This is a genomic window from Geomonas ferrireducens, from assembly GCF_004917065.1.
GTDB classification, from domain to species: domain Bacteria; phylum Desulfobacterota; class Desulfuromonadia; order Geobacterales; family Geobacteraceae; genus Geomonas; species Geomonas ferrireducens.
In genome coordinates this window covers 1160019-1217689 of record NZ_SSYA01000001.1, presented here as the reverse complement: position 1 = coordinate 1217689, position 57671 = coordinate 1160019, and the positions used below count along the sequence as shown (strand labels likewise).

General features: G+C 59.4%; 43 protein-coding genes, 1 tRNA gene and 1 pseudogene (1 of these 45 only partly in view). 22 read left to right on the top strand and 23 right to left on the bottom strand.

Features of this window, described 5'->3' with window-relative positions; translation table 11 throughout:
* Nucleotides 1-148 precede the first annotated feature (148 nt).
* From extH to extS, 10 genes are all read left to right on the top strand, one after another.
* The gene (gene extH / locus E8L22_RS05230; RefSeq protein ID WP_136524152.1) at nt 149-1576 is read left to right on the top strand and encodes a selenite/tellurite reduction operon rhodanese-like protein ExtH; all 1428 of its coding nucleotides are present in this window, start codon (nt 149-151) and stop codon (nt 1574-1576) included.
* A gap of 59 nt (nt 1577-1635) precedes the next feature.
* Nucleotides 1636-2841 carry a selenite/tellurite reduction operon porin ExtI gene (extI, locus tag E8L22_RS05225; protein WP_136524151.1) on the top strand — a complete coding sequence of 402 codons (1206 nt, stop codon included), beginning with the start codon at nt 1636-1638 and terminating at the stop codon, nt 2839-2841.
* Between the two features lie 78 nt (nt 2842-2919).
* Nucleotides 2920-3240 (top strand): selenite/tellurite reduction operon protein ExtJ, encoded by a 321-nt coding sequence (extJ, locus tag E8L22_RS05220; protein ID WP_136524150.1) that lies wholly within the window; start codon nt 2920-2922, stop codon nt 3238-3240.
* A gap of 69 nt (nt 3241-3309) precedes the next feature.
* Nucleotides 3310-4662, top strand: coding sequence for a multiheme c-type cytochrome (seleno)protein ExtKL (extKL, locus tag E8L22_RS05215; protein ID WP_281282918.1), 1353 nt, complete (start codon nt 3310-3312; stop codon nt 4660-4662).
* Nucleotides 4663-4811: 149 nt separating this feature from the next.
* A complete protein-coding gene (gene extM, locus E8L22_RS05205) occupies nt 4812-6677 on the top strand; it encodes a selenite/tellurite reduction operon c-type cytochrome ExtM (protein ID WP_136524148.1) in 1866 nt (621 codons plus the stop codon).
* Nucleotides 6631-7890 carry a selenite/tellurite reduction operon b-type cytochrome iron-sulfur cluster-binding subunit ExtO gene (gene extO / locus E8L22_RS05200; RefSeq protein ID WP_136524826.1) on the top strand — a complete coding sequence of 420 codons (1260 nt, stop codon included), beginning with the start codon at nt 6631-6633 and terminating at the stop codon, nt 7888-7890. Before extM ends, extO begins: the two co-directional genes overlap by 47 nt.
* On the top strand, nt 7845-8237 hold the full coding sequence (locus E8L22_RS05195) for a QcrA and Rieske domain-containing protein (RefSeq protein ID WP_136524147.1): 393 nt from the start codon (nt 7845-7847) through the stop codon (nt 8235-8237). Before extO ends, E8L22_RS05195 begins: the two co-directional genes overlap by 46 nt.
* An 8-nt stretch (nt 8238-8245) precedes the next feature.
* A complete protein-coding gene (locus tag E8L22_RS05190; RefSeq protein ID WP_136524146.1) occupies nt 8246-8866 on the top strand; it encodes a cytochrome b N-terminal domain-containing protein in 621 nt (206 codons plus the stop codon).
* Nucleotides 8863-9279 carry a selenite/tellurite reduction operon b-type cytochrome membrane protein ExtQ gene (gene extQ, locus E8L22_RS05185; RefSeq protein ID WP_136524145.1) on the top strand — a complete coding sequence of 139 codons (417 nt, stop codon included), beginning with the start codon at nt 8863-8865 and terminating at the stop codon, nt 9277-9279. Before E8L22_RS05190 ends, extQ begins: the two co-directional genes overlap by 4 nt.
* A complete protein-coding gene (gene extS, locus E8L22_RS05180) occupies nt 9255-10061 on the top strand; it encodes a selenite/tellurite reduction operon c-type cytochrome lipoprotein ExtS (RefSeq protein ID WP_136524144.1) in 807 nt (268 codons plus the stop codon). Before extQ ends, extS begins: the two co-directional genes overlap by 25 nt.
* 191 nt (nt 10062-10252) lie before the next feature.
* Here extS and E8L22_RS05175 read toward each other — a convergent pair whose 3' ends face one another.
* Nucleotides 10253-11371: a methyl-accepting chemotaxis protein gene (locus E8L22_RS05175; RefSeq protein WP_136524143.1), complete on the bottom strand. Its 1119-nt coding sequence runs from the start codon at nt 11369-11371 to the stop codon at nt 10253-10255.
* A 437-nt stretch (nt 11372-11808) separates the two neighbouring features.
* Here E8L22_RS05175 and E8L22_RS05170 point away from each other — a divergent pair, with 437 nt between their 5' ends.
* The 3 genes from E8L22_RS05170 to E8L22_RS05160 are packed head-to-tail and all read left to right on the top strand — an operon-like array spanning nt 11809 to nt 16024.
* Nucleotides 11809-12477, top strand: coding sequence for a cobalamin B12-binding domain-containing protein (locus tag E8L22_RS05170; RefSeq protein WP_136524142.1), 669 nt, complete (start codon nt 11809-11811; stop codon nt 12475-12477).
* A gap of 5 nt (nt 12478-12482) precedes the next feature.
* Nucleotides 12483-13508, top strand: coding sequence for a uroporphyrinogen decarboxylase family protein (locus tag E8L22_RS05165; RefSeq protein ID WP_136524825.1), 1026 nt, complete (start codon nt 12483-12485; stop codon nt 13506-13508).
* A gap of 2 nt (nt 13509-13510) precedes the next feature.
* Nucleotides 13511-16024, top strand: a complete 2514-nt coding sequence (locus E8L22_RS05160; RefSeq protein WP_136524141.1) for an ATP-binding protein — start codon at nt 13511-13513, stop codon at nt 16022-16024.
* Here the strand turns inward: E8L22_RS05160 and E8L22_RS05155 are convergent.
* The 6 genes from E8L22_RS05155 to E8L22_RS05130 all read right to left on the bottom strand — a co-directional run bounded on the left by E8L22_RS05155 (nt 16021) and on the right by E8L22_RS05130 (nt 21603).
* Entirely contained in the window at nt 16021-17232 is a 1212-nt protein-coding gene (locus E8L22_RS05155; RefSeq protein ID WP_246044550.1) for a glutaredoxin family protein, read from the bottom strand. The two genes, E8L22_RS05160 and E8L22_RS05155, sit on opposite strands and share 4 nt — an antisense overlap.
* A gap of 177 nt (nt 17233-17409) precedes the next feature.
* Entirely contained in the window at nt 17410-18402 is a 993-nt protein-coding gene (locus tag E8L22_RS05150) for an AI-2E family transporter (protein WP_246044548.1), read from the bottom strand.
* A 117-nt stretch (nt 18403-18519) separates the two neighbouring features.
* Nucleotides 18520-19023 (bottom strand): thiol peroxidase, encoded by a 504-nt coding sequence (tpx, locus tag E8L22_RS05145; protein WP_129125021.1) that lies wholly within the window; start codon nt 19021-19023, stop codon nt 18520-18522.
* Between the two features lie 77 nt (nt 19024-19100).
* Nucleotides 19101-19529 carry a bacteriohemerythrin gene (locus E8L22_RS05140; RefSeq protein WP_162604780.1) on the bottom strand — a complete coding sequence of 143 codons (429 nt, stop codon included), beginning with the start codon at nt 19527-19529 and terminating at the stop codon, nt 19101-19103.
* Nucleotides 19530-19743: 214 nt separating this feature from the next.
* Complete coding sequence (locus E8L22_RS05135; protein WP_136524139.1) at nt 19744-20391, bottom strand: flavodoxin family protein; 648 nt, start codon at nt 20389-20391, stop codon at nt 19744-19746.
* A 597-nt stretch (nt 20392-20988) separates the two neighbouring features.
* The gene (locus tag E8L22_RS05130; RefSeq protein ID WP_136524138.1) at nt 20989-21603 is read right to left on the bottom strand and encodes a hypothetical protein; all 615 of its coding nucleotides are present in this window, start codon (nt 21601-21603) and stop codon (nt 20989-20991) included.
* Nucleotides 21604-21897: 294 nt separating this feature from the next.
* On the opposite strand from E8L22_RS05130, the gene E8L22_RS05125 reads away from it, so the two are divergent.
* Both E8L22_RS05125 and E8L22_RS05120 read left to right on the top strand, forming a co-directional pair.
* Nucleotides 21898-22218, top strand: coding sequence for a hypothetical protein (locus E8L22_RS05125; RefSeq protein ID WP_136524137.1), 321 nt, complete (start codon nt 21898-21900; stop codon nt 22216-22218).
* A 71-nt stretch (nt 22219-22289) separates the two neighbouring features.
* A complete protein-coding gene (locus tag E8L22_RS05120; protein WP_136524136.1) occupies nt 22290-22607 on the top strand; it encodes a hypothetical protein in 318 nt (105 codons plus the stop codon).
* A gap of 656 nt (nt 22608-23263) precedes the next feature.
* Here the strand turns inward: E8L22_RS05120 and E8L22_RS05115 are convergent.
* The 3 genes from E8L22_RS05115 to E8L22_RS05105 all read right to left on the bottom strand — a co-directional run bounded on the left by E8L22_RS05115 (nt 23264) and on the right by E8L22_RS05105 (nt 27593).
* Nucleotides 23264-23971, bottom strand: a complete 708-nt coding sequence (locus E8L22_RS05115; RefSeq protein ID WP_136524822.1) for a response regulator — start codon at nt 23969-23971, stop codon at nt 23264-23266.
* On the bottom strand, nt 23961-25535 hold the full coding sequence (locus E8L22_RS05110) for a DUF4118 domain-containing protein (protein ID WP_136524135.1): 1575 nt from the start codon (nt 25533-25535) through the stop codon (nt 23961-23963). The genes E8L22_RS05115 and E8L22_RS05110 overlap by 11 nt, the downstream gene beginning before the upstream one ends.
* Nucleotides 25536-25610: 75 nt before the next feature.
* Complete coding sequence (locus E8L22_RS05105) at nt 25611-27593, bottom strand: APC family permease (RefSeq protein WP_136524134.1); 1983 nt, start codon at nt 27591-27593, stop codon at nt 25611-25613.
* A gap of 273 nt (nt 27594-27866) precedes the next feature.
* On the opposite strand from E8L22_RS05105, the gene E8L22_RS05100 reads away from it, so the two are divergent.
* The 4 genes from E8L22_RS05100 to E8L22_RS05085 all read left to right on the top strand — a co-directional run bounded on the left by E8L22_RS05100 (nt 27867) and on the right by E8L22_RS05085 (nt 32493).
* Nucleotides 27867-28256: a hypothetical protein gene (locus tag E8L22_RS05100; RefSeq protein ID WP_136524133.1), complete on the top strand. Its 390-nt coding sequence runs from the start codon at nt 27867-27869 to the stop codon at nt 28254-28256.
* 681 nt (nt 28257-28937) lie between these two features.
* A complete protein-coding gene (locus tag E8L22_RS05095) occupies nt 28938-29147 on the top strand; it encodes a hypothetical protein (RefSeq protein WP_136524132.1) in 210 nt (69 codons plus the stop codon).
* 48 nt (nt 29148-29195) lie between these two features.
* Nucleotides 29196-29774 (top strand): potassium-transporting ATPase subunit KdpC, encoded by a 579-nt coding sequence (kdpC, locus tag E8L22_RS05090; protein WP_136524131.1) that lies wholly within the window; start codon nt 29196-29198, stop codon nt 29772-29774.
* A gap of 34 nt (nt 29775-29808) precedes the next feature.
* Complete coding sequence (locus tag E8L22_RS05085; RefSeq protein ID WP_136524130.1) at nt 29809-32493, top strand: sensor histidine kinase; 2685 nt, start codon at nt 29809-29811, stop codon at nt 32491-32493.
* Nucleotides 32494-33285: 792 nt separating this feature from the next.
* Here the strand turns inward: E8L22_RS05085 and E8L22_RS05080 are convergent.
* Complete coding sequence (locus E8L22_RS05080) at nt 33286-33915, bottom strand: hypothetical protein (protein WP_136524129.1); 630 nt, start codon at nt 33913-33915, stop codon at nt 33286-33288.
* 155 nt (nt 33916-34070) lie between these two features.
* The gene (locus E8L22_RS05075) at nt 34071-34310 is read right to left on the bottom strand and encodes a hypothetical protein (RefSeq protein ID WP_136524128.1); all 240 of its coding nucleotides are present in this window, start codon (nt 34308-34310) and stop codon (nt 34071-34073) included.
* Nucleotides 34311-34736: 426 nt separating this feature from the next.
* On the opposite strand from E8L22_RS05075, the gene E8L22_RS05070 reads away from it, so the two are divergent.
* Complete coding sequence (locus tag E8L22_RS05070; protein WP_136524127.1) at nt 34737-35324, top strand: recombinase family protein; 588 nt, start codon at nt 34737-34739, stop codon at nt 35322-35324.
* Nucleotides 35325-35383: 59 nt separating this feature from the next.
* Here E8L22_RS05070 and E8L22_RS05065 read toward each other — a convergent pair whose 3' ends face one another.
* The 10 genes and pseudogenes from E8L22_RS05065 to E8L22_RS05020 all read right to left on the bottom strand — a co-directional run bounded on the left by E8L22_RS05065 (nt 35384) and on the right by E8L22_RS05020 (nt 55112).
* The gene (locus E8L22_RS05065) at nt 35384-40396 is read right to left on the bottom strand and encodes an nSTAND1 domain-containing NTPase (protein ID WP_136524126.1); all 5013 of its coding nucleotides are present in this window, start codon (nt 40394-40396) and stop codon (nt 35384-35386) included.
* A gap of 352 nt (nt 40397-40748) precedes the next feature.
* The gene (locus E8L22_RS05060; RefSeq protein ID WP_136524125.1) at nt 40749-46682 is read right to left on the bottom strand and encodes a DUF3320 domain-containing protein; all 5934 of its coding nucleotides are present in this window, start codon (nt 46680-46682) and stop codon (nt 40749-40751) included.
* A gap of 59 nt (nt 46683-46741) precedes the next feature.
* A pseudogene (locus E8L22_RS21945) lies at nt 46742-46971 on the bottom strand (hypothetical protein); the annotation flags it as partial.
* Between the two features lie 3 nt (nt 46972-46974).
* Nucleotides 46975-47199 carry a helix-turn-helix domain-containing protein gene (locus E8L22_RS05050; RefSeq protein ID WP_136524124.1) on the bottom strand — a complete coding sequence of 75 codons (225 nt, stop codon included), beginning with the start codon at nt 47197-47199 and terminating at the stop codon, nt 46975-46977.
* A gap of 790 nt (nt 47200-47989) precedes the next feature.
* Nucleotides 47990-49912: a site-specific integrase gene (locus E8L22_RS05045; protein ID WP_136524123.1), complete on the bottom strand. Its 1923-nt coding sequence runs from the start codon at nt 49910-49912 to the stop codon at nt 47990-47992.
* Between the two features lie 105 nt (nt 49913-50017).
* Nucleotides 50018-50093, bottom strand: a tRNA-Ala gene (locus E8L22_RS05040).
* A 59-nt stretch (nt 50094-50152) separates the two neighbouring features.
* Nucleotides 50153-52456, bottom strand: a complete 2304-nt coding sequence (locus E8L22_RS05035; RefSeq protein WP_136524122.1) for an ATP-binding protein — start codon at nt 52454-52456, stop codon at nt 50153-50155.
* 34 nt (nt 52457-52490) lie between these two features.
* On the bottom strand, nt 52491-52847 hold the full coding sequence (gene dksA, locus E8L22_RS05030) for an RNA polymerase-binding protein DksA (RefSeq protein WP_135868930.1): 357 nt from the start codon (nt 52845-52847) through the stop codon (nt 52491-52493).
* Between the two features lie 124 nt (nt 52848-52971).
* Nucleotides 52972-54333 (bottom strand): DNA repair protein RadA, encoded by a 1362-nt coding sequence (gene radA, locus E8L22_RS05025; RefSeq protein ID WP_136524121.1) that lies wholly within the window; start codon nt 54331-54333, stop codon nt 52972-52974.
* Between the two features lie 203 nt (nt 54334-54536).
* Nucleotides 54537-55112, bottom strand: a complete 576-nt coding sequence (locus tag E8L22_RS05020; protein WP_136524120.1) for a HEAT repeat domain-containing protein — start codon at nt 55110-55112, stop codon at nt 54537-54539.
* 101 nt (nt 55113-55213) lie between these two features.
* Here E8L22_RS05020 and E8L22_RS05015 point away from each other — a divergent pair, with 101 nt between their 5' ends.
* Complete coding sequence (locus tag E8L22_RS05015; RefSeq protein ID WP_136524119.1) at nt 55214-55528, top strand: hypothetical protein; 315 nt, start codon at nt 55214-55216, stop codon at nt 55526-55528.
* 77 nt (nt 55529-55605) lie between these two features.
* Nucleotides 55606-56586, top strand: a complete 981-nt coding sequence (locus E8L22_RS05010; RefSeq protein ID WP_136524118.1) for a beta-ketoacyl-ACP synthase III — start codon at nt 55606-55608, stop codon at nt 56584-56586.
* A gap of 78 nt (nt 56587-56664) precedes the next feature.
* Here the strand turns inward: E8L22_RS05010 and E8L22_RS05005 are convergent, their stop codons facing one another.
* On the bottom strand, nt 56665-57671 hold the 3' portion of the coding sequence (locus E8L22_RS05005) for a methyltransferase domain-containing protein (protein ID WP_136524117.1). 52 nt of this gene lie beyond the right edge of the window; only the last 1007 of its 1059 coding nucleotides appear in the window; the start codon falls outside the window, past its right edge; its stop codon occupies nt 56665-56667.

Sequence of the window (57671 nt, the reverse complement as noted above, 5' to 3'; positions counted from 1 at the left end):
CCAGATCGAGAAGTCACATTCTTGACAATCCAAAAAAATATTTTAATTTCAACTGTATAAATATATGCCTGAGCTAACTATATCGAAAGGAGGATTAGTAGTAACTAAGCCTTGTTGTGTCGCAAACTAACCAGCCAAAGGAGGTTGTATGTCGGAAAAGATGATGAAGAAGAGCAGAGTGCTGCTGTTCACGCTGCTCGGCGTTGTTGCCGTTGCGGCTCTTTCCATGTGGGGGTGTGGTCACACCAGCTATGACACCCCCGCCGAGAAAGTAGTGACGACCAAGACTCCTACCGCGCTGATCACCGCAGCCGACCTGGACGGGTGGATTAAAGCGGGCTTGGTCAACAAACAGGGCGGCTACGACCGCGTCGTGATTCTCGATGTATCCAATAACGAAACGGACACCTCCAACAAGTATTATACCGTCGGGCACATTCCCGGCGCCCAGTTGATCTCCGCGGGGTCCGCAGCCTTTATGGACAACACCCGGGCCGAAGGGCCGTTCAACGTGACCGGCAGCATGGTCTGCACCGGTGCGACCATTGACGCCCTGATCCAAGGCGCGGGGATCGACGAGAACACCACTATCGTCATCACCAACAACGCCACCAATACCGTCAACGTGGCCCGCGCTTACACGACACTGCGCTACTGGGGCTTCCCCAAGAACCGTCTCAAGGTTCTGCAGGGTGGTAATGCGGAGTGGGTTACCGCCGGCCATGCCCTGACCAAGACCGTCCCGACCATCACCAGGTCGACTTTCGGGGTGGCTCAGAATGGCACCACCAGGGTCAACACCGATATGCGAGTCGCTCTGCCTGAGATGATCGCTTACGTGCAGGGGATAGTCGCCGGTAATGCCGACAACGTCACCCTCATCGACACGGTGCGCGGGGCATCGAACCCTTCTGCCACCATCTCTTCGACTACGGACCTGCTGGTGAGCGGGAACGCGTTCACCCCCTTCGACGGCGCGATCAAGGGGTCGTTCTCCTACGGAGCCCCGGCAATGGTCTCGCCGGCCAACACGCTCTACTTCAAGGATGCCGACACTATCAAGGCTGATCTCGCCAATGCCCTCGGTACGAATGGCGTGGCAAAACTGGACGCAGCGGGCCGTGACGCCACCAAGACCTTCATCTCCTTCTGCCGCGCCGGCAACTACGCCTCGGTCGGGTTCTTCGCCCTGGACGGCATCGCCTATTATGACGATCCCAACGTGACCGTTAAGTGGTACGACGGCTCCTACGGCCAGTGGAACCTCTGCGCTTCGTCGGACCACACGGCCGTAGACACCACCGGGGCAACGGTTAATGCTGGCGGCAAACTGGCAGTCGGCTCCATCTGGGACACGACCTCTCTCATGGACAACCTGACCTGGAACGTAGGCCGGACCACCGTGGTGAACGGCGTCACCGTCCAGCGGCAGATCGTCAACTACGCTTCCCGCGTCTATACCGTCGAGCCCAGTTTCGCGGACGGCAACCAGATAGAGGCCGCAGACCTGGCCTACCGCAGCACGGTGACCCGTGCGACGAGCGGCGGAAGTACTGGCGGCGGTGGGGGCTGCTAACCGTCGGGAAGTACGTTTCGCACACTGTACGGGAAACCTAAAACAAAAGGAGTGAATCTATGCAGAAGATGCCTAAGATATCGGTGGTATCCGGTGCTACCCTGGGGCTGGTGCTCATGGCAGGCACCGCTTTCGCCGGCCCGAGAATGACCTTTGGCCCTAACGACGAAGGGGCGCTGCAACTGGACTATAAGGGACAGTTCCAGATGACCTTCCGCGACACCGGCTCGGGCGACAACAACGATGACACCACGGCGAACTTCAACTTCCGCCGCAACCGTCTCGCCCTCATGGGCAAGTACGGCGACATGATGTCGATCTACGTGCAGACCGAGTACACCGATGATCAGAACCTGACACCGCTGGACGTCGCCGCAGAGAACCAGGGTTCGAACTTCCAGCTCCTGGACGCGGTGGTGCGCTTCAAGCTCGACAACGCATTCCGCGTGAACGTCGGCAAGTTCAAGTACAACCTCTCCCGTGAGAACCTCGAAGCGTGCGAGATGCCGCTCACCCTGGACCGCTCGCTCTTCATCCGTGCCCCCTTCACCACGACCCGTGACACCGGTGTCGCCGTCTGGGGTAACCTCTTCAACGACATGTTCCAGTACCGTCTGGACGCCATGGAAGGACGCAAGGCCCTCTCCGGCGACACTACGCCAGGCTCCAAGTTCCGCTACTCGGCACGCGCCCACGTGACGCTGCTCGACCCGGAGAATGACTACGGCTACAAGGGGACCTACTTAGGCAAGAAGAAGGTCGCCACCATCGGCGCCGCCTACCAGTTCGAGCCCGACGTCGCCTATGGCAATACGCTCCTGAAGACCGATGCGAAGGATTACAAGGCGTACACCTTCGACGGCTTCTTCGAGTACCCTGTGGACGGGCTCGGCACCTTCACGGCTTCCGGCGCCTACGAGAAAATCGATCTGGACGACGCGTACCTGGGGGACAACCCGGATGCGGACGTGGTCGGGATCAACGGTCAGAAGAACGGCTACTACTTCAAGGGGGGCTACATGCTTCCCAACACCCCGCTGCAGTTCTTCGTGCGTTATGAGAAGTGGAAGTTCGCCAACCTGAACGGCATCTACAACCAGCGCATCGACTGGTACGGCGGCGGTGTGAACTACTACCTGCGCGACCAGAACCTGAAGCTCACCTTCGAGGCGAACTCCACCTCCTTCAACAAGGGGACCGGGACTTCGACCGACAAGACCGAAGACTTCATGACCTATGTGACCCAGCTGCAGGTCATCTTCTAGCCCCGCAAAACCGCAACTTGATAGCCCCTTCTCCTTCGGAGAGGGGGCTTAATCAACGAACTACAAAGGAGGATGAAGATGTTTCGTAAAGCTATGAAGATCGCGGCTGCGGCCGTGATGACGATCGCCCTTGCGGCAACGGCCTTCGCGGCGGGTCCTGCCAAAGGGAAAGTAACCAAGGTGGAAGGTGAGCAGGTAACGGTGACCCTCGAAGCCGCTGCGCCTGCCTTCGTGAAAAAGGGTGGCATGGTGACCGCCCTCGGGGGAAGCCCGAAAGTGCTTGCCGTCCAGGGTAACGAGGTGACGCTGAAGTTCGGCAAGGCCAAGGCGGAGAAGATAAAGGTCGACTCCCCCATCTCCCTCTCCGAGTGCGAGGGTGACGAGCTGCAGGGCTGCTGATGTGGAAGGGGTGCTCCGCTTCGGCGGGGCGCCCCCATGTATCGTTAACCGGAAACCACAGAGGAAATCATGAACAGACTGACAGTGCAAGGAAGCCTGGCGGCTGCCCTGCTCCTCGGAGTGCTGGCGGTGCCGGCATTCGCGGGGAAGGCGGGTATCGGCTGGCAGGACACCATAGCTGCCAAATCGGGCAAGGCTAAGACCATGGCCGAGCTGGCCAAGATGTACGACTCGAGTTCCTGCGTTGAGTGCCACCAGGAGCAGCACGACCAGGCTCAGAAATCAATTCACTCGCGCTCCGTCTTCGGCACGGCGCGCACGGCGATGACCATAATGACCACCATCGAGAACGGCCTCATGGAGGAACCCTATTCCGGGGTGAAGAGCAGGAAGGACGTGAAGGTCGAGCATCTGATGGGGTGCGCCAAGTGCCACCTCCCCCAGCTTGCCGACGCCGAGGATTCGGTGGCGCAGGAACTGGTCGACACCCTCTACGGCTGGAAGGACGCTCTTAAGAAGAAGGACAAGGAGACCGCCAAGAAACTGGAGGAAAAGCTGAAAAGCGTTTCCATCAACTGTCTTATCTGCCACAACCGTAACGCCATCACCCATAAGTGGCAGGACGGCTATCCCAAGGCCGGTGTGGTGTACGGCTCCAAGGAAGGGGCGCACGACTCGCAGAAGTTCCCCAAGATGGCGGTTTCGCCCATCATGGATCAGGCGATCCAGTGCGGCCAGTGCCACGGTCTCGGGCCGAACCTCGAGCTCGATGAGCCTACCCAGTGCTGCACCTCCTATGGCAGCTACCTCTGGGCCTACAAGGCCGAGGTCGGGCAGGAAAACTGCCAGGATTGCCATATGAAGAACTCCAAGCTCGGGCATAACATCCAGGGGTACCGCGATGCGGCCATGAGCGACAAGGCGGTCGACTTCAAGGCCGAGGCGTTCGGCTACTACTGGCGCGACGGCGCGAAGATCAGGCCGAGGGCCGTGGTGAAGGTCGAGATGGTGAACAAGGCCGGCCACTCCATACCCGACGGCTGACCGACCCCCAACCGACTGGTTCTGTCGGTAATCGGTAAGACGAAAGACGGCAAGGAAGTGTTCAATCAGGAAAAGATCTACATGCCGGTGCCGCAGCAGCTGGCGCGCGGCGACAGGATGGGGCGCGGCCCCTACGAGAAGAGCGGGCTCATCGAGGACACCGGCCTGCCGCCGGGGAAACTCGTGAAGGAGCGTTTCGAAATCTACTATCCGCTCGAAGAGGTTGAAGTGAACGGCAAGACGGTTGAGAAGCCTTCCGTCTACGACCTCGATATCGAAGTTAAACTTACCTACCTCCCGTTCGGCACCCCGAACAGCGATCCCTTCGTATGGAAGGAGTTCACCAAAAGGGTGAGCATCAGCCAGAACGGCAAATAGGGGAGGGGGGTTAAAAAGATCCTGGTTGTTATTGCCGGCATCCCCGCGATGCCGGCTTTTTTTGTTCTTCGACTCATGAAAAGGTTTTGGCTAACCTCCACGATTTGACTATAATGCGCGGGACTTCAAGGGAAGAAACAGCGGGTGAGATGAAGGTTACCGGCAGCGACACATATTCCGGCGGGAGATCCGGCAAAATCATGCTCGTCCTGCTCCTTTTCGCCCTTGCTGGCTGCGCCGGGAAAGGGGCGCCGGCGAACAACTGCCTCTCCTGCCACTCGAAGATCGAGCATGTCTCCGCCACGCACCCCGATTGCGTCCCGTGTCACGGCGGCGATCCGCTCGCCCGGACCAAGGAGGCGGCGCACCGCGGCATGCACGGACGCGGGAACCCCTCAGCGCCCGAGCACTGGGACGGGACCTGCGGCTCGTGTCACCTGTACCAGCTCGACCGGGTCAAGTCGAACCTCATGTACACCACCACCGGGATGATCCGGAACATAAACCTCACCTGGGAAGGACCGGACGGGGGACTCTTCAGTAGCCGCGGCGGCGAGGTCTACGATCCGGAAGGAAAGGCGCAGCACCTGAAGCCGGTGGCCGGACTTGACCACGTATCCGGGGAGCTCTACCGGAAGTTCTGCTCCCAGTGTCACGTGGCCCGCGAGAGCGGCGAAGTCTACGGCGCGAGCCACGCCTCGGGATGCGCCGCCTGCCACTTCCCCTATAACGAGCGGGCGCAATACGAAGGGAAGGACGCCACGGTGCAGGGTAAGGGACCCTACGCGGCGAGCCACGCCATGGAGCGCCTCCCGGGCAACGAAGTCTGCTCGCGCTGCCACAACCGAAGCGGCCGCATCGCCTATTCCTACCAGGGGCTGAACGACGGCAACAATTCGCTCGTGCCGACCAGTGGCGGGCGCCCCGGCCCCGTGATGGCGAGCGGCAACAGGAACCTGACCCACATCGCCCAGGACGTGCATTTCACGGCGGGAATGGACTGCATCGACTGCCACACCTCGCGCGACCTGATGGGGGACGGCTACTCCTACCGCAACATGTACCTGCAGACCGAGATCGCCTGCGAGGACTGCCACGGCGGGGCGCGTCCGCCACGCTACCGCGAGATCGTATCGGAGCAGGACGAGGCGTTGCGCGAGTCCGCCGGGTACCGGATGCAGATGCGCCCCGGGATGAAAATGATGGTCACCGCGAAGGGGAGGAGCTACTCGAACGTCTTCTACCGCGACGGCGCGGTATGGGTGCTCGGCAAGCGTAGCGGCAAACTGTTCAAGAGCCGGGTCATCACCGGTACGCCGGAACATACCGTGGTCGGGCATGGGCGGCTTGAGTGCTACTCCTGCCATTCCCGCACCGTGGTCCAGTGCTACGGGTGCCACACGACCTACGACAAGTCGAAGACAGGCATGGATTTCGTGAAGGGGGTAGAAACGCAGGGTCGCTTCAGCGAGAAGGAGGACTACCGGATGCTTTACCCCTTCCCGCTCGCCCTGAACCAGCGCGGCAAGATCTCGACGGTGACGCCGGGGTGCCAGACCTTCGTCTCGGTGGTCGAGCCGGACGGCAGCATCTCCAAGAACGAGTACGTGGCGCGCTTCAAGGGGAAGCAGCAGCTCCGCTTCGCCCCCTTCTACTCACACAACACCGGCAAGAAAGCGATCCGTTGCGGCGAGTGCCACGGCAACCCCGCCTTCCTCGGTTTCGGCCAGCACGTCGTCTCCGGCCGCAGCATCGAGGGGACCATGATCTGCGAGCAGTCGGCGGACAAGCCGCTGGACGGCTTTCTCACCTTGCAGGACGGCAAGGTGCGCGCCTACTCGGCGATCACCCGGGAGCGCTCCCGCCCCTTAAACGGCGCCGAGGTGCGGCGCGCCCTGGCGGTGAACCTTTGCCTCGTCTGCCACGACAAGGCGGCCGATCCCATCTATCGAAAGGAGCTGGACCATGGTGCGCTTCATGATGCGCTGCATCGTCGCCTTCTCTCTGCTCCTTAGCGCGCTCCCCGCGCTCGCTGCGGAGAACTGCACCGTCTGCCACAAGAAGACGGTGAAGGGGGCGCACCGCGGTCTTCCCTGCCTCTCCTGCCACCTGGACGAGGCGAAGACCCTTGCCGACCCCGCCTCCCGCGAGAGCGGTGCCGCAGGCTGCGTCGGCTGCCACAAGGGATACGCGGCGCTCTTCGATCAGGCAATGGGGAACCGCAAGGGTGAGCGCGACTTCGTCGCCCGGAGCTGGGGAAAGGCCGACCCGGATTTCTTCGCCAAGAACTGCAACGCCTGCCACCTGAAAGGGTGCACCGACTGCCACGGCGCCAGGGGGCACGAGATCGCGAAGCCGAAGGACCGCGACTGCTTTACCTGCCACAAGGGGTACTTCGTGGGGACCGACTACTACGGCATGGCCCCGCGCGAGGACAGCATGCGCTACCAGCGCGGCGAGGTGGCCTACGGCGAGGCGTACCTGAAGATGACCCCGGACGTGCACGCCGAGGCGGGTCTTTCCTGCGCCGCCTGTCACACCATGGCGAGTCTCGCCGCCGGTAAGAAAAGCGCCAGGGGATGCCGGGAGTGTCACGAGCCGAAGCGGAGCATCCCGGAGCACCGCATCGCGGCCCACCTGGAGAAGATGGAGTGTTACGCCTGCCACTCCGCCTGGGCGCCCCAGGAGTACGGCACCTTTTACCTGCGCTTCGACGGCGACAGTCCCTCGAAGGAGTGGTACCGGGTGCGCCGGGATCAGGCCGCCGAGGAATACGTGAAGAGCGCCTACCTGAGAAGGCAGGACGCGCCGCCGCTTGGGCTTAACCGGCAGGGGAGGGTGAGCCCGATCCGACCGCAGTTCATCGCGTACTTCACCGATATCCGGCACGACCGGGCCGTCTGGGATGAAAACCGCCTCCTCGCGGCGCAGTGGAAGGCGTTCTTCCCGCACACCGTGCGGCGCGGGAGCGTCATGTGCGAGGGGTGCCACGACAACCCGCGTCGCTTCGTGCTCGAACGCGAGGAGGAGCGGATCTACCGCCCGGCCGCCGAGGGGATGACGCTATCCTCCTTCTGGGATGCGACGGGACAAGAGGTGGCAAACGGCGCCTTTTACCCGCAGGCGCGCTACCGGGAGATGAGCAGGAAGACGACCGCGTACCAAAGGGGATACCTGGAGAAATGGCAGAGCCTCGTCAATCACGTCGAAACTTCCTCGGCGCCCTGATCGCGCTCGCCGTAGGGGGCTGGGGCCTCTCGAGGTTCCTCACCCCGAGGGCAAAGCGCAGGCAGACCATCCTCACCGTGCCGCGGGAAGAGCTGCCGCAGGACGGTGCACTCGTGTACCGCGAGGCACGTATCGCGGTGATGCGCGACGGCGGGAGGGTCTACGCCCTGGACCTCGTCTGCACCCATCTCGGGTGCACGGTGAACGTGACTCCCACCGGACTCGTCTGTCCCTGCCACGGCTCGGCCTTCGACCGGGAGGGTAGGGTGCTGAAGGGGCCCGCCGACCGGGCGCTCAAGCGCTACGAGGTGACGCAAGTGGGAGAGACCTACCACGTCCAGGTGTAGGGGGGGAAGTGATCAAGGAATTTCTAAAACATCTATTCCCGCGTGCGGTGCTTGAGAGGAACCTGACGCTTTCCTACACCTTTTGCCTGGGAGGGCTCGCCTTCACCTGCCTCATCCTGCTGGTCGGCTCGGGAGGGCTTCTTCTGTTCTATTACCAGCCGACGCCGCCCGCGGCCTACCCCTCCATCCTCCTCCTGGAGTCGTCCGTCTGGGGGGGGCGCTACCTGAGGAGTCTGCACCGCCTTGCGAGCCACACCTTTTTGGTGCTCATCATGCTGCACACGCTGCGTGTCGTCCTCACCGGCGCCTACGAAAAGCCGCGCCAGATGAACTGGGTGATCGGCTGCGCGCTCTTTTTCCTGGCGGTGTTCGAGGGGTACACCGGGTACCTTCTCCCGATGGACCAGCTCGCCCTCTGGGCCACCCAGACCGGAATGGAGCTTCTACACATCATGCCGCTTGGAGGCACGCTCCGCTCGGTGTTGGTGCCCGACGGGGTGGGTGAGGCCATGTCGCTTTTGCGCTTTTACGTGCTGCACATCCTCATGATCCCGGGCGCGCTGCTCTTTTTGAGTGCCCTGCACTTCTACCGGATCAGGAAAAACAAGGGGGTGCTCCCCTACCTATGAAACGAGGCTACCTAAAGTCATCCCCCCATTTCTTCAGGCCGGTCAAGGTCGCCTTCGCGCTCACCGTCCTCATTCTCCTGGCGCTCGCCTTTCTGGTGCCGGCTCCCCTCCAGGAGCAGGCGAACCTCGCCCGGGTTCCGAATCTGGTGAAGTCCGCCTGGTTTCTCCTCTGGATCCAGGAACTGGTCAGTTACTCCAAATACATGATCTACCTCGTAGTGCTCCTTGCCGTCTCCTTCGTCGCCCTTCCCTGGCTCGTTCCGGGCGCACCGCCTGAGGGAGCCTCGTGGTTTGACAAAAAGCGGCGCGCCCTCGATCTCTTAGCTCTTGCCGTCTTTGCCGCCGTCCTCGCGCTTACCGCAGTCGCCATGTACTTCCGAGGTGCCAATTGGCAGTTCGTCGCCCCCTTCTGATCACGCTCGCACTTCTTCTGTGCCTGTGCGGCGGTGCCCAAGGTGCGTGGATCTCCTGCCTCAAGTGCCATAGTCCCCACTACCAGAAGCTGGGTAAATGCGTCGACTGTCACCGTGGCGACCCCCGTTCGGACCGCGAGCGCATCGCGCACCACGGCCTGATCCAGGGACGGTTTGCCTGGTTCGCCGTGCCGGGCTCCGCTCCGCTGGAAAAGGGGCGGCGGCTCATGGACACCTTCGCCTGCCGGCGCTGTCATACCTCCGGGGGAGACGGGAACCGTCTGGCCAGCAACCTGGACCGGCTCCCCGAAGGGACCACGGCGCAGGAGATCTCCGAGGCGATCAGGGTGCCGGCGCTCATGATGCCGCAGTTTCATTTCGATGAGGCGCAAAGAGCGGCGTTGGTGAGCATGATACTCGCGGGAGCGCGCCAGACGGGGGTAAATGGGGGAAAGAGGGGAGAGCCGCCCCAGGTGGTGCATTTCAAGAGGGAGCGGGAAGAGGATGACGTCTTTGGGAAACGATGCGGACCCTGCCACCGAGCCCTCACCGCGACCCGTGGGGGACTGGGGCGTGGCAGTGTGGCGCCGAACCTCTCGGGGCTTTTCACCCGTTACTACCCGAAGACGGCCCCCGGTGGTGCGGCCTGGGAGGAGCGGTCGCTGAAAAAATGGATCGAAAACCCGAGGCGGGAGCGTCCCTTCACCCCGATGCGCCCGGTGCCCCTTGAACCCGCAGATCTGGAGCGGCTTATCACCCTGCTGCGCGACACCCCGCGGTAAAAAGTGGGAGGTTCTCGATAACTGTAATGTAGGTGCCACGAAGCGTAGCAGGTGCCCCAGCGCTTCGTGGGTTTGAAGACCGCTGTTTTTAGCAAAAGGGAGAAAAAAAGACAAAAGAAACCCCGCCGGATACCGGGTCCGGCGGGGTTTCCCCACGCCCGTCTCAAGGAGGTCAGAGGCGGGAGTGGGTGCTAGCCGTGCACGATCTCCTCGAGGTTGCTGGCGATGGTGGTGGAGGTGGCCGCCTGCTCCTCGGATGCCGTCGCGATCTGCGCGATGACGTGTTCGATCTCCTCGATGGAGAGCACGATGTTCGTCAGCGAGGCGTCCACCTGGTGCGAGAGCGCCTCGCTCACCTCCGCCTCGTTCTTACCCTTCTCGATCGACTCAACCGCCAGGGCGGTCTCCTTCTGTATCTCGTCGACCATGAGCCTGATCTGCTTCGTCGAGGCCACGGTGCGGTCGGCCAGGCTGCGCACCTCGTCGGCCACCACCGCGAAGCCGCGCCCTTGTTCGCCGGCGCGCGCCGCCTCGATGGCGGCGTTCAGCGCAAGGAGGTTCGTCTGGTCGGCGATGTCGTTGATCACCGCGACGAATTCGCCGATGCGTGCCGACTTGTCCCCCAGATTTCCCACGATTCCCGCCGAACTCCGGACGATCTCCGCCACCTTGCGCATCTCGGTGACGGCACGGTTCACCACGTCCTGCCCCTCCCGCGCGTTGGTCAAAACTTTGGTGGCCGAATCGGCGGCGTCGACCGTGCTGCGCGCCACCTCGTTCACCGTCATGCTCATCTCCTCCATGGCGGTGGCGATCTGGGTCACCCGGTTTTCCAGGTACTCCTTGCGCTCTATGGAATCGCGCTGATGCTGCTCCACCGCTTTCTCTGCGGTGATGTCGTTCCAGCACGCCATGAAACAGAGCACCTTCGAGGGGTCCTTGCTGTCCCAGATGGGGTAAGTCGTGGTGCGCAGCGTCACGTCCCCGATGGGGATCTCCGCCTTGTGCGGCATCTTGGCGCGGGCGTTGCCGAAGATGTTGCGGATGCGCCCCGGATCCTTGTGGTACTGGTGAATACTTTTACCCTCTGCGTTGGCGACGTCGGCTCCGCGCAGCCCAGCGTTCAGTTCGGCGCGATGCTGCTGCATGAGGGCGCGGGCCTGCCGGTTCATGTAGATGATGTTGTTGTCATTGGTGGTGTCGCAGAGCATGACGATGTTGTCGACGTTGTCGAGCATCTGTGTGAGCTTCGCGATTTCCGCTGCCTGATCGTCGACCTGCGTCTTGCAGGAGTTGCCGAAGAGTTTCATGTGATAAGCTCCCTTCGCGCCGGAACCCGACGCCGCTTCAGTGGGTGCGCCCGCCCGGCTTGACCAAACCGGCGCCTGTCCTTTTCCCTATCGGACATTGCACCGTGATCTTTAATGTTTTGGATAGGTTTTCCCGCACCCCGGGGGTGAATTTCTACCGATGGTTCTCCACCTCACCGCTACGACGCGACCTGAAAGGAAGGTCTCGGCCCGAGGTCACTGTCTCTGAATCGTGATTCCACTCACAGGAAATGGAGAAAATTGGCAGAGCCCCGATAAGCACTGGCGATTGCAGGAACATTGGACGTTTTTTAGATGGACTATTGGTAGAGGCGGGTGTACTTTGTTACAAAATCCTACTCACGGTTCCGTTCTTCCTACGTTCTGACAGATGTTGACTGAGTTCTTACTGCGCAATTTGCTATCCGGAGTGATACATGATTGTGTCGTACCCCACCGGCCACCTATCTGACGTATCAGCCAGTCCATCCGCTGATCTCCTTGAGATTGCCCTGGTCAACATGGACCGGCTCGCCCTGCAGCGGATCTATTCTGCCTCCGGTCTTACCCCCCTTTTTTTCTGCGAACAGTTCATCACCCCGGCCCTCGTCGGCATCGGCGAGAAATGGGATCGCGGCGAGCTCTCGCTGTCCCACGTGTACATGAGCGGGCGGCTGTGCGAGGATTTCATGGAACAATCCTTCCGCGGCGCCCCCTTGAGCCGTGCAAGTGAGGAACGCGTCGCTCTCGCGGTTTTGGAGGACTACCACCTCCTCGGCAAGCGTCTCGTAGGGTTCGTGCTCAGGGGGGGCGGCGTCGATTACCTTGACTACGGCACGGTGACCGCCGCGGAACTGGTGCGGCGGGTGCAGGAGGACTCGGTTCGTGTGCTCCTCATCTCGGCGCTCATGCTCCCCTCTGCCCTCAAGGTGCGCGAGGTGCGGGACAAGCTGGACCAGGCAGGAGTCACTTGCCGTATCATCGTCGGTGGGGCCCCTTTTCGGCTCGACCCGTCGCTTTGCGACGAGGTAGGTGCCGATTTCTGCTGCGCCAACGCCTCCCAGGTGCTCCCGGCGCTCAAACAGGTATCCGGAGGTGAGCCGTGACCAGCATGGAACGCGTCCTTACCGCCCTGTCGCACCGGGAACCGGACCGGGTCCCGCTCTTTTTGCTCCTCACCCTGCATGGCGCAAGGGAACTTGGGCTCTCCATCGAGGAGTACTTCTCCAGTTCGGAAAACGTGGTGCGCGGGCAGCTCGCCATGCTCCGGCGTTACGGACATGACTGCATCTATGCCTTTTTTCATGCCTCGCTCGAGGCGGAAGCCTGGGGGGGGAGCACCATTTTCAGGGACGACGGACCACCCAACGCGGGCGCCCCACCGTTGAAGGCGGACGCCATCGCGTCGCTCGCCCCGCCGCGGGTGACCGATGCCCCGGGTCTCGTCCGGGTCCTCGAGGCGCAGCGCGGATTGAGGCAGGCGGTGGGGGATTCCGTACCGATCATCGGGGTCGTCATGTCACCGTTCTCCCTCCCGGTGATGCAACTTGGTTTCGATGCGTACCTGGACATCATGTTCGACCGCCCCGATCTCATGCAGCGTCTCATGGAGGTGAACGCCGCCTTCTGCGCCGATTGGGGGAACGCCCAGCTCGCCGCCGGGGCCCACGCCATCTGTTATTTCGATCCCCTCGCCTCGCCGAAGATGATTGACCCCTCCCTTTATCGTCGCTTCGGCTGGCCTGCAGCGCTCAGGGCCCTCAATGCCATCAAGGGCCCCACCGCCACCCACCTCGCCTCCGGGCCATGTCTCGGCGTGGTAGAGGACCTCGCGGGTAGCGGCACCGCGATGGTAGGCGTCGGCGGGGAGGAGGAACTCGCCGCGGTCAAGAACCGCTGCTGCGGCAGGCTGACGGTTTTCGGAAATCTGAACGGCATCGCCATGCGCTCCTGGGACGAAGCGGCTGCGATAGCCGAGGTGAAGGGCGCCATCGACGCCGCGGGGCAAGGGGGGGGCTTCATCCTGTCGGACCAGCACGGAGAGATCCCCTGGCAGGTGCCGGAGCGGACCCTGGAGCAGGTAGCACAGGCGACGCGGGAGTACGGCCGCTACCCGCTCCAAGGCGGGAGGGGGTGAGCATGGAGCCGATGTTGGTCTGCTGCTGCGAAACCCTCGGACCCGAGGTGAAAGGCGCCATCGTGCAGGGGCGTATCGCCGGGTTCGACTGCCGGACCTTCCACGGCTGCTGCGGCCGTCCCCCCCTCAACTGGGAAGACGTCCGGCGCATCTGCGACGGCCAACCCGCGATCCTCGTCGGCGGCGAGTGCCTTGCCTCCCTTGGCTCCGTTCCGGACGACCTTCCCCGGGTCCTTGTCCTGAAGAAGACGCACTGCGCCGCAGTTGTCTGCGGCGAGCGCACCTTCGAGCGCCTCACCGCTGCCGGGAATTTCGTGGTTACCTCCGGGTGGGCCGCGAACTGGCGCGGCTTCCTCGGCGGGTGGGGCTTCGACCGCACCACGGCCGTCGATTTCTTCGCCGAAAGCTGCGCCGGAATAACCCTCCTCGATACCGGAAGCAACCCGGAGGGGGAGGAGGCGGTCCGGGAGTTCGGTACCTTCGTGCAGCGCCCGGTTGAGGTACTGCCGGTGCCCCCGGAGCTTCTCGCCCTGCAACTGGAGAAGGCGCGGGGGGAACTTCAGCGGTTGGAGGCTGAGGGTGGGGGGACCGCCCCCGCCTCGGACTACGCGCTCCTTCTCGACATGCTGTCCCGGGTCGCCAAGTCGGACGGCGAGGAGCGGGTCGTCGACGACATGCTGGCCTTCTTCTCGCTTCTTTTCGGGGCCGAGGAGCTCGCCTACATACCCGCGGCCAGAGGGAAAGCGCTCAGGCGGTACGGGGCGCGCGCGACCGGCGAGGAGACCCTGCGCGGACTGGCGCAGCGGATGGACGCCTGCTTCCACATCGAGGAGGCCGCCCGCTGCTTCATGGTGCGCCTTTCGCACGACGACGTCGTCGGCTGGATCTGGTTCGGTGGCTTCGCGACACCGGAGCACACCCGCAGCTACCTGAACCTCGCCGTCACGGCGGCCGACGTGTGCGCCATGGCCATCTCCTCGGCCCGGTCGGTACACCGGGACCTGAAGGAGCGCGAGGAGAAGTACCGTCTGCTCTTCGAGAACATGGGCAACGGTTTCGCGCTCTTGCAGATGCTCCTGGGTCCCGAAGGGAAGGCCGCGGACTTCCGCTTCGTGGAGGTGAACCCCGCCTTCGAGACCTTCACCGCAAAGAAGGCGCAGGATCTGGTGGGACGCACCCTGCTGGACGTGCTCCCCGGCTTCGATACGGCGCAGTTGGAGAGCCTCGGTCGGCTGGTGCAGGAGGGAAAACCGATCGCGCTGGAGCGCTACTCGATAAACGCGCGGTGCTGCCAGGTCTGGCTTTTCAGGGCGAAGCCGGGTTACTGCGGCCTCATCATCAACGACATCACCAAGCAGAAGCTCCTCGAGGACAAGCTCAGGGAGTCCGTCAAGATGGAGTCGGTGGGACGGCTGGCGGGCGGGGTGGCGCACGACTACAACAACATGCTCTCGGTTATCATCGGGTACGCCGAGCTGCTCCTCATGGAATTCCACGGCAACCGGCGCATCACGGAGTGCCTGCGCGAGATCTGCAAGGCCGCCGAGCACTCCCGCGACGTCACCGCGCAGCTCCTCTCCTTTTCACGGCAGCAGTTGATCTCGCCCAAGACCCTGGACATAAACGATGCGGTGGCCGCGCAGGCGGCCCGGTGGTCCACCATGTGGGGTGCAGGTATCCGGGTCTCCCTATCCCTGGACGAGAGTCTATGGAAGGTGAAGATCGACCCGGCCCAGATGGAGCAGGTGGTATCGAACATCGTGCGCAACGCCGTCGCGGCCATGCCGGACGGAGGGGATCTCACCATCATCACCCGCAACGTAACCCTCAGCGAAGATGACTGCAGCGCCTATCTCGACGCGCTCCCGGGGGACTACGCCGAGCTTGCCATCGTCGACACAGGTCACGGCATGGACACGGAAACCTGCCGGCATATCTTCGAACCATTTTTCACCACGCGCGAGGTGGGGAGCGGCAGCGGGTTGGGGCTCGCCACCGTCTACGGCATGGTCACCCAAAACGGCGGTTTCGTGACCGTATCCAGCGCGCCCGAGGCCGGCACCACCTTCAGGATCTACCTGCCGAGCTTCGTGGATCGCGCTGCGGAGCACCGCGCGCTTCCGGCGGTGCACGGCTCGGGGACCGTGCTGGTGATCGAGGACGACGAGATCGTGGGGAGGATGACGGAGAAGATGCTCGAGCACATGGGTTACTGCGTGCTGATGGCGGAGAACGCGGCTCAGGCGATCGAGGTCTGCCGCAACCGTGAGACCTCAATCGACTTGGTGCTCTCCGACGTGATGCTCCCCGGGGCGAACGGCAGGGAGGCGGTGGAAAGGATCCTCGCGCTGCGCCCGGGGCTTAAGATCATCTACATGTCCGGCTACGCGGCGGAGACCCTGCTCGAAAAAGGGGTGGACCGTGCGCGGGTCAACTTCCTGCAGAAACCTTTCGACATGGCGAGTCTCAACGCGACGATAAAATCAGTTCTCTCCGAAAGCTTCGCGACAGGCTAGTCCCGCTCCTCCCGGTCCTCTCCCCCCGCCTCCCGAAACAGCCAGGCGACCACCCCGGCGAGCGCCAGGGTCGCCAGCAGAAGGAGCAGCGATGTTCCCGGGTCGTTCAGAAGCGCCGGCTGCGTTAGGAGTACCCCCCCAAGCCCGAGCATCATAACCCCAGACACCAGCTTCAGCACCCTCCCCTGCCATTCGCTCAGCTTCCTTCCCCCGAGCGTCACCGTGAAGATCACGACGATCACCGCCAGAGGCACGATATAGACGGCGCAGTACAGGGCTAGGTAGCCGTAATACGCGATCTTGCCCATCTTGTGCAGCGTGAGCGCTCTGGTGAAGACCATGGGGAATCCCGCCGTGCACAGAAGCTCGTAGCTGTTCGCCGCCACGGCGAGCACGGTGCTTCCTGCAAGTAGTGAGGGGAGCGATTCCGCCTTCAAAAGCCGCCTCATGCGGGCAAAGAGCTTGGGCTTCTTGTCTTCGGGGATGGAGAGGGAGATCCCCTTGTGGAAAAGGAAGAAGTCCTTGATGTTGACGAGGGCGATGAAGAGCGCGAGGAGGCCGGCGGCAGCGGTGATGGCCGGAAGCGAGCCGACGATCAGGAAGAGGTTCAGCCAGGCCGCGAGGAAAAGGAAGTAGAGGACTCCGGAGGCGACTACGAAGACCCCGCCGATGAGGAGCATACGACGCCGCGACCGGGCGTGGATCAGTAGACTCAAAAGGAAGAAAAGGACGAAGAAGGCGCAGGGGTTGAAGCTGTCGAGCGCCGCGATCACCAGGGTGAAGACGGGAAGCGAGTAGCGCTGCGGGTCGAGCTCGCCAAGTCCCGGGACGGCGACCGGCGCCTGCGGCAAGGCGGCCCGGGGTGCTTTGGACGATGCCCCCCCAGCGGGGACGAGGGCCTCGCGGACCGCATTTTCAAGCTGCGCGCGGGTCTGTTCCGAAAAGCCGCTCAGGTAGTGCGGTCCGATGATGAAGACCGGCACCCCGGTTGCTTCCCGGCCCCTTTCCTTCGCCATGAGCATGAGGCGCGGGATGTTCTCCCTATGCTGCAGCACCTCGGTCGCCTCGACCTTGAGGTCGGGGTACTTGCGCTTCAGCTCCTCGAGAAAAGGCTTCGCCTGCGCGCAGTGCGGGCAGCCGACACCCCAGAAGTAGTACAGCGTGGCTTCGGGAGCGGCCCAGGCGAACCGGCAGGAAGGGGAAACCATGCTTAGCAGTGCGAAGGAAAGAATCAGGCGGAGCGAAAAGAGGCGCGGTAAGTCTCGCAGGCGAGAGTGCGGCGCCCGCTTAGGGAGGGGGTGAGGAAAAACGGCACGTGATGTCGGCATGGTGGCGGCCATGCGCACATTCTACTATGAAAAAACGCGTTGCCCAGGCTTCATGAATCAGACAAGCCGGTAGGCGCGAAGCTCGGATTTGAGCCACGCGTAGACAACCGGGGCGGCGACCAGGCCGGCAATGCCAAAGATGGCCTCCATGACGAGCATGGCGGTTAAAAGTTCCCAGACGTTCGCCTTCACCTCGCCTCCGACGATACGGGCGTTGGTGAAGTACTCGAGCTTGTGGATCAGTACCAGGAAGGCGAGGGAGGCCATGCCCACCATAGGTGACACGCCGAGGCTTATCAGCACGATGGTGAAGTTGGAGATGAGGTTCCCGACCACGGGCAAAAGCCCGGCCACGAAGGTGAGCAGGATCAGCAGGGTAACCATGGGGAGGTGGATCCCCAGAAGCGGAAGGACCACCGCAAGGTAGAGCGCGGTGAGGACGGTGTTCAGCGCCGAGATCTTCACCTGGGCGAAGACCACCTTGTCGAAGGCGTCGGCCAGGTTCAAAAGCCGGGCGTGCAGGTGGTAGGCGAGCAGGGGGAAGCCATCCTCGAGGTTGAAACGGTGAAGCACGGCGAGGCTTCCCACCACCATGCCGAGGATCAGGTGCGCGAAGGTCTTCACTCCCGACATCCCCACCGAGGAGATGTTCTTGCCGTGCTCGCGCAGCATGGTGACGATCTGTTCACGCAGCTCATCCACCGTGTCCGGGAGCGCCGCGGTCAACTCTTCCGGCAGGTTCCGCTTCAGGTTGTCGAGCGTCTCCGCCGTCATATCCAAAAGGTTCGACATGCCGTGATGCCCGCGCAGAAACGACCAGAGCCCGAGGCAGATACCCGACACGAGCGCGATGACGAAGAGGATGATCCCGGCGAGGGCTACCTTCTGGGTCAGGCCGCCCCAGCTCGCCGGGAGGCGTAGCGCGAGTTTTGCCGTGAGTGCGTAGACGGCGAGACCGGCGAAGACCGCGGGGAGCAGGTGGAAATGGAGCACGGTCACCACGGCGAGTGCCGCGAGCACGTAGCTTGCCATCTGTGTTTTGGACAACATCCTCTCTTCCATGACGACCACTTTTACTATCACGAGGCGACTTCGTCCAGAAAAAACAAAAGGCGCCGCCGGTTTAACCGGGGCGCCTCGAGTTTCCAGCAGTGCGTCAGCTCCGCATCAGGCGAGCTCGCGTGCCGCGGCGATCACCGCCGCGTAGTCCGGCTCCTGGGTCACCTCGGGGACGTGCTGGATGTAGCGGATGACGTTCTTTTTATCGATGACGAAGATGGAGCGGGAGAGAAGCTTAAGCTCCTCGATAAGTACACCGTAGGCCAGGCCGAAGGAGCGGTCACGGTAGTCGGAGAGCGTGACTACCTTGTCGATACCCGCGGCACCGCACCACCTCTTCTGCGCGAACGGGAGATCGGCGCTGATGGTGAGAACCACCACGTCGCCTGGAAGCGATGCGGCTTCCTGGTTGAAGCGCCTCGTCTCTGTGTCACAGACCGGCGTATCCAGCGACGGCACCGCGCTGATGATCTTCACCTTTCCCTCATAGCTCGCAAGCGTAGTCTGGCTGAGAGCGTTGTCTACCACAGCGAAATTGGGAGCAGCGTCTCCCACCTTAAGTTCCGGCCCGACCAATGTCACCGGGTTTCCCTTGAATGTAACCTTAGGCATAGTTCCTCCTGAGCAAGTAGAATTCAGGGGTAAGGGTAAGACATTTTGACCGGATTGCAAGGAAAGGCAGCTCAGGATCAGTCGAGGGTGATGATTACCGGCTTCTTGTTGAGTGCAGCGGCGTGAGCCCCGAGATCTGTATCGCTGTGCGATATATGCCTTACGAGCCATCCCCTGAGGAATGAGATGATCTCGAGAGAGATAGGAACCCCGCCGGTGGCAAAATCCCTCTGAATTTCACCGATCCTTTTCACGAAATAGGCGTGATCCAGCAGGTGTTCTTCCTTGCGGGGGTAATCCGTCTCCTCCATGAGGAGCTCCTCCTGGGCGAAGTGGTACGTCGCGTAGTCCGCCAGTTCGTCGAGTACGGCTGCGATCTGTTGATCGGCTTTCTTTTCACAGAACTCGTCATACGCCTTATTGAGCAGTTCAACGAGGTGTTCGTGGTGTTCATCTATCATTTCGTGCCCGACCGCCAAGCTTCCGTCCCAAGTTACAATCGGCATGGTTCCTCCCTTTTTCCAGTTACACATCTCACTGATCCATTCATCGGGAGCCTTCCAAGGAAACTTTAAGTAAAGCAGGAAGGAAAAAGCGTAAGGTGAGGGGTGATAAATACCTATAAAAGAGCGCGGCGACCGGCCGTGCGGATTTCGTGTCGCTTTAGGGCGTGGGCACCCCTCCCCTGAGGGGAGGGGCCGGGGAGGGGGGGGGCACTTCCTATGCTTTTGTTGCCAGCCGCTCTCCCATCTCGAACGCCTTGCGGCAGTTCTCCGGGAAGAGCACGCTGTGCCTTTCCCGCCGCTGCTCGGGGTCGTAGTAGCTGAAGACGTATTTGCTGTAGTCCTCCAACTGAAGCGTCTCGTTACAGTAAAGCGACTCGCACTCGCCGAAGATGGCCCGCAGGTAGTTCTCATTTCCCGACATATGGACCTGGTAGTTCCACTGCTGCATGAGTTCCTCCGATACGTTCATCGTGTAGATGAACCCGGTGCGGATCTTCCTGCCGAATAGGGACGCCGGCGGCTGCGAGTAGACGAAGTACTGGAAGAGGAGCCTTTCCATAAAAGAGCTCATCTCACCGGTAACCCTTCCGAAGTAGATGGGCGAACCGAGCACCAAGGCATCCGCCTGTGCGATCCTCTCCAAAACCGGCGTAAGCCCGTCCCTCATGGCGCACTTCCCGTAGCTCTTCCCGTCCTTCAGCTTGCAGGCAAAGCAGCTCGTGCACCCCTTGAAATCGAGGTCGTACAGATGAATCAGTTCCGTCTCCGCCCCTTTTGCAGCCGCCCCGTCCAGCGCCTTTTGTAGCACCTGTGCGGTATTGAAGTTCTTCCTCGGGCTGCCGTTGATTGCGATAACTTTCACGATGGCCTCCTGTCCATAGAATGATTGTTAGTTCCCGCAGAGCCGCACTCGCGGCATCGGTTCCGGCAGCATAGAACATGGAGGCTTTCTTGGATAGTACGAACATTTTGGTGCCATAGTACCCGCGAAGAAACCTAGGGTCTTAGCTAGGACGGAAATTGACGTCCTTAGCCGGCACGCTTACGCGCCCAAGATACGTTTCGAATCCGAAGCGGTTGGTTCGCTGACGAAATGGTTGGTTCGCTGACGAAATGGTAGGTTCGCTGAACGAATTGAAGGTTTGCTGAACGAATTGAAGGTTCGTTGAACGAATTGAAGGTTCGTTGAACGAATTGAAGGTTCGCTGAACGAAGTGAAGGTTCGTCACACGAAAATGGAGGATCTTTCAGCGAAGTGATAGTTTCGGTGTCCGAACTGAAAAGTCCTGTGCGGGGCTGGAATCAAAGTGTCCGAGTCGAACTTTCAGTCTATTGGAGTGCCGTTCGATCCGGTGAGGCGGAGAAATCGAGTGAAGGAGGAAGAGGAAACCCATTGACGAGGGAGATTAGGTGGGTGGTGGCCCCCCGTCGTTTGCCCGGAGGGCCACCGATGGAGAAATTAAGCAGGCGTTATCAAGACCAGGTTAGACCAAGGCCCTACTTCTGAGCCACGGGTAGCCCTTACCTTTATCCAGTTATTTTTCGATCGATCCAGGCCCCCAATACCTATTTTCCTGCAGTTATTTGACGACGCTGCCAACCTCCAGTTGCTCTCCACATTGGGGTCACCATCGCAAACCCATATCTGAAATCCTTTCGCCCCCGGAATTCTGGTGAAAGTCGCATACATGTTGCCATTGCGATCAAAATATACCTTGAGGTCGCGGGCGGCGTCTAGGGCGGCGTTGCTGCCGGTGGTCCTTGCATGAGTTTGAGGCAAAGGCAGTCTTTGGGGGACAGTCGGATCTTTGATGGCGGCAGTTTTGGATAAACCCGAAAGCATCGTGAGGAACTGCTTGATGGCGTTGCGGGCCTCTTCGAAGGCTTTGATTCCGTCGGGGTCACCTTTCAAATAAGCGGGATATCCGTTGGCGAACTGGCCATGAGTTGCAGCGTAGATTTCGGGGGTGGGCAAGAGTGAAATCATGTGGTTGTACATCTCCGGGGTGAACGATTGCAGCACTGCTTCAGATAGGATGATCAAGTCCGGATCGTTCGTGTCGTCATACGGCATCGCGGCACCTCCTTAAGAAATTTTAAGCCTGCCAAAGCCTACACACTCACTGGCGAACTGCAAGCAATTAATTTCCAGCATCGGAGGTAAGCCCCCTGGCGCGGTAGGCTTGGCGGTCGCGTATCGACTACGTGATCGGCTACGACAAGTCGGTGATCTTTCAGCTTAAAATAGAAAAATTAAATTGATCAAGTCTAACCGGCGTGGTAACCTGCTGCGCGCCGAACCATCCAAGACCGGGATGCCCACATGCTGAAGGAAACATGAAGTTGTAAGCTCGTAAAGGAGGCCAACATGACGGCATTGACGAAATTCGTAACCTTGGCATGTATCTTCTGGCCCTTGCTCGCGCATGCAACAGTCGGCACGGACGACGCTGGAGTGGTAACGAACCCCAATGGTTCGTACTCAATAACTAGATTGGTGGATTTTGGAGACTCCACGTCAATAGAAGCCGAAACTTTTTGCGCTAAACGTAATAAGTACTACTACCATTTGTCTACTAGCTTTGACATTCATACGTGGACGACTGTATTCAAATGCATAACCGATAAAAAGAAATCGGAAAGACAAAAACGCCTTAGAGAGATGCCGATCAAAGGTGATCTTGAATGAGCGCCACCCGTTTCATAAGCAAATTAGGAAGGTCCCCTGAAAACTTTTAAATTGATAAGGCGGAGGAGCAAATGTCTATTAGAATACAAATAGGCGCACAAGAACGTGATCTAAGGCAGGCTGACGAACATTGGATCATTGATCTGATCAAAGATCAACAGCATGATCTGGGCGATGTATGTGTACAGGTGATTATCGAATCTCGAGATATCCACTTGAGGCTTCGATCTCCTGGTTGTCCGTCCTCTGGTGGCGGCGGAGGGCTCCAGGCAAACGAAATAGAGCTTCGTATTCTCGATCTATGGCAACAGCATGTAGGCCGCGAGAAGAAACATCTAGGGGGCGGCGAGGTTGTCGCTTTCGTGAAAGCCCTACAAAGGATCTTGTAAGGCCTATATATGGTTGGTTGATTTGACTAAGTAGAAAGAATGCAGGAGGCGAGAAGTCAGGAAGGGGAGGGCTGATGGGTTATAGCGGTTTGCATTGGCCGGAGGCAAATTGGGCTAGAAGCATGAGGGGACAGTGGTAAGTTGTGTAAGTAGTTGACGATGACGAGTTGCCAACCAAGCGGGTGGACCAGGTCTCCGCGGCTCATGAGTGCTGGTGAAAGCTGGTAGGAGCCAGGCGCTCCGCCGGTCACCTCGCGCCGTTGTGAAATTTACTACGGCATATACTACGGCATGAACAAAACGAGGACTCGTGATGATATCACAAGTCCTCGTTTTTATTGGTGGAGATGATCGGGGAAGAACCTGGCCCCCAGTTCATTCGTGTCCGTAACCAGCTGTTATACCAGCATTTTTCCTGGATGTTTTATTCTAGTGACATCGCATGAAAGCGCATGTTGAGTGTACCAGTTTGTGTACCACAATAGCTCGTGAAAGTGAACAAATGATGCCCGAAGGCCAAGCCGGCGGTTTGAATACGTAAACTCGCGCTAACAGGTCCCCTGCCACGAACAGGGATACTAATATAGCAGAAAGAAGGACTTTGGTTCAGGGAAGGTCGATTGTTTTGTGGCACTGTGTCAGCAGAACTGCAGCCCTCAGTCACACTCTCGCAGGCGGTACCCCACCCCTGGCTCAGTGAGGATGTAGCGCGGGCGCGAGGAGTCTGTCTCTATCTTCCTCCTCAGGTTGCTGATATTCACCCTCAAGACATGTGGCTGCTCCATGTAGGCCATTCCCCAGATCTGCTTGAGGATCTGGCTGTGGGTCAGCACTTTCCCGGCGTAAGCCACCAGCAGGCGCAAAAGCTCGTACTCCGTCGGCGTGAGTTGGACCTCCTCTCCGTGCAGGGTGACCCTGCGGTGCGACAGATCGACCTGCAGTCCATTACAGTGAAACACAGGTTCCGATGCCTGTTGAAGGGTGCGCCTGAGTGCCACCTTGACACGCGCCAAAAGCTCCCCTATTCCAAACGGCTTGGTGAGATAGTCGTCGGCACCGATGTTCAGCGCCCGTACCTTGTCGTCTTCCCGCTCCCGGACCGAAACCACGATGATCGGCACCTGGGACCACTCCCGGATGCGCCTGATCATCTCCATCCCGTCCAGGTCCGGCAGCCCCAGGTCGAGCAGGATGACGTCGGGGCGCACCGCGATTGCCGCCGCAAGCCCCGCATGTCCGGTTGTCGCCTGGTGCACCGAGAACTCCACCGCGTCGAGCGCTGTCTTCAAAAAGCGTTGGATGGCGATCTCGTCGTCGATCACCAGGATGCGCGGCAGGTTCCCTCCGCCGGTCTCAGCTACCATCATCCACCCCTTTTTTCTCTGATGCCAGCGGCAGTGCGACGACCACTCGAAGCCCGCCGCCCTTGCGATTCTCCGCCTTGATCGTCCCGCCGTGAGCCTCCACGATTCCCTTGCAGATCGACAGCCCCAGCCCGGTCCCCCCCACCACCTCCGGCACCGGCGTGCGGTAAAACTTCTCGAAGATGCGCTCCAGGTCCTGCGGTGGCACCCCCGGCCCGCGGTCACTCACCGTGATGAGGAGTTCCCCCTCCCCGACAGTGGCGGCCAATTCCACTGCTCCGCCGGCTGGGGTGTGCTTCAGGGCATTATCGAGAAGATTCACCAGGACCTGGATCATCAGCACCAGGTCGAACGTCACCAGCGGCAGCTCCGAAGCCAGGCGCACCATAATCTCCCGCCCCTCCAGGCGCTGCTCCAAGGCGGAGAGGGCGCAGCCGACCAGGTCTTCGACGTCCCCCAGTTCCAGCCTCAACTGAAGCGCTCCCGCCTCCAGACGGGTCATGTCGAGCAGGTTGCCGACGAAACGGTTCAGGCGAGCCGCCTCTTCCCTGGCGGTCTGGAGGAGCTCTTCCTTCGAGCCGGCCGGAAGCTTCTCCCCCTCATCGAGCACCGCGCTCAGGGCGCCGGTAATGGCGGCAAGGGGGGTGCGCAGGTCATGCGATATGGAGTTCAACAATGCCCGCTCCAGGTTCTCCCGGGCCTTAAAAAACTGCGCCTCCTGCGCCTCTGCGATGAGACGCACCCGCTCCAGCGCGAGGGCGCTTTGGGCAGCGAACGCGTTCAGGAATTTGCGCAGCTGGGGTGACTCCGGGCGCTCCGCGGCACCGAGACTGATGGCAAGCACCCCCAGGGTGTCAGCCAGGGTCTTCAGCGGAATGAAGCTCCAGGCGCTGTCGTTGTGGGACCCGGTACCACGCCCAGCCGTGCGCCGGCTGTGCAGGGTCCATTCGGCTATGCCCAAATCCTCCCGGTCCAGCTCGATCCCGGCACTCGCGGCGGCCGGCGCCAGCACCCCCTCCTCCGGGAGGAGAACCGCGAGCTCTCCCCCGAGGCTCTGCTCGATGTTCTTCACCACCGCTTCCAGCACGGCCCCTCTGTCGGTGGCGATGGTGAGATCGCGGCTTAACTGGTACAGTGCAGCCGTCTGTCGCTCTCGGATCTGCAGTGCCTGCAAGCTCTCGCGGGCCCGAGCCACCAGCGAACTGATCACCACTCCGACCGTGAAGAGGGCCAGAAAGGTGAGGAGGTACTCCTTGTCAGCGATCTGGAAGGAAAATCGAGGGGGGACGAAAAAGAAATCGAAAGCGAGTACCCCGAGAAGAGCGCTCACGACAGCGGGACGGCGCCCCAGAAAGAGCGCCGCCAGCACCACCACGAGGAGGTAGGCCATAACCATGTTGACCGGTGAAAGGTACGGGCGGGCCTGCTCGCAAACGAGGGTCGCTACCCCCACCAGTACCAGGGCAGCCAGATAACCGGGGAGTCCTCGGGAGGGAGGCCGCCGGAAGATGACGGAGCGCCGGCCGGCGGGCGTATCATGAGATGAGGAACCTACGCTGCTCATGCCCCGACTTTATCAAAAGTGTCGCATAACACAAGGAAAACATCCCGGGCTTGGGGTGAGGCAGGGACCGGCAATTTAGATGCTCACCCGTATCGGGAGGATCACGGTAGTGAGCCCATCCCACTGCAGGCGGCGCTGGATGGCGAAGGCGGTCTCGTTGTGCAGCATGCGGTGGTAGAACTTCTCCAGCCGGAAGGTGAGTTGCCCGGTGAAGACGGTGGAGCGGGGATACTCCTCCCCGATCTCCTTGCAGGCCTCGACCACGCTCTCCACCACGTCGGTCGCCACCACCATCCGGTAGTCCGCGGCGAAGCCGAGCCTGCGGGCCAGGTCCACGTACTTCGCCAACCCGTCCCGTGCGGAGCTCTCCAGCGCCTCCATCTCCTCCGCTCCCTTGAAGGAACCGGAATCGATGACCGCCACGGACACGAAGATGACGTTCTTGTACGTCTTGGGGAAGGTGGTGACGATAGAGAGTAGGGTGTGGATCCCGAAGCCGCTATAAGCCGAGACCAACTGGATGGCCGTGGGGTCGTTGCGGGCCGGAGCCGCCTCGTTTACCGGACCGGTGGTCGGGAAGTCGAGCAGCGCCTCGTCGAGCTGGGCCATGCCGCGGCGCACCGACAGATAGTGCCCCTTGATGACATAGCAGCACGCGATCACGACCGACGTGATGAGCAGCGTGAGCCATCCTCCCTCGGTGAATTTTTCGATCGTGGTGATCATTAGGATGGTGGCGCAGAGGATGAGACCCACCAAATGCACAGAGAGGTGCCGCACCCATTGCGGATCCTCGCTGCGGCGCTGGATGTAGAACTTGGACATCCCGAGCTGCGACAGCGAGAAGGTCAGGAACACGTTGATGGAGTACATGACCACCAGCGCGGATACCGACCCACCCGTGTACAAAAGGAGCGTAATGGCGGCCGACCCCATCAGGATGATTCCGTTGCGCATGGTGAGTCGAACCGACAGTGCGGCGAATCGATGTGGAAACCAGGAATCCACCGCCATGTTGGACATGACCCGGGGCCCGTCCACGAACCCGGCCTGGGCTGCCAGGATCAGAAGGGCGCCCTCCGAGAAGATGGTGATGAAGGCGAGACTGCCCCCCATGGGCCAGTGGGCGAAAAGGCCGTCAGCCAGCACTGCGTTGAGCGTCTTCCCCTCCACCGGTTTTACTCCCATCAATGAGTAGCAAAGAAAGAGCATCCCCGCGGTGAAGGCGAGTGAGGTTGCCATGTAAACCATGGTACGTTTGCCGGTTTGCACCCGCGGCTCCCGCATTATCATTAGACCGTTGGAAACCGCCTCGATCCCGGTGTAGGTACCGCCCCCTAGGGAGTAGGCCCGCAGAAATAGCATCAGAATGCCGAAGAGTCCGATGCTGGAGATGTCGTGGGTGATGCCGGCATGGAAGTTCTGGGTAAGGGGGCCGATACGGTCGGCGTGAGTGAAGACGCCATCCACCAGGAGGATTAGGTGGGTGATCACGAAAACCAGGAATATCGGGGCCATTACCGTTACCGATTCCTTGATGCCGCGGATGTTCATCACGATGAGAATGACCGCCAGTATGCAGGAGAAGGCAATCTTTGCGTGCTGCAGATGAGCAGGTACATAGCTGAAGAGGGCGTCGGTACAAGCCGCAATGGAGATGGTGATGGTCAGGACATAGTCAACCAGAAGCGCAGCCCCGGAGACAACCCCTGCCTTTTCCCCCAGCATGTGCGTCGCGACGATGTAGCCACCCCCTCCGTGAGGGAAGTGTTCGATGATGCGCGAATAGGCATAGGAGATGATGAAGACGGTGAGCGCCGTGGCGATCCCCAAGAGGATGGCCAGGTAGGTGTGGGAGCCGAGCGCCCGATAGGCCTCCTCGGGACCGTAGGACGACGAGGAGAGGCCGTCCGCCCCCAGCCCTACCCAGGCGAGCACCGGAATGAGCGACATCTTGTGGAACAGTTGGGGGTCCTTCAGGTGCTTCGGAGCCCCGAAGACGGCTCTGACGATGCGGGTGAACATGCTGCCCTTGGCAGCACTTAAGTTCTGCTCCATAAACCATCCTTTTCAGATCATGCAGGGTTCTCATATCCGCCGCGGCGGCCTCGGCGGCGATCATACTCGTATGTTACCTCTTCCCGCATCAAGGGAGTATCAAGATCAGAACCTGTCGCATCAAGAAAGTATCAAGACGCCCGAATCTATCCTTCCTAGCTGCCTTAATGCGATTTTAACGGATTTTAGCGGCATCTTGACACCGTCCTAAGGCGCGTAGGTGTAAGGTGATACACAGGAAGGAAGATCATGCCAGCACAAGGGGATGGGAAAATGAAAAAGACAGCGTGGCTTTTGGTCCAGTTAACCGTTTTGCTTCTGGCGTCGGTCGCCTGGGCAGTGTCCTATCCTCCGACTGCCGTCGAGCCGAATTACCTGAAGGACGAAGATGTCATGAGGAGCGGTGTCAAGCTGTACCTTTTCCACAGCGGGACCCAGGATGTGCTTGGCGCCATCAAGCCGGGCCAGGTGCTCACAGGCTACCGCGAATACCCTCCCGATCTGTCGGACACCACCAAAGAGACCGGCAAAGTTCGGGTGATAACGACGCTAGGCCCGTATTACTTTGAGGCCGAGGTGATCGAGGGGTTCGTGCGGCCGGGAAGCATCGCCCTGAAGGGAGCAATCGGCTGCCTGGTCACGACACGGGTAAAAACGAAGTGATCGAAAAGAGCTCCTTAACGACTTCTTGATCCCTTTCGAGCTGGTTTTGTCACCGGCTGAAAATGGAGTCGGCTATGATAGGGGCAGTAGTCGGGGCAAGGTAGCGAGGACACGACACATCGAAATGAGGAGAAGAGCAGATGGTAGCGACTTCCGGTATCTACAGTCAGAGAATTATTCAGTACAGCGACAAAGTGAGGCAGTCGATCAGATTCTTCGCCACGTTCATGTTGACCTTCATTTTGTCCGCTGCGCTCGCCAGATCAGCGCTTCTTGCCCTGGCTGCCTGGCTCGCATGACAGCGCGGTTGAGTTAGGTCGCAGGGTGAACCGCCATGACGCGACCCAACACCGCTCTGTGGCGCCGACTGCTGCGGCCCCTGCCTGAGCCGGTCCGCTTTTCGATCCACTCCCGGATGATGCATTAAAAGAGCGTTACAATAACCGCGCAGCTATTATTCGGCGTCAGATCACTTGTGGCGGCGGCGCCGGTACGGCACTTCACCATCAGGAAATTTATGGGCGTCCTGACCATCCCTCAATAAAAAGAGATAAAAACATCGGTCAGCCGAACGATTTAATGCGTTCTTTACGCCTTTGCCGGGCATTTTAACACCGTCTTTACGCGGAGAGAGATATCGTGACACTTGAGAAGTCACATCGAAGTTCGAAGGTGTCACACATGAAAGTCTATCTCTACGACCCCGAAACCGGCTGCTACCAAGGCGAGGATTTCACCGATGCTCCGCTGCTGAGCGACAGCCCAGCGGCAACCTCTTGCAGCACCACCGTCGCACCGCCCCCCTACGCACCGGGGGTGGTTCCTGTTTTCAAGCACACCAAGCAGCGTTGGGAGCTGGAAAGCGTCTGGACGCTCAAGACCAGAACCTGAGGACCGGCTGAACCAGCGCCACCGGGTTCTTTCCTCGGAACTGGACTATTGGTCAGGGTCAGAGAAACATCCCCACCGGCCCTACTCCTGTTCATCGCCTTCACCGTCATCTGCGGGGGAATCTACCCCCTGCTGGTTACCGGCATCGCCCAGGCAGTCTTCTCGAAACAGGCGGCGGGAAGCTTCATCACCGACGGAACCAGACGCGAGGTGGGTTCCCGGTTGCTCGGCCAGCCCTTCTCTGATGATAAGTACTTCTGGCCCCGTCCCCCGGCAACCAGCGACTTCGGGTATTACCCGATGGGGTCCAGCGGCTCCAATGCGGGTCTCACCAACCCCGACTACCTGAAGACGGTGGCGGGCCGGGTGCAAGGGCTCAGGGAGGCCGGTGTCACCTGGGAACTCCCCGCGGACCTGGTGCAGGCCTCCGGCAGCGGGCTTGATCCGCAGATCTCCCCCCAGAGCGCGCTGGTGCAGGTCGCGCGGGTGGCCAAGGCGCGGGGAATGGGCAGAGAAAGGGTGGGAAAGGTGGTCCGGGAGCACACCGAGGGACGCCAGTTTGGCTTTTTGGGCGAGCCGCGGGTGAACGTGCTGGAGCTGAACTTGGCCTTGGACGCGGCGAAGTGAAAAAACGCTGCCCGCTGCGCCTACAGAGGGGCTTATGAGAACCGATGAAGAATCCAGGCCGTCGCCCGAAACCTTACTTAAGGTGGCCCAGGCAGAGGATGCCCTGAAGGGGAGTGGGAAGCTGAAAATATTCCTCGGGTACGCCGCAGGGGTGGGCAAGACCTACGCCATGCTCGAGGCGGCGCGGCTGAGAAAGCGCGACGGGCTGGACGTGGTGGTCGGGTACGTGGAGTCCCACGGCCGTAGCGAGACCGATCTGCTCCTCGAGGGGCTCGAGGCCATCCCCAAGGCCGAGATCGAATACCTCGGGGTAAAGCTCCCCGAGCTGGACCTCGACCGGGTCCTGGCGCGCCGCCCCCAGATCGCCCTGGTGGACGAACTGGCCCACAGCAACGCCCCCGGCTCTCGCCACGAAAAGCGCTGGCAGGACGTGGAGGAACTTCTCGCCGCCGCGATTGACGTCTACACGACAGTCAACATCCAGCACTTCGAGAGCCTCAACGACGTGGTGGCCCAGATCACCGGCGTGGTGGTCCGGGAGACGGTCCCCGATGCGCTGCTCGACCTCGCCGTGGAGATCCGCCTGGTGGACATCCCCCCCGAGGACCTGCTGCAGCGGCTTAAGGAAGGGAAGGTCTACATCCCGGAGAAGGCGGCCCTGGCTGCGGAGAAGTTCTTCAAGCCGGGGAACCTGATGGCGCTGCGCGAGCTCTCCCTGCGCCGCGCCGCCTCGCGGGTCGACGACCAGATGCGCGCCTACATGGAATCCCGCTCCATCGCGGGGCCCTGGCCGGTGGCGGACCGGGTCCTGGTCTGCGTCAGCGGCAGCCCTTTTAGCGAGCGGCTGATCCGGACCACCAGGCGCCTAGCCGACGAGCTGAAGGCCCCCTGGCACACGGCCTACGTCGAGACCCCCGGCGGGGGGAAACACGCCCAGGAGAACCGCGAGCGGGTCTGGAAGGATTTGCGCCTTGCCGAGAGCCTGGGCGCGCAGGTCGCCAACCTCACCGGCACCTCCGTTTCCGAGGCGCTCATCGATTACGCGGTGCGCAACCACGTCACCAAGATCGTGGTAGGCAAGCCGGCCAAGCCCCGCTGGCGGGAGTTTCTGCGCCCCCCCTTGGTGGACCAGGTGATCCGCCTCTCCGGCACCATCGACATTTACGTGGTGAGCATTTCCGCCGAACCGCAGAGTGCCAAGGCCGCCCCGGCGCAGGAAAAGGGGAAGCACCCTTGGCCTGGCTACCTGAAGAGCCTGGTCCTGGTGCTGGTCATCTCGCTTTTGTGCGAACCGGCGCGGCACTACCTCGCCCCCACTAACCTAGTAATGTTCTACCTCCTCGCGGTGGTGCTGGCCGCCACCCGGCTCGGGCGCCAGGAGGCGATCTGCACCGCCTTCCTGAGTGTGCTCGCCTTTGATTTCTTCTTCGTCCCGCCGCGCCTGACCTTCGTGGTAGCCGACACCCAGTATTTCATCACCTTCGCCGCCCTGTTCACGGTCGGCGTGGTGATCAGCACCCTGGTCTCGCAGGCGAAGGAGCGCGCCGAGGCGATTCGGGAGCGCGAGGTGCAGACCGCGAGCCTGTACTACCTGAGCCGCGACCTGGCGGTTGCCTCCGATCTCGCCGGCATACTCGACGCCATGGTGAAGAACATTGAGGAGAGCCTGGGGGCCAACCTGGCCGTGCTACTGCCGGAGGGGGAGCGGCTGGTTACCAGCGCCGCCAGCACTGGCTTCAGCCTCGGGCTGAAAGAAACCGCTGTCGCCGACTGGGCCTTCTGCAACTGCGCACCGGCGGGCCGGGGGACCGAGACCCTGGGGTCTGCGGAGCTTCTCTACCTTCCGCTGCAGACCTCAGGGGATGTTCTCGGTGTCGTCGGGCTGAAATTCCGGCACCAGCACGAGTTCAGCTCCCCCTTGAGCCGGCGCCTGGTTCAGGCCTTCGTCACGCAGGTGGCGCTCGCCGTCGAGCGGGTGCAGTTCGCCAAGCAGGCCGAGCAGGCCCAGATTCTCCAGGCCCGGGAAAGTCTGGAGCGAGCCCTTCTGAACTCCATCTCCCACGACCTGCGCACGCCGCTGGTTTCCATCTCCGGAGCCCTTGGAGTGCTCAGGGACCGCTCCACTGAGCTCCTGGAGGAAGCGCGGCAGGACCTCCTTGACGCAGCTTGGGAGGAGGCGGGGAGGCTGAACCGCTTTGTGGGGAACCTGCTCGACATGACCCGCCTGGAGGCGGGCGCGCTCAAGCTCAAGCTGGCCCCCTGCGACCTGCAGGACCTGGTCGGATGCGCCTTGGCCGCGCTGGAACCGCAACTCGGCAGGCGCAGCATCGAGGTGCTGGTGCCGGGAGAACTCCCCTTGGTGAGGTTGGACATGGTGCTTATGACCCAGGTGCTGGTAAACCTCCTGGACAACGCCCTGAAGTACTCGCCCCGGGAGACCCCTGTGGAGGTCTCCGCCGCCGTCTCCGGAGACCGGGTCACCATAGAAGTGACCGACCACGGGGCCGGGGTCCCCGACCAGGAGCTAGGGCGCATCTTCAACAAGTTCTATCGAGTGCCGGTGCCCGAGGGAGCGGGCGGGACAGGCTTGGGACTCTCCATCTGCAAGGGGATCGTTGAGGCGCACGGAGGGAGCATCAGGGCCGAGAACCTCGCCGGCGGCGGGCTGAGGTCGCTGGTGACACTGCCGGTGACCGAAAGCAGGTCAGGGGGGATCTAGCTCATGCCCAACACCAAAAGCGACAGCAGCAAGTTGCGGCTCCTTATGGCGGACGATGAGGCTGCCATCCTGAAGTTTCTCAGGGTAGCCCTGGAAAACGGGGAATTCGTCTGAGTACGACTGCAAGCTGATGGCGGCAATATCCATTGCCTGCTCGAGAATACGCCACTTACTGGCGTCCCCCAGCTTTAAGAGCGCCTCTGCCGCCACAACACGTGAACCGAAATGCGGTGCCTCTGCATTGGGCCAGGCATCTGCGAACATATCCAGAAAGATGTCCAACGCCTAGTTGATTTTCATGACCGCTGCCGCATGGGCTGCGGAGGCGAACACGTAATCCGAGGTGTCATGAAATGCAGAAAGGATGAGCCCGACGAAGCGCTAAATCAGGCCCTCCTCCATCTTTCTCCTATTAATGGTGTGCTGCCCGGCACCTCTGTAGCATGGCGGATTGTGTCCCTTAAGAGGTTCCTCATTCGCGCTAACCCCATGCCAGCGCTCGCAGAGATGGAGCAGGGTTTTTGTGGTATGGATAAATAACATAGTTATTTGAAATGGTGCGATCTGGTAAGATCAGGCCGGTTATAAAACGCGTGCGGGGGCTAATTTTCACATCTTCCCGCCAATGCAGCTTCCGAATCACTTATCCCCAATTCGCCCGGCAACCGGCACCCACCTCAATCAGATTACTGCATATACTTCCCGGAAAGGACGCGTTAAAGAGCATTGACGGGATACCCAATCTATGTTCGGTACCAGGATGCACCCGGGTATCTAACGACTTAAACCTCTTCACGGTTTACCCCCTCGGAGACAATGCAGCAACTGATCTCGGTTCATTCGGAAAATGGCCATGATTTCCGCGGCCACAACTAACGAGAAATGCCGTCGCAGGATCTCTGGGCTGAGAGCCCTTGCCGGAATGAACATGATGCAGTCGCTCTCATGTGGCGCTCTTCCATCCTGCAGTGCCCCTTGGTGTATGCTTACCCCGTTTCGGTGCACAAGCACCGCAGTGAGTCTTGCCCTGTGGTGCAGCGAGTCTATGAAACTGAGATCCCTGGCCAGCACCAGTTCCGAGTTATACAAACGGTAAAAGCGCCATGCAGTCTGGATTTCACCGCGGGCACTCTGGCATCTACCATACATAGCAACGATATTTGCTGCACTCGCCGGGGAAACGAAGGGGGTTAATCGCTCGATGGTCACTGATGCGGCTTTGAGCACGATCAACTCCGAGCCCTGTTCTGCTATAAAAGTGTTGGCCTTCTCCGGTGGATACAGCCACACACCAACGTGGTTTACCAGCACGACAACACTTTCAAACTGGAGTGTGTTGCGGCGGATGCGCTCAACCGGGAAACGGCGAAAATATGCGACAGTGTCGCTGGTGATAAATTCTTGCCAATCATAGCCTTTCAAGCGGTCACCCGTCGGTTGCACTCGTTCTGGAGGCTGATCGTTTGTCTGCAGTATGCCCAACAAGCGAAGAGCTTGTAAAATGGCCTTGGGGCCATTCAGCTATAACATCCGGGCATTGCCCTTTGGCCGCCAGGGTGCACTTGTCTCTGGGGGTGTTAATGCCTGTCGGTGTCGCTCGGATTGAGCAGGGGCGCAACCACCAGAGCAGTCGCCCGGACGGTATGCAGTCCATAGGTAGCCAGTGTATAGGCCAACAACGTTGCAGCACCGATCCAGGACGCAATGAGGTGCAGATCGAGTATCACGAGGTAATGAATAGGAACGATCAACATTTCCGTTATGGTACGGACTACATGGCAGTGGTGCTCAAGCGGCGACTGTAGATAATGTTCCATCTGGCCCTCCTGTGGTTGTGTTTTGTGTGGACACTATTATAGCATAAACACAGTAATAGCATAGGCTAATTTTTGATTGATACAGGTTATAAGATATGATACAATATAGCTGTTGTTAGTTGTTTATTGCTCCATATTTGTCAGTTTAGCATTGCGTAGTACGTTGCTAACACAATGCGAAATATATCACGAAGCAAATTTGAATTCTGTCTATCAAATCATGAGTTATCTGAATCAATATTGATAACGTCAAACACTAAGCGCATCATCAGTGCCAAAAGTAGACTTTTGGCACCCGGCCACCCACGATGGTCGGCAACCTCAACCTTCCCCTCTAACCAGCGACAAAGCCCAATGCCAAAAACAAAGTGACATTACTGTTGGTGCCCGACGAGATATGGCGCAAATTTACAAAGGAGCTAGCCAGTGGGTTTGAAAATCGGATATGCCAGGGTAAGCACGAGGGAGCAGAACCTGGATGGTCAGGTCGACATGTTGAATCAGGTTGGGTGCGAAAGGTTATTCACCGACAAGACAAGCGGGATTACGCAGCATCGGCCTGGTTGGGACGACCTGATGGCCTACGTCAGACCTGGGGACACCATCGTGGTCGCTGAGCTGAGTAGGATGACCAGGTCACTGTCTCACCTGCTGCAGTTAGCGCAGGTACTTGAAACGAAGAAAATCAATCTCACCTCACTCCGAGAGGCCATTGACACTACGACTGCCACTGGCAGGGCTTTCCTGGCGATCATGGGTGCCATCAATCAGATGGAGCGTGAATTAAAAGCCGAGCGCGCAGCTGCGGGCCGCGCTGCTGCTAAGGCCCGTGGGCGGTCTGGAGGCAGACCCAAGACCGACCACGCGACGCTGGAAAGGGCGCGGATACTTTACGAAACATCAGATTATTCTGCAGATGAGGCCTGCAAGCCACTCGGAATCGGGCGTCGCACTTTTTTTAGGTATCTGGAAGAAAGACGAAAAACACAGGCTGAAGCGAAGCCGCTCGATTGATGAACACCACGCATCGGAGCCAAGGTGGGCGAGAAATGCCAAAGGATGCTCCTGCCCTCTTAAGATGCTGGTGTCACAAAGTCGTCCCTCATGCGGAACCCCGCAGACGATCCGTTTTCAACGAGGATGTCGAGCAGAAGGAGGATCGCTCCCCGGAGATCAGGCTCGCGCTTCAGCTCTAGGGGCCTTCCATATACATGCCTTTGCAGCAGCACTTCGAGAAGAAAGACGGTATTGTCCTTCGCGAGCATTGCTTGGGCATTTCCACTCTTGATGGACTTGGCGACGCGAATGAACGCTCCCGGAAGCGACCGCTCGCCTATGTGATAGAGGAAGCGCAGGTAATCATCGAGGACTATCCACGAAGCTGGTAACGCTTCGAAAAGAGCGTGTACTTTATCTGCGTAGCCTTCCAGACTTCTCCAATGCCTGACGTTTTCCTTCCACCAAGATGTAAGAAATATTGCCGACAACATCTCACGGCCAACCGGATGCTCCCTGTCAAGCCAAGCGACCCAGCTCGCACGTTCTACGCGATTGGCAAAAAGCCCCCACAGATACCAGTATTGTGCCGTGTTCGGGTTGCTGTCCTCGATCACCGTCAAACCTTCAACTATGGAGTAGATTTCGCGAGGATGACTGTCAACTGCGTCTAGCACAGGCTGTAACACTTCCAGCGCGGCTGCCGGCGTGGCACGCATGACGAATTGCTGCAGAATCGTCGCCAAAGTTGATTCCGCTTCGAAATTGCGGTCGTTACGGCGCTCGCCGTCGTCAGTGTTCCGCCATTGGACTAGGGTTCTGCTGGCACGGGCGAACGCGTCCACCGCCATAGGATCCTCCGGGACTTGCCCAAGGATCGCAAGCATCCTCCCTATCGCCTCTGCCCCGAATCCTTCGGACATGTCCACCGTTCTGTGTGCATCCTCTGCGATTGCACCGTCCTCCCAGAATCGTTGGCGCACGGTAGACGCAGCCTCTGCGGTAACCTGGTCGAAGTTACGTCTCTGTTCGTACGATTTTTTTTCTTCCACCTCCCAAGCCTTGCTGATGAGGGCGGCCTCCGTAGCGATCGCATTCGCGCAGCGTAGTGCTAAGGCGCGGTGGATGTCCCAAAAAGATCGGTCGATGGCCCACGTTGCGTACCACCGGACTTCATCGTTGGGGTAAGTCAGCGCTGCCACGAAAGCTCGGCGGACATTAAGCATTTGCTGTTCTGTCAGTGGCTTGCCCAGAAGCAATGGGACTACCGCTGCGCTCGGGCGGTCCGCCGCCATGGAGAATCGTTGTGTCCGCTCCATCTGATTCCACCGGTTGGCGTGGCGCAATATTTCGAAGCAAACGATATCAACGCACCAGTCCCGCTGCTCGGCAGACATGTCGTCCCAGTGGTCGCGGACACAGACGGCAGCGACAACACCGGGACCGTTACGGCTGCCGTCAGGTAGCTCACACTCTAGGTCCATTATCCGGGATTTTTCGAGGTTTTCGTGCCATCGTGACGGGTCAAAGTTTCCGCTTTTGCGCTCGAACGACTCAATCCCCCACATAAGGACACCAAGTCTCGCGCCCATTGCGGCGTGTTGGGCCGCACTTTCCTCGACCATTGCCTGCACCTCCGGTTCCGGTGCCTTAGGTTCAAGCTTCAGATAGCGCGGAGACTCCCCTTCGGTAGTAGCATCAGCAAGAGCCTCTTCTTCGCTCGTTTCGGAGACGGTGTACTGGCGGAAGTCCATCCGATGAATCGCTAGTTGCCAGATTAAATCTGACTTGTCCTGTTCTGATTTCGGGGGGAGAGCGGCGATGTGTCGGTCAAGGATCGCGTGCACACGCGTGGCAAGCGGACCCAGCTGGAGATTGGCAACTGCAGTTTCCAGATCCTTGCTGCGATGCGGCAGGGCATTGGCTACCTTGCGATCCTCAACGTGCAATTTGTTGTCTGCATTGAATTGCGGGAATATTCCTAATAGTGCAGAGGCTTGCTGCTCTCCTGCCATTCTGGCGCGATCAAACATAATGTAATCGGAAGCGCTGAGGAGAACTAGAATCGCCTCCTCTGATACATGCGGATAGGCCGTGGCGACACTGGCAACGACTGCGGCCAGCGCGGCCGAGTCGCTCTCGGACAAGATGTACACCAGCGCTGCATCAAGTTGCTCAGGGTACTTTCCTGCGTACTCGAGCAACCAGGTCTCGAGGGCCATCAGTAGTGACTGAAGAACATAAGGGCCGACCGACGTGCCCCGGTACAGGTTCCAGAACCGTGGGTTACCGAAGTGTTTCTTGGTGGTCCCATCGGCAAAGGTCAGTTCAATCTCCCATGCGGGCTCAAGTGGGTCGTGCACCCGCGGGTGGATGTACCAGTCTGCACTGTGGTTGAAGACTTTGATCAAAAAGTCGAGACCTTGGCGGGCATGATGGCGCAGAAAAGGTAGCCAAGGGCCGCGAAGAGCGCTGGCAGGAAAGAAATCGTGCCGCAGGCCGTCCTTGATGCCGAAGTGCGTTTCAAGCATGAGAGAGCCTCGGAAGGATCGATCCCGGACTCCTTCATCTGTGGCGAGGAAGTGGTCGGCCGCGACGGAGACAAAAACATCCGGTAGGTCACGCGCGGCGGGCATGCCATCCGGCCCGGTGAACACGATTTGGCGAAGATCTTCTGCAGTCCAATCCCGCCGCTGTCCTAGTTCAACTACCCCGCGCAGAAGAGCCTCGAAGCGAGCTGCATCGGCTTTAGGGATCTTTGCTAGCACTTTGAGCACGCGCTTTCGCGCTTCTGCGGATCGGTAGCCGTCGAAACCGGCCAGGAGCCAATGACCAATGCCAGCGGCGAATTCTGCGCCGTCCATTTCCGGCGACCACCAACTGACATTGCGGACAGAATCCTCGATCAGTCCGAGAAGAAGTGGGCGCTCCTTTTGGGTGAAACTGCGAATGTTGCGATGCACCAACATCAGGACCGTCACCCACGCGGGGCCGTCCGGCACATTGAACACTGACCCGTGCCCGGTTCCAGGTGGCAGCCAGGTGGGACTTGCCACGCAGGCGACGCGGAGTAAATGAATCACCCGCTTGAAGATGATCAGGTTGTTAGCCAGGAGCTGGGGTTCATGTCGTACGAGGAACTCCGGCGCTGATGGTGCTTTTAGAAGTGATATGAGTGTATCATCGCGAAACTGCGCAGTGATTTCGGTTTCAGTGATCGCAGCAAGGAACAGACGGTCTGCGGCAGGAGGTTCGCGCTCTACAAGCTCGGCAACCCACTTTCGGTAGGAGCGACGAATGGCAGGGTGTGCGCCGACTGCAACGGACAGAGCTTGGAAGGCTCCCTTGTCGGTTAGATGTTGTTCATCCAACCACTGCAAGATCGCCCAGTCTTCTAAGACGTCGTGCGATGTTGCCAATAGGGACGGGTTCTCGTCGGATTGGACGATGAGGGAGTCTTGTCTTAGGGACGCTACGACTGCAGGGTCCAAATCATTGCACACCACGAAGGCGGAAAGTGCCCGGGCACGGCGCACAGCAATTTTTTGAAAGACCTCTTCACGCCTTCGTGCCATTCCTGTCGCCCCACCTTGGTCAGACCGAACGACCTGTCGCCAGAAGAGTGTCCGGAATTCCCGCTCGCTGACCGGAACCGGTCGCTCCGCCGACCACGGTATCTCTAACGCCTTGTCGAGTAAGTAGGGGTTACGCAGGATGTCGCGTAAGGCTGGATTCTTCAGGGGGTAAACAAGCTGCGGAAGCGCCATTTCAATCTCTGCTAGCTCAGCGTCCTCCAGCGGTGGCACGCTCACCACCGCATGATTGATCCCTACAGGCTGCAGGAAGCTCGTGCGCACCTGCTCAGTCGAATAGTCACGGCATGTGAGGATGATGCACATACCACGGTCAGCTGCCGCCATTGTCATGAGATCGCTGAAGGCATCACGCGTTGATTTCTCGAGTAGGCGCTCGACACTTTCGATCAAAACCACCTTGCGGCCTTGCGTGGCAAGAATCGCTGCGAGAACCTCGGCATTAGTCGGAATCTGAGCCACATGCAGCGTTGCGTCGATATGTGCCTGAGCGAATTCTTCCACCCGAAACCCAAAGATAAAGCATTCTTGCGAGAGATGGGAAACAACGTCCTTACCGATGGCAGATTTCCCGCTACCTGCGGGTCCGGACACCAGTACTACCTGGGCGGTCTCCAACTCGCAGAGAACCTGCTGCACGAGAGCAGCGCGTTGCAGGTGAAAGTCCTGCCCGATCGTTGAACGGATTCTGCGGATGACCGGTGCGGTATGATCCTTCAGGGCGCGTAAGATGTGTTGCTCCTTCGCCCCGACGGACCCATGACGATGTTGCAGCTCTTCTGGCAGATCAGCGCGGCGTAGACTGATTGCCTCCGACATCGCAGTGCTTGCAAGAGCAAGCAAGGCATTCCAGGAGGCGCTTGCGAGGCCAGCGGCGTTACCGTCGGTTGTTGTGTGGGCCAGGAGGTATTTGATAAGGGCTTCTGTCTGTCGTGTGGATGAATTCAGGTCCAGGCTAAGGACATGGAGTCGTCGTAAGAACGGCCAGAGGTCTGCCGCCGCTATAGCTGTCCCCTCAAATGCGCCTATGATCTTGCAGAGTTCTCCGCAATATTGCACTGCCTTGTTAGAAATAAAGCCTTTTGTTGCCAGCCGATGCTCAAACTCCCCGCCATCTCGCGCCGCGCGGGCACAGTCCAGTAGACCCACAAAATGCTGGAGCAGCGTGTTGGTACCTCGTAGTGTAACCAGTACCAAGCGATCCTGTGCCGGAGTGAAGCTGGCCGGATTATTGAAATCCTGCCAGAAATCCCGGATGGCTTTCTTGCATTCCTCGTCTCCGGCACTGACAGTAAAGCTGCGTTTTACCTGGCCGACCAGTTTCTGGAGAACTGCTGCTGGGCCTTCGCAAACAATTAAAAAGTCGTCCGTATGCCAGCCGAGGTGCTCTGTCTGGAAGTGGACCTCAGTCACGATCGTCTCGATCAGTATCGGCGGAATACCACGCACGAGCAACTGTGCGAGCCAGTATGCAGCGACGTGCTGCTCGAAGAACATGCCGGCTCCGCCCGTGGAGGCCGGACTGCTTGTAGGTATTTCGGTCAAGTACTGACTCCTTTAGCTACTTCAACGAGACGGTGTTCTCGCCGACTCCAGACAGCGATGTTAACGAAGTTCACAACCGACGAATGGGTTAAGGTGGGACTACTTGCACCCGATTACCGCTGCAGGTCGATAAAGGCGAAAAGCCCATTGGGGATTTACCAGGTTTTGGCGTAGCATTCAGGCTACTATGCTGCAGGCCGGATCAGGGCGTCGCCTTAGGTACCAAGCGATTACCCAAGGCGCTGAGGCAGGTGAACCTTGGCCTTCAAGTGGCGTGACAACATAGTCGAAAATGTTTAGTGCTCTACCTCAGATGGACGACATTCCCGCCTTCTTCTTTCGCCCTCCGGTTCTTCACCAAAACGCCTATCCCGCCTCTTATCGCTTTATCAACCGCAGGACCGGTTCGCTGATAACCAAGCAGCCGCGCGGTCTCGCGCACCAGGTCAGCGACCGGCAAGCTCACATGCTGCTCAAGAACATGTAAAGCGGCATTGGCGACCTCTTGTGGCGGCAGGTCCTCCGCGTCCCTTTTCGAGCCTTCACTCTCCCCTGCGATGCGAAATAGAGTGAACGATCTGGAATCTTGACTGGGTGCCCAGAGGAAGGTGCCTTCAGCCCCCCGAACAACCTTAACGTCAGCCTTCCCGGTCAAGCCCTCTATCCGCTTAATCGTCCGCGAGGTGATCCTCCCAACTTCCCAGTGTTCCGCAACCCTTCGAGCAACCAGCTCGTGGCTCACCGGTCCTTCCAGCCTGACCACAGCCTCTATGAGCGAGCGAATGCTGGCGTCCGACTTCGCATCATAGAAATCATCAGGAGTGCCCTTGATTTCCCTTACGACAAACGGTTCATATACAGGCAGGACCGGTTCATGCGCTGGCAGCGGTACCGATAGAGGAGCTTCAGTCAGCGAGGTGTTTGCCGCATTCGATGGCGCAGCGGCAATTAATTGCGCCGCGAATTCAGCGGCCGCATTCGGTGCCTTGCTCGCTTTGATCGCCGCTTCGATAGCAACTTCGATCCGGGCCAACTCCTCGGCCGGCCTTTCCCACCAATCGGTGGACCACACCCGATGAATGCTCCAGCCGAGGCCGATCAGTATACTTTCACGCAGCTTGTCCCGATCGCGAGCGGTTTTGGAACGATGATAATTTGCACCATCACACTCTACCCCCAACAGGTAGCGCCCCGGTCGTTCCGGATCGACGATTCCGAGATCGATCCTATACCCGGAACAGCCGACCTGCGGATGCACGATATATCCCTTGTCCCGCAATGCATCACAGACCTGAGCCTCAAAGGGAGATTCACATTCCCCCTCACCGTCAGCTGAACGCCGTTCCGTGATGGCCACCGGACCTCGTTCGGCATAATCGAGGAAACATTTGAGGTCGGCTACCCCTTGTGATCTGGTTTTCGAGAGGTCTATATGCTCGGCCCGGAGGGTAGAAAAGACCACCACTTCTTGGCGGGCCCTGGTGATGGCGACATTGAGCCGACGCTCGCCGCCGTCACGGTTCATAGGGCCGAAGTTCATCGATACCCTGCCAGCGGCATCAGGGCCGTAGCAGATGGAGAAGAAGATAACGTCCCGCTCGTCACCTTGGACGTTTTCCAGATTTTTTATGAAGACCGGCTCCACTGCGCCATCGGCAAAATACGGTTCAATAGACGGGTTTTGCCTGCGCGTCTCCTCCAGCAGGTCGTCGATCAACTGTTGCTGAGCTTGGCTGAAAGTGACGATTCCGATACTGAAAGTTGACAGGTGAGGATCGAGCAGTCGGCGTAACACCTCGGCCACGACAGCGTTGGCCTCGGCGCGATTGGTCCGGCTCTTTCCTTTGTCGTATTCGCCAACGACATTCCGGTACGAAACTCCGAGCTCCTGGTGAGGCGATGGAAAGGTGAGCAACCGATTGCCATAATAATGGTAATTGCTGAAGGCGATCAGGCTTTCGTGCCTGCTGCGGTAATGCCAGTTGAGGTGCCTCTCCGGAAGCTGGGCAGCTATGCAGTCGTCGAGGATGCTTTCCAAGTCGTCCACCAGATTGTCGTCAGCATCGGCACCATCCCCGCCATCGGCCCGCGAGAAGAAATTAGTGGGAGGCAGTTGCTTCGGATCGCCGACGATGACCGCCTCTTTGCCGCGCGCGATGGCTCCGACCGCGTCCCAGACCGGAATCTGCGAGGCCTCGTCGAAGACCACGATGTCGAAGGAGGGATGGCTCGGGTCGAGATACTGGGCGACCGAAATGGGGCTCATCAGCAGGCAGGGTTTCAGCCGAGGCAACAGGTTGGGAATCTTCTGGATCAGTGCGCGAACCGGCAGGTGGCCAACCTTCCGTTGCATCTGATGACGGAGCAGCCCCATCTCGGAGTTGGGATTGCTTGCCTGCCCCTTGGGGACCTTTGCGGCGATGCGGACCTGTATTTCCTTACGGGAAAGCAGGGTGTACTTGTCGTCGATTTCCTTGAATTGATTGATCTTGTCCTCGAAGGTGCTACTGAAGAAGCCGCACAAGGCCGGCTCTGCACTGATGATCGCGTCGCACCACCATTGGTAATAGCCTCTGGTGAAGGCTACCTGAAGGTTTTCGGTGGGCAGACCATGATTCTCGTAGGCATCAATTAGCGGCTTCAGCTCAAGGGCAAGAGCTTCCCTACGCGCTGTTCGCCAGTAGCACCAAGCTTTCAGGCCATTCAGCTGTTGTTGCCAGTGGCTGCAACATTCTCTCAGAGCCGTAATAAAGTCATTGGAAGTGGCTGCACCCCACACGGTTTGCTGGTCTAACACCAACAAGGATGACAGGGCGCTTTCTACTTTGGCAAAATTTTCGAACGCTTCCAGATACACCTGAAGGCGCTGACCAATAGCGCCCTCGCTGCCAAGTTGCTCCCTGCCCTCCGAAATCAGTTGCGCCCATTTTGCCCGTAACTGGATGGCGCGTTCAAAATCAACACCCGCCACACGGCCAGCGACCTTACGCAAGGACTCCGCCCGCTCGATGTAGTCTCCGACAACGCTCCAGTCAGCCTCGCCCCCCTGCCAATAGATGCCCAAGGCCACTTCGGCGCGAGCAGCTGCCGTCTTGATGAACTGCTCCTCCTGCCGCAAGGCCAGCGCCTGCTTTATGTCGGCGACGACCTCCGCATTTTGTGGGCCGTACTCCGGGCAAGCGGCGGTCCCAAGGGATTGACGAACCTTTCGGCTACCCAACCACCGCGGCAAGAACCAGGAATCCTGGGCGACCGACCATTGCTGGAGCAGTCCATCAAGATCCATGTCGAGGATTGCTGGCTTGAACCGCTTATAGAGCCTTTCCCGGTATAGATTACGCTGCAGGCCATGGCTGGTGATTTCCTGGATGGCCGCCTTGAGCGGCTCCCAGTCAGAAGACGAAAGGAGCGCCGGCGGCACAGAGGGGCAGTTGAGCAGGGCCGCCGCGATCGCAGCCAGGTTGTCGAGGTCCAGGCGGCTCCAAGAAGCGTGTGTCATGCCGACAATCGATGCAACCCCGCCTGCGGCCTTTTCCACCGACGCAGCAGCATCTTGAAGTTCATCCACCGCACGCTCGACGCTATTGCGGAATTCTGGGGTCCAAGCTTCGCACGCGGAGGGCGCCCAGGGGTTGGTCCCTGGATGGCCGATTTGCGTGCCGGCAAGTTGCAGTTGGCGGACAGCTTCGCGCAGGTTGTTCAGCCGCTGGCGACCAATATTGAGCACGGAATTCCATTGTAGCTTGACCAGAGGCACGTCACGATGGCCTATGAGCTGCGAGATGCCGTGAAAGACTGTTTCCCCCGATTCGCGAACCGCGTGAAGTGCGGTAACATAGGCGTTTAACTCTTTCCGGGCCGCGGCGAGTTTTTGGGCCTCCTCCTGCCATTCTTCCGTCGAACGATTGGAATGGGCATTAAGCGCCTGCTCCAGTTGGCTCAGCACACCTTTTTTGTGGCTCTTGTTTGAATGGAGCTCCAGACAAAACGGCCCCAAGCCGGATTCCGTCAGGCGACGGTGGACCACCTCAAGCGCAGCGCGTTTTTCAGAGACGAACAGGACGGTTTTTCCCAACGCTAGGTTATGGGCGATGATGTTGGTAATCGTTTGGGATTTCCCCGTGCCGGGCGGCCCGTGCAATACGAAGCTTTTCCCGACTGCGGATGCATGAACGGCCGCAAGTTGCGACGAGTCGGAGCTGAGTGGGCAGAAGGTCTCCTGCGGGGTGTGAGTTTCATCCAGCCGGTCTGGATCGGGGAATACCCCGTCATCGGGATACTCTTCAGTGGGGGTGTGGATCAGGTGCCTTACAACGGAGTTTTTCTGCAGCTCATCGGCTCGGACCTCAAGGTCACGCCACATAAGGAATTTGGTGAACGAGAAGTGGCCGATATAGGCCGATTCCAGGACCTCCCATCTATCGATGCCGACGACAGCCTCCCTGAACTTCCGGAGTATGAGCAACACATCGATCCCATGCTCGTCCATGGGAATCGGGTCAAGCCCGGGAATATTGAGCTCAAAGTCCGCTGCCAGGTGGGCCAACAGGGTGACGTTGACCATCGGCTCGTCATCTCCCAGCTTTATGCTGAACCCCTCTTGAACGGACCTTCGCTCGATAACCAGCGGAATCAGGATGATCGGGGCCAGCCTCTGTTTCGGCGACGTTTTCGTTTCGTACCAAGCCAGAAAACCCAGAGCCAGGTAGAGTGTGTTGGCGCCATTCTCCTCGATGCTGAGCTTTGCTTCCCGGTATATCTCCAGCAGACGCCGATCTATCTCCGCCTCGCTTACATCGGCGTGGAGACGGCGCGCAAGCAGTTCTTCCTTGAGCATCTCGTCCAAGGAGTCGTTTCCGGTACGGCTGCGATGGACCTCAGCATTGCGGGAATTGCCCTCACCCAGCCCCTGGAGGCGAGGAAAGATCTTAAAGGTCTTCCCGTCAGCCAGAGCATCTTCCAGCGAGGCTAGGTCGGGACAGAGCAGGGGTAGATTCTTTTTGGAGTCCCGGAAATTTAGCTGTCGGTTATTCAGGGTAAGATCGAGGAGCTTGCGTTTCCATCGGTCAAGGCGGGTCGCCGGTGTCTCGGCAACGACCTCCGGTGCAGATTCAGGCTGGGTGGTGAATTGCGGGAGATTGATCGTCGGAACGCCCGTGGAATCCCCCTCTTGGTCCGTCGGCGCGGCGGCTGGGGCTGAAGCGAGCTCAATACGTAGCGGCAGGGGGCGGATTTTGCTCTTCCTCGCCCGGCGAACGTCGACCACGCACCGAAACGCCGCCTCGTTCTCCAGATGCTTCATGCCTTCTTTCACTGCCTGCTCAAAAGCGACAGCTGGCTCGTTGGCAATGAGGGTAGTTTCAAAGAGCGTGATCTGCCCTAGTTCTACCCGCTTCCGCAGTCGCAGCAGGTCATCGGTGGCGACGTCGGCAAAGGTCTCATCTTCAAGCCAGACACCGACAAAGGCATGTCCGGCGGTTATGACAACAAGAGGGTGAAGCCCTGCTTGTTCTAGGCACGAGGCAGCCAGTACCGTGAGGTCGAGGCAGGTTGCCAGCCGGCTTTCCTGTATCCGATCAGGCAGACGGATCTTCTGGCCGGACTCCTCAAAGCTTGCCGGCGGGTTGATATAGCGGATATTGCGCTTTTGGAGAGCAGAGTAAATTGCGGCGGCGGTAAGGGCAACGCGCTGCGGATCGCGGGACTGGTATCCGGAGATGGCCGAGTTTCCACTCCAGGCGCCAAGGATTCCAGCGGTATCTGACAGCACGGCTTCAACAACGGGGTGGTTGGGAGTGACAAACGCTGCGAGGATTTCCGGGATCGATTGCAGGCCGTTCCACTCGTCGTAGGCCAGCACGTCGATCCGCTCATTGCATGATGAGAGTACGGCGTCCTCTTGCAATATATCAACAAGAAGAGATCCGGCCACTCTTTCAGTGAGGCCCGCGAGAAGATCGTGGGACAGACGCAGGTCGACAACTCCCAGGTTGAAAGTTTCACCGGGATTGATGGCAGTGATACGGCCCTCCCACAGAGCGGCAAAGGGAGGCTCTGTAGAGATGCGGACATTCAGGTCCCGGAGAGCGTCTTTGCTCTCGTTGCGGATTCGCAGGGACTTGACCACCGGCACGTCGTTTTGCTGCATCGCATAATTGACAGTCCGGTCATAGTCCAGATCGACAAAGATCGGTCGAAAGTCACCGTTCGGAGTAGTCTCTTGGTTCGCTTCTCCCATCACAAGCCCCCTCGGTCAGCATTAATTACGACAAAGTGCCTAATTCAAAGTAGCATCAAGTGGTTGTTGTCTTTGGACTCGATTATCGCGATGGGGATATTGGGCTGGTAATAAAGGATGTAGTCGGCACGCTTTACTTTGCCGCGAGTGACAAGTCTGCCGCGAACAGTGATCCGCCCCCTGGTCAAGCTGACCTCCTCGCGAATCTGTGTCAGGAGGTCCACCCCGCCCGGGTGACGACGGGTGTGACGAATTTCGTGCAGAGGTCACGTTCGGAGAGGTCTTTTTTTGTTCACGCGGCGTCCTCCCGCGCTTTCAGTCTGCCCTGACTTACCATCTCCCGGCAAAAGGCATTGAACTGCGCCCAAGCCAACTGCGAAGGGATCGTTTTCCAGTTTTCCCAGCGGTTGACGGAAGCGAAGCTCATCCCCAGCGCGCGGGCAAGCTCATCCTGGTTCAACCCGAGTTGCACACGCACGTCCTTGATCATTTTCCGCCGCTGATGATCAATCGGCATTGTCCAGTCCTTTCCGGCCACACACCGGGGGTGCCGCCAAGACAAAAACAGGCCAGATTAAAATACGATTACAATATAGCACATGTTATGGCAGCGCAAGGTAAAACTGTGTCGTAATGGATAAAGCAGAGAGAGGAAATGAGGGTCTCAATCGGACCCAAGAAGGTGGCTGAGACAGGCACGCTCAGGCAGTTGGCACAGGCGTTCCCCGGCGTTGAAATCACCGGCTCTCCTTTGGGTCTGCTGAACATTTTGAACAACTCGAACTATCATACTCGCGATGCCGGCAGTGGCACATATGACGACGTCTACCGGATGTATCACCGAAAATTTGAAGGTGTATCGAAGGAAAGGGTCATTCAAGGCCGACCGATAAACATGACGGAGCCTCCGGTCAGGGCTTCGATTGCCCTCAGGATTAAATGCCCTGTCCAGATTACGGCAATCGTGTTGCCGATCTACCGGCAATGTCGAGTGCCGAACCATTGGGGTTGACTCGAGGCGATCTGCAGCATCGGACGCAAACAGTTGGAATGGATCATAAACCTTGCTAAACCCCATCCTGCTATAATAGTGTGACGAAGGCGACATGGGCACTGGGCATTTGGGAGAGAGACAACCATCGCTCGGCGCAGGCGATCAAGGTTGACGTCGTGGTAATGCCTCACGAAAGTAGTCTCCTTACTCACTAAATGCCATAACTGCTTGATGTTGGGCATCCCAAAGTTCGGAGCCAAAGCCGATTATAGCCAGTACTGCAACTTGGCCCTCGGCCTTGAGAGCGCCATGTTCATTTTGCCCTTTTAGCCGCCCCAGCAACCGGAACAGAGTCTTTCCTGCGAGCTTTTTTCTCAGGAGAAGCGGGTCTAAAAACCTTTACACGAGGCGCCTTTGGCAACACAGCCATCCCTTCTTTATTCCAAAGGGATTTTGCGCGAAGAAGATCCAGGTCGATTGGATACTGGACTTGCGCTAGGGCTGCATACATCATCTCAATATCAGCCTCGAGATATGTCCTCTCTCTCTCATTCTCGCCGGCGTGTCCTGTAATCATGTTGGCTGTTGAACTCTTGACGGACGGAATTTTCTCCAGCGCATTGGATAGGTTGTGCCTGAACGAATGGAAAACCTTCTCTGGGTCTTCTGTTATAAACTTCCGGTTAAAGTGTTCATTGTACCAATTTGACCAACCAGCTCCGTATCCGCCTTTTCCCCGTTGCGGAGTGCCAACTGCCGTTGCCGGTTTTGTTCTCGCACTCCCAACCTTCTTGCCTTTACCTTCTTTGGCTACTCGCATTTTAAGGTTCGGCCAAAGTCGTTCATGCCCTGCATCCATGATCGACTGGTGATAGTTCATAAACCCAAGCTCTAGCAGAAACGGATGGACAGGGATTTTCCGGCTACTCTGTTCGTTTTTGAGGCTTTGATCTGGGCGCCTGGCCGTGCAGTCTATGCAGAGGATTGCACCGATTTGGTAGATGTCATCGAGATAGAGCTGACAAATTTCATCAGCACGCATGCCCGTATAAAGCCCAAAAAGCGGTATCCAAAACTGGGTTGGGATTGCCTGCTTCGCTTTCATTGTCCTGACGATCTTTTGCAGATCCTCAACATCATACGGTTTTCTAGAGTCCTTTCTGTTGCGGCGATTTTTGCCGACTATGCCTGCTGCATAATTTTCACTGATGATTTTTCGAACCTTCGCCCAGGCAAACAACTGGGAGATGCGTCTGAGATGTTTGTCTCGGGTCTCTCGACTGAACTTGTCGGCCTCTTCAATGGGGATTTGAAGCATCTCGGAGATACTCATGGTGCGAAATATGGGGTTCTTATTACGGTTCTTGGGTAACCGCGTAAGAAGTTCCTTGAACTTGAGAAAATCATCATTGTCGTACTCGTTCATATCCTTGTCGTCAATGACTTCTTTGAAAAGATCGTACGTTTCCATCATTGCATCTTCGGTCCCATCTGTCCACGCTTCTTCAGTTTCCTTACTTTTTATGTACTTCCCGGCGACCACCGAGAACATTCCTCCAGATCCCTTGTGTTTGCTCAAAAATGTTTTGATTTCTGATAACTGCTGCCCTATGTCCTGAGTAGGGGATGAATCAGAAGCAAGTGGCTCAACCATAGTAACTGCTGAGGGGTCAACTGGAGGTGAAGACGCTGCAGGGGTGAGTGTGAAATTGCCGTGGGCCCGGTTGATCTTCGTCTCAAACGCGATGATCCGGGCCTTGAGAAACTCCTTACAGAGGTAGGGGTAGTCGGTGGAATCCTTATCGATTACGATGTTTTGCTTATTGAGAAAACGGTCGACAGCTTGCTCTATCAAGGAGTAGTCATGCGTTCTCAGCGCCTTTCGATCAATCTCTATGAGCAGCTCATACTGTCTGATCATCCAAGCCGCGTGCTTCTCGGAGAATTTTTCTGCCGCCAGTGCGCGTTGATGGGATTCTGTTGTTTCATGCAGATATTTATCTCGAAGCTGAAAAATCTCGTTGTCAGTCAATTGCGCCCTCCTCAGATCGCCGAAGAAATGGTCTAACGCGGTGCGCCACGCTCTGGCTAGTTTCACAGCTTCGCAATAGCGTGCAGTCCGGAGTGACTGTTTGATTTCCCGGGAAGAAATATACCGTCTCAGGTCATCAGGAACGCGGACCCGAATGTAGTACATGGTCCCTCTTTTGACAAGTCCTGCGGTAAAAAAAGACATGGGCCGTTCTCCTAGTGTATAGCGCGTGTACCACCGCGTGTACCACTAGGAAACAGCCCATTTTACGAAAAATAACTGACACAAAAACCGCTAGTTACAAGAGATTGGTGGAGATGATCGGGATCGAACCGACGACCTATGCGTTGCGAACGCATCGCTCTCCCAGCTGAGCTACACCCCCATTATGGTGCAGGAATGACCGCTCGCAGGTGGCGGGCGGTCATTTTGTCTATAACCCACTCACCAGTGTTTGGGTAGGATGATGCGGAACTCGACACCCTGGCCGGGCTGGTTCGTGATCTGGATCTTGCCGCCGTGGTTCGTTATGATCCGGTTGGCGATGGGTAGCCCGAGTCCGGTACCACTCCCCTTGGTGGTGAAAAAGGGGGTGAAGATACTGTTCAGTTGCTCGAGCGGGATGCCGCCACCGGTGTCGGCTATCTTCACCGTGACGGCGTCCTTGCCGTCGAGATCGCAGGGAAGAACCTGAATCATCAACTCTCCACCGGTCCCCATGGCGTCCAGGGAGTTCAGGATGATATTGATGAACACCTGCTTCAGTTGCTGGCTGTCGCCTAGAAGCACCTGCTTCTGGCGCGGAAACTTGGTGCTGATGCGGATCTGCTTCTCTTCGAGCGGCGGCGTCACAACCGCCAGCGTTTCCTTGACGACATCGACCATGTTGCAGCGGGTATAGCAGATGGTCGTCTTCTTGGAAAAGAGCAGGATCTCGGAAAGGATCCCTTCCAGACGAACCACCTCGCGCACAATCAGGTCGGCATGGGCCCATTCCGTGCTTTCCTTGGGGAGCTTCCGTGCGAGACGGCCGGCGAAGCCGCCGATGGATACGAGCGGCCCTTTCAGTTCATGGGCGATGCCGGCGGCCATCTCGCCGATGGCGGCGAGACGCTCCTTCTGGAGCAGGCTCTCCTGCGCTTCGCTCAACTGGCGGTGGGCATCCTCGATCTTGTTGTAGAGCATCGAGTTTTCGATCGCCATTCCTGCCTGGTTGGTGAAAAGTTGCAGGAAGCGGAGGTGCTCCTGGGCGATCGGTGACTGGGTGAGCGCGTTGTCGACGAGCACCACCCCGACGGTCTGGCCGTGGGCGATGAGAGGGGAGGCGGCGAGGGCGGTGCGCGGCGCGGTGGCGGGGTCGGCACCGATCACGGCTTCGTCTGGAATGTAGATCAGGCGTTTTTCCAGGACGGCCTGGGAGGCGATGTTGAGGGTGCCGTCCAACTGGAGCCTTTTCCCTTGCACCTTCCGGCAAAAGTCGGAGTCGCGCTGTGCCGCCATCTCATCTTCGGTGATGTCCCAGCGGCTGGAAAGGATATCCTCGCTTCCTCCCTGCGGGATCGAGAGGGGAGGGGAGGTTTCGGCGGTGACGCCGAGCATGCCGACCAGCGAACCGGAACGTTCGTTGGTTAGAAAGAGCATGGCGCGGTCGAAGAACGGGGTGGGCCCGGAGGTGAGCGCGGTAAGGGTTAGATGGATCAGCTTGTTCAGCTTGATGGTGGAGAGCATGGTGTTGCTGAGCCGGTACAACAGCGAGAGTTCCTTCAGCTTTTTCTCGTTCTCGCTGTCGAGACTCGCCACCTTTTCCTTGCAAATGGCTTCGGCAAGGGTGCCGGAGAGGAGGCGGGCAAGCGTCTCCGCGGCATCGATCTGCTCAGGTGAGAGGAGTTCGGGTCCGCCGAAGAGGGTGAGCGCACCCGTGGTGCTGCCGTTGCTGCCCAATGGTGCGCTGAGCGCACGGTAACCTGATCCGGCGAGCACAACCTGCTCGGTGCGGGTGGCCCCGGCAGCGAGGGCGCAGGCGGAAAGCTTTTGTTCAGCATCGAGGAGCGCTTCAAGATCCTGTCGGAAGCCGCTTTGGCAGCTCTTGAAAACCCTGCCCCTGCTCCTGCCGTTCGGGGTCAGGCGGATGACGGCGAGCCCTGCGAGTCCTGAGCCGGTGCAGAGCCTGGCAATCCTGGGAAGCAGGGTGCCGGCGGCGGAGGGGGATCCCAGAAGGTGCCCCAAGCCGGAGAGGAGCGACATGATGCGCCCTGAGGCCTGTGCCTGTTCGGCGGCGGCGAGGGCGGCGAGCGTCAGGCTGAAAACGGGGAGTAACTTTCTGCAAAGGGCGAGGCTTTCAGGAGAAAGGGAGGCGTCAGCGCTCCCGAGCACGAGTACGCCGACCAGTCGGTCACCTTCCAGGACGGGAAGGGAATGATAGCCTATCGCTTCGGCACCGCCTCGTTCCTCCGGATGGAGATCGGCATGGGTGCAGAAGACGTCGGTCCGCTGTGACGCGGCGCGACCGGCACAACCTATATCGAAAGGAATGGCGCAACGCTGCGCGATGCCGGAGGCGCCGGCAAGGTATCGCTGGGTGAGAATCGGTTCCGAGGGGTCGGGGATAAAAAGTGAGGCGGAGGCGAGGCCGAAGGAGCGGGCCGCCAAGCGGAGCAAGCTGCCGAGCCGGGCCTGGTGGGAGCGACCGGAAGACTGGGCAATGACCAACGCTTGCTCCAGCAGGTTGTCTACCTTCCGGGCAGCCATGCGAACTCCGAGAGACGAGCGGTGAATTGGAGATCTAGCGGAATCTTTCTTTCTTTTCCTGCTCCATCTTGCAGTCGATGCAGAGGGTGGTCACCGGGCGGGCCTTCAGGCGCGCTTCGCTGATGTCCTCTTCACAGACCTCGCAGATCCCGAAGGTGCCGTTATCAATACGGTTGAGCGCCTCCTGGATCTTGTTGATGAGCTTGCGCTCGCGGTCACGGATACGCAGTTCGAAGGTGCGGTCCGACTCCTGGGTGGCGCGGTCGGTCGGGTCGGGGAAGTTGGTCGTGTCGGAGTTCATCTCCATAACGGTCCGGCCAGCTTCTTCCAGGAGCGTTCGTTTCTCTTCCTGCAGGATTCCTCTGAAGTACTCGAGCTTTTCCGAATTCATGACACCTACCCTTTCTAATCAATACGACATTAAAGAGGATTTTTCTAAATTAGTAAAGTGAAATTTTCCTCTTAACCAAAGATCAGGGAGTCGAAATCTCAACCGCCGGGGCTCCACTAACCGCTTAGATGGCGTCGAGGGCTTCGGAGAGCGAAGTGACTCCCACCACCTTCATTCCCGGTATCTCCTTCTTGGGGGCGTTACCCTTCGGCACGATGGCGCGGGTAAAGCCGTGTTTCACCCCTTCCTTGAGTCTTGATTCACCGTTCGATACCGGCCTTATCTCGCCGGAAAGCCCGACTTCTCCGAAAACGAGGAGGTCCTGTGGCAGGACGGAGTTCCTGAAGCTCGAGACGATGGCCAGGGCCACCGCCAGGTCGGCGCTGGTTTCCAGCACCCGGATGCCGCCGACGACGTTGACGAAGACGTCCTGGTCCGCGAGCACGAGGCCCCCGTGCTTGTTGATGACGGCGAGGACCATGGCGATGCGGTTCTGGTCGAGTCCGATCCCGAGGCGCCGGGGCGAGCCGTATTGAGCGGAGACCACGAGCGACTGGATCTCGACCAGAAGCGGTCGCGTCCCTTCCCAAAGGACGCTGATAAGACTCCCGGGTGCGGCGTTTTCGGTGCGCGAGAGGAAGATCGCGGAGGGGTTTTTCACCTCCCGCAGCCCCTTCTCGGTCATGGCAAAGACGCCGAGCTCGTTCACCGGGCCGAAGCGGTTCTTGGTGGTGCGCATGAGCCGGTAGCGCGCGTCCTCGGTCGAGGAGAGCATCACCTGGGTGTCCACCATGTGGGAGAGCGTCATCGGACCGGCGAGGGACTGGTCCTTGGTGACGTGCCCTACCATGATGAGGACCACTCCGGAAGTCTTGGCGAAGCAGGTGAATGCGGCGGCCGATTCCCTTACCTGGGAGATGCCGCCCGGCGCCGCGTCGACCACGGCCGACTGCATCACCTGGATCGAGTCGATCACCACCACCGCGGGGCGTTCGCTCTCGGCGGCTTCCAGCACCCGTTCCACGGAGCTTTCCGCGAGCATCTTGACCCGGTCGAGGGGGAGCTGCAGCCTCCTGGCCCGCCCGGCGATCTGTTGCAGGGACTCCTCGCCGGAGACGTAGAGGACCTCTCTGCTCTCAGCAGCGTGACACATGGTCTGCAGCAGGATGGTGCTTTTCCCCGCGCCGGGGTCTCCGCCGATCAGGATAACCGAGCCGGGGACGAAGCCTCCCCCGAGTACCCGGTCGAACTCTTCGCTGCCGCTTGAGAAGCGATGCTCATCGGTGAGTTGCACATCTTTAAGGAGGGTGACCGGCGAGGTGGTTCCGGCGAAACCGTCGCGCCGCCCGGGACGTGGTTCCGGCCCCAGGCGTACTTCCTTGATGGTGCTCCAGGCGTCGCAGGCGGAGCAATGCCCCTGCCATTTCGGATAAGTTGCACCGCAGTCGGAGCAGACGAACCCGGTCTTTACCTTTACTTTTGCCATATCACTCCAGACGCGCAGCGGCGGGCCGAAAAACTACGTAATACTAAGCTTTTTGCCAAAGAGTGTCAACAGCGGCGCGTTTACATGCGCGGTACGGTATGCGTTTGACAAGCTTTCCTTGGCTAAGATAGAATCGGTCGCTCGTTTTGGTCTGACGTGTTCCGAAGGGGAGAACTGCCTGGGTGGGGAGACGTTGCGGGTGGCTAGGGAAGCTGCGCCAGCGCGGTGGCCGCTGCGGCGCGGGTTTTGTCGTGGGGTGAGCTGAGCAGCCTGGTGATGGCTTCGGCAAGCGAGGCGTCACCGATCCTTCCTAAGGTGAGGGCCGCCTCGGCGTCGAGGAAGCCGTCGCTCGCCTCCAGAAACGGCACGAGCCTCGGGATGAGCGAGCGATCCCGGTAGCGGGAGAGCGCGGCGATTGCCAGGGCGCGCACCGGGGTGGAAGGGTCCTTAAGCTTCTCGATCAGCGTGGTGAGTGCCTCGGGGCGCGCCAGTTCACCGAGAACACTGACCGCGGCGCACCGGATGTCCTCCTCGGGCCTCGCGGCGCAGTAGTTCAGGATCTGCAGCACGCGGTCGTCGGGGATACGCCCCAAAGCGTAGATCGCGGCTACCTTGGTGGCCCGGTCACCCCGCTTCAAGCGGTCGAAAACCTCCTCGAGGCTCTCCGCCGCTTCCAGGGTCTCCAGTGCCCGCGAAGCCGCCTGACGAACCTCGGTGTCGGGGTCCTTGAGCAGCGGCATGATGGCGTCGCGTCTTTTGGTGCGTTCGGCTCGGTCCATAGCGAGGAAAACTAACAAAATTCCGTCGGCTGTACAACACAAAACAACAGATTGCTTAATACCGGTTCACCGTTAAGGTGGCCGACAAGGAGAACGAACCGATGACGAACCGGATCAAATCCGTGGCACTTTCCGCCCTTGTGCTTCCTGGGCTTGGACAACTCTACCGTGGAAGCCGCCTAAAGGGTGGGGTGATGATCCTGCTGGACAACATCTTCATCCTCGGCGCGCTGTTCGTAGCCCTCAGAAGTGCCGGCAAGCTCATGGTGGCCGGGCGCGAAGGGGGACTCACGCCGGAGCAGGTGGTGTCGGCGATCCAGGTGGATGCCCCTTACGCAAAATACCTTTTGGGAGGATTCATGATAGTTTGGGCCTACAGCGTGGTGGATGCCGTTTTTTATAAAGGGAACAATTGACAAACAATATTTTATTATGAGATATACGAGAGTGCTTCCTGCTGTGTCCACGCGGGAAGCCAGGAGGCGCTCTCTACATGATACGTTCGGAAATTCTGGGGACCGGCGGCTACGTTCCGGCGCGGGTTGTCCCCAACGCCTATTTCAACTACCTCGTGGATGACGCGGATCACTGGATCCATTCCCGCACCGGTATCCGTGAACGGCGTTTCTCGGCAGCGGAAGAGGCGACCTCTGACCTCGCCACCAGCGCCGCCCTCCTCGCCCTCGAAAACGCGGGCGTCGACCCCATCGACATCGACTGCATCATCGTCGCCACCTCCACCCCCGACATGATCCTTCCCGCCACGGCCTGCATGGTGCAAAAGAACATCGGGGCGGCGAGGGCCTTCGCCTTCGATATGAACGCGGTCTGCAGCAGCTACATCTACGGCATGGAGATGGCGGACAACCTGATCCGGTCGGGAAAGTACAAGAAGGTGCTCCTGATCGGGGCCGACACGTATTCGAAGATCCTCGACTTCGACGACCGCGGGACGGCGCCACTTTTCGGCGACGGCGCCGGTGCGGTGATCCTCGGAGCCGGGGGGTCCGGCAAGGGCATCCTGCACAGCATGATGCAGAGCGACGGCAGCGGATGGGAGCTGATTCAGGTCCCCTCTTCGGGATCGAGAAAACCGGTCAGCGCCGAGAGCATCGCGGCAAAGGAAAACACCTTCAAGATGGCCGGTAAAAGCGTTTTCACCTTCGCGGTGGACGTCATTCCGCGCATCATCACCGATCTCGCCGAGCGCGGCGGTGTGCGTCCCGAGGAGATCGACCACATCATCCCGCACCAGGCGAACGTGCGCATCATCGATTTCATCTCCAAGAAGACCGGGATACCCAAGGAGAAGTTCCTGCTCAACCTGGACCGCTACGGCAATACGGCGGCGGGCTCGGTGGGGCTTGCCCTGGACGAGAATCGCAGAAACGGTAAGATCAAGCCGGGCGAGCTGGTGCTGATGATGGGCTTCGGCGGCGGGCTTTCCTGGGGCGGAGTGCTGCTGAAGGCGTAAAAGCCTGGTCAGCATAATGCGGCAATAAGAAAGGGGATGGGGCTATACGGCTCCGTCCCCTTTTTCTTTACCGGATGATCAGGGATCTCCCTTTTTCCCCGCGATCCCTTCGGGGACCTCGACCGGGGTGAGGCCGTGGATCCGCATCAGGGCGATAAGGTCCTCCTCGGGAACGCGTTGGCGCCAACCGGCGTGGAAGCGGTCGGCGGCGAGCAACAACCCGCCGGGGGCCAGCCGCGCGGATAGCCCGGCGAAGGCGGAAGCGAGTTCCTCGGGCTCGTGCAGCAGGGGACCGCCCAGAAGCCCGTTGCAAAGGACCAGGTCGTAGGGCTCGCGCGAAGGAGGGGCGTCGACGCGGTCCAGGTAGAATTCCAGCGCCGGGGCGTCGGCACCCGGCCCGAGGAGCGACCCCGCCCGGTTGCGGTACTCACGCCCGCGTTCCGGGGCGTGCGGGAAGTACATGTGGGCGCCGGCGAAGAGCTCGATCGGCTCCAGCGTGGAGCCGTGCACGGAGCTTCCTTTCCCCATCCCGGCCTCTAAAAGGAGTTGCGCCACCTGGTAGGTCCCTTCACCGCTGCCGCAGGCGGCGTCCAGCACGCGGATGCTGTCTGCTCGGCATGCCCCTTTTTCTTTCATCCACACTGAAATCCACGAGAGCTGATGCGGATAGCGGTCGAAGCCGCCGCCGAAATGCTGCGGAAGCATGAGCGCGAAAAGAAACGCGGTGCGTGCGGCGTCGTCGCAGGCGAGCCGGCGCAGGGACGGCGCGGGATCGGCGCATGGAAGCTGCGGCGAAAGCCTCTGCAGCAGGTCGAGCCAGCTCGCAGAGCTCTCAAGGTAGGTGCCGGAGAGCAAAGGGGCGAACCGGCAGCCGCGCCGCAGCACCTTTTCGAACAGAGTGCGCGGTTCGGCGAGCGGAAAGAGCGCCTCGGTCATGCCGCGCATCTCCGGGGTGATCTCGAGGCCGGGTGCCCAAAGGGGTAAGGGATAGCTCGCAGCGTAACTTACGAAGCGGCCTCCAAGGCGCGAGATGCGCCGTTCCAGCCGGTCGTCGAGAAGGGAGCCGGGCGTAAGAAGCCGCCCCA

Bases quoted from the DNA above. Each gene is read 5' to 3' on its own strand.
- extH (WP_136524152.1), top strand. From the start codon at position 149: ATGTCGGAAAAGATGATGAAGAAGAGCAGAGTGCTGCTGTTCACGCTG.
- extI (WP_136524151.1), top strand. From the start codon at position 1,636: ATGCAGAAGATGCCTAAGATATCGGTGGTATCCGGTGCTACCCTGGGG.
- extJ (WP_136524150.1), top strand. From the start codon at position 2,920: ATGTTTCGTAAAGCTATGAAGATCGCGGCTGCGGCCGTGATGACGATC.
- extM (WP_136524148.1), top strand. From the start codon at position 4,812: ATGAAGGTTACCGGCAGCGACACATATTCCGGCGGGAGATCCGGCAAA.
- E8L22_RS05195 (WP_136524147.1), top strand. From the start codon at position 7,845: ATGGCAGAGCCTCGTCAATCACGTCGAAACTTCCTCGGCGCCCTGATC.
- extQ (WP_136524145.1), top strand. From the start codon at position 8,863: ATGAAACGAGGCTACCTAAAGTCATCCCCCCATTTCTTCAGGCCGGTC.
- E8L22_RS05175 (WP_136524143.1), bottom strand. From the start codon at position 11,371: ATGAAACTCTTCGGCAACTCCTGCAAGACGCAGGTCGACGATCAGGCA.
- E8L22_RS05170 (WP_136524142.1), top strand. From the start codon at position 11,809: ATGATTGTGTCGTACCCCACCGGCCACCTATCTGACGTATCAGCCAGT.
- E8L22_RS05165 (WP_136524825.1), top strand. From the start codon at position 12,483: ATGGAACGCGTCCTTACCGCCCTGTCGCACCGGGAACCGGACCGGGTC.
- E8L22_RS05160 (WP_136524141.1), top strand. From the start codon at position 13,511: ATGGAGCCGATGTTGGTCTGCTGCTGCGAAACCCTCGGACCCGAGGTG.
- E8L22_RS05155 (WP_246044550.1), bottom strand. From the start codon at position 17,232: ATGGTTTCCCCTTCCTGCCGGTTCGCCTGGGCCGCTCCCGAAGCCACG.
- E8L22_RS05150 (WP_246044548.1), bottom strand. From the start codon at position 18,402: ATGTTGTCCAAAACACAGATGGCAAGCTACGTGCTCGCGGCACTCGCC.
- tpx (WP_129125021.1), bottom strand. From the start codon at position 19,023: ATGCCTAAGGTTACATTCAAGGGAAACCCGGTGACATTGGTCGGGCCG.
- E8L22_RS05140 (WP_162604780.1), bottom strand. From the start codon at position 19,529: ATGCCGATTGTAACTTGGGACGGAAGCTTGGCGGTCGGGCACGAAATG.
- E8L22_RS05130 (WP_136524138.1), bottom strand. From the start codon at position 21,603: ATGCCGTATGACGACACGAACGATCCGGACTTGATCATCCTATCTGAA.
- E8L22_RS05125 (WP_136524137.1), top strand. From the start codon at position 21,898: ATGACGGCATTGACGAAATTCGTAACCTTGGCATGTATCTTCTGGCCC.
- E8L22_RS05120 (WP_136524136.1), top strand. From the start codon at position 22,290: ATGTCTATTAGAATACAAATAGGCGCACAAGAACGTGATCTAAGGCAG.
- E8L22_RS05115 (WP_136524822.1), bottom strand. From the start codon at position 23,971: ATGGTAGCTGAGACCGGCGGAGGGAACCTGCCGCGCATCCTGGTGATC.
- E8L22_RS05110 (WP_136524135.1), bottom strand. From the start codon at position 25,535: ATGAGCAGCGTAGGTTCCTCATCTCATGATACGCCCGCCGGCCGGCGC.
- E8L22_RS05105 (WP_136524134.1), bottom strand. From the start codon at position 27,593: ATGGAGCAGAACTTAAGTGCTGCCAAGGGCAGCATGTTCACCCGCATC.
- E8L22_RS05100 (WP_136524133.1), top strand. From the start codon at position 27,867: ATGAAAAAGACAGCGTGGCTTTTGGTCCAGTTAACCGTTTTGCTTCTG.
- E8L22_RS05095 (WP_136524132.1), top strand. From the start codon at position 28,938: ATGAAAGTCTATCTCTACGACCCCGAAACCGGCTGCTACCAAGGCGAG.
- E8L22_RS05085 (WP_136524130.1), top strand. From the start codon at position 29,809: ATGAGAACCGATGAAGAATCCAGGCCGTCGCCCGAAACCTTACTTAAG.
- E8L22_RS05075 (WP_136524128.1), bottom strand. From the start codon at position 34,310: ATGGAACATTATCTACAGTCGCCGCTTGAGCACCACTGCCATGTAGTC.
- E8L22_RS05065 (WP_136524126.1), bottom strand. From the start codon at position 40,396: ATGTTCTTCGAGCAGCACGTCGCTGCATACTGGCTCGCACAGTTGCTC.
- E8L22_RS05060 (WP_136524125.1), bottom strand. From the start codon at position 46,682: ATGGGAGAAGCGAACCAAGAGACTACTCCGAACGGTGACTTTCGACCG.
- E8L22_RS05050 (WP_136524124.1), bottom strand. From the start codon at position 47,199: ATGCCGATTGATCATCAGCGGCGGAAAATGATCAAGGACGTGCGTGTG.
- E8L22_RS05045 (WP_136524123.1), bottom strand. From the start codon at position 49,912: ATGTCTTTTTTTACCGCAGGACTTGTCAAAAGAGGGACCATGTACTAC.
- E8L22_RS05035 (WP_136524122.1), bottom strand. From the start codon at position 52,456: ATGGCTGCCCGGAAGGTAGACAACCTGCTGGAGCAAGCGTTGGTCATT.
- dksA (WP_135868930.1), bottom strand. From the start codon at position 52,847: ATGAATTCGGAAAAGCTCGAGTACTTCAGAGGAATCCTGCAGGAAGAG.
- radA (WP_136524121.1), bottom strand. From the start codon at position 54,333: ATGGCAAAAGTAAAGGTAAAGACCGGGTTCGTCTGCTCCGACTGCGGT.
- E8L22_RS05020 (WP_136524120.1), bottom strand. From the start codon at position 55,112: ATGGACCGAGCCGAACGCACCAAAAGACGCGACGCCATCATGCCGCTG.
- E8L22_RS05015 (WP_136524119.1), top strand. From the start codon at position 55,214: ATGACGAACCGGATCAAATCCGTGGCACTTTCCGCCCTTGTGCTTCCT.
- E8L22_RS05010 (WP_136524118.1), top strand. From the start codon at position 55,606: ATGATACGTTCGGAAATTCTGGGGACCGGCGGCTACGTTCCGGCGCGG.